At 65.9% G+C, this 53,102-nt stretch carries 60 protein-coding genes (2 of these 60 running past the window's edge); 25 read left to right on the forward strand and 35 right to left on the reverse strand.

Going from position 1 to position 53,102, the window contains the following annotated elements; translation table 11 throughout:
• A protein-coding gene (locus ABGN05_RS08755) for an oxepin-CoA hydrolase, alternative type (protein ID WP_367953625.1) crosses the window boundary here: on the forward strand, positions 1-399 show its 3' portion. 417 nt of this gene lie to the left of the window's left edge; 399 of the gene's 816 nt are visible here — the last part of the coding sequence; its start codon lies beyond the left edge, outside the window; it ends in the stop codon at positions 397-399.
• Between the two features lie 150 nt (positions 400-549).
• Here ABGN05_RS08755 and ABGN05_RS08760 read toward each other — a convergent pair whose 3' ends face one another.
• Both ABGN05_RS08760 and ABGN05_RS08765 read right to left on the reverse strand, forming a co-directional pair.
• Complete coding sequence (locus ABGN05_RS08760) at positions 550-858, reverse strand: DUF1244 domain-containing protein (protein ID WP_367953626.1); 309 nt, start codon at positions 856-858, stop codon at positions 550-552.
• Positions 851-1,666 (reverse strand): N-formylglutamate amidohydrolase, encoded by an 816-nt coding sequence (locus ABGN05_RS08765; protein ID WP_367953627.1) that lies wholly within the window; start codon positions 1,664-1,666, stop codon positions 851-853. The genes ABGN05_RS08760 and ABGN05_RS08765 overlap by 8 nt, the downstream gene beginning before the upstream one ends.
• Before the next feature lie 164 nt (positions 1,667-1,830).
• Between ABGN05_RS08765 and ABGN05_RS08770 the strand changes: the two genes are divergently transcribed.
• From ABGN05_RS08770 to ABGN05_RS08835, 14 genes are all read left to right on the forward strand, one after another.
• A complete protein-coding gene (locus tag ABGN05_RS08770) occupies positions 1,831-2,385 on the forward strand; it encodes a DUF1036 domain-containing protein (protein ID WP_373695923.1) in 555 nt (184 codons plus the stop codon).
• A complete protein-coding gene (gene pyk / locus ABGN05_RS08775) occupies positions 2,382-3,818 on the forward strand; it encodes a pyruvate kinase (RefSeq protein WP_367953628.1) in 1,437 nt (478 codons plus the stop codon). The genes ABGN05_RS08770 and pyk overlap by 4 nt, the downstream gene beginning before the upstream one ends.
• Before the next feature lie 474 nt (positions 3,819-4,292).
• Positions 4,293-5,273 carry an ABC transporter substrate-binding protein gene (locus ABGN05_RS08780; RefSeq protein ID WP_367953629.1) on the forward strand — a complete coding sequence of 327 codons (981 nt, stop codon included), beginning with the start codon at positions 4,293-4,295 and terminating at the stop codon, positions 5,271-5,273.
• Between the two features lie 59 nt (positions 5,274-5,332).
• A complete protein-coding gene (locus tag ABGN05_RS08785) occupies positions 5,333-6,205 on the forward strand; it encodes an ABC transporter ATP-binding protein (protein ID WP_367953630.1) in 873 nt (290 codons plus the stop codon).
• 1 nt (position 6,206) lies between these two features.
• On the forward strand, positions 6,207-6,968 hold the full coding sequence (locus ABGN05_RS08790) for an ABC transporter permease (protein ID WP_367953631.1): 762 nt from the start codon (positions 6,207-6,209) through the stop codon (positions 6,966-6,968).
• Between the two features lie 3 nt (positions 6,969-6,971).
• A complete protein-coding gene (locus tag ABGN05_RS08795) occupies positions 6,972-7,796 on the forward strand; it encodes an ABC transporter permease (protein ID WP_367953632.1) in 825 nt (274 codons plus the stop codon).
• 27 nt (positions 7,797-7,823) lie between these two features.
• Positions 7,824-9,881, forward strand: coding sequence for a hydantoinase/oxoprolinase family protein (locus ABGN05_RS08800; RefSeq protein WP_367953633.1), 2,058 nt, complete (start codon positions 7,824-7,826; stop codon positions 9,879-9,881).
• A gap of 8 nt (positions 9,882-9,889) precedes the next feature.
• The gene (locus ABGN05_RS08805) at positions 9,890-11,593 is read left to right on the forward strand and encodes a hydantoinase B/oxoprolinase family protein (RefSeq protein ID WP_367953634.1); all 1,704 of its coding nucleotides are present in this window, start codon (positions 9,890-9,892) and stop codon (positions 11,591-11,593) included.
• A complete protein-coding gene (locus ABGN05_RS08810; protein WP_367953635.1) occupies positions 11,593-12,705 on the forward strand; it encodes a M24 family metallopeptidase in 1,113 nt (370 codons plus the stop codon). Before ABGN05_RS08805 ends, ABGN05_RS08810 begins: the two co-directional genes overlap by 1 nt.
• Positions 12,706-12,715: 10 nt before the next feature.
• Positions 12,716-13,804: an aminopeptidase P family N-terminal domain-containing protein gene (locus tag ABGN05_RS08815; protein ID WP_367953636.1), complete on the forward strand. Its 1,089-nt coding sequence runs from the start codon at positions 12,716-12,718 to the stop codon at positions 13,802-13,804.
• Positions 13,804-15,117, forward strand: coding sequence for an MmgE/PrpD family protein (locus tag ABGN05_RS08820; RefSeq protein WP_367953637.1), 1,314 nt, complete (start codon positions 13,804-13,806; stop codon positions 15,115-15,117). Before ABGN05_RS08815 ends, ABGN05_RS08820 begins: the two co-directional genes overlap by 1 nt.
• Complete coding sequence (locus ABGN05_RS08825) at positions 15,104-16,111, forward strand: amidohydrolase family protein (protein WP_367953638.1); 1,008 nt, start codon at positions 15,104-15,106, stop codon at positions 16,109-16,111. Before ABGN05_RS08820 ends, ABGN05_RS08825 begins: the two co-directional genes overlap by 14 nt.
• Before the next feature lie 190 nt (positions 16,112-16,301).
• A complete protein-coding gene (locus ABGN05_RS08830; RefSeq protein WP_367953639.1) occupies positions 16,302-17,216 on the forward strand; it encodes a LysR family transcriptional regulator in 915 nt (304 codons plus the stop codon).
• Between the two features lie 270 nt (positions 17,217-17,486).
• Complete coding sequence (locus ABGN05_RS08835; RefSeq protein WP_367953640.1) at positions 17,487-18,128, forward strand: glutathione S-transferase family protein; 642 nt, start codon at positions 17,487-17,489, stop codon at positions 18,126-18,128.
• A gap of 185 nt (positions 18,129-18,313) precedes the next feature.
• Here ABGN05_RS08835 and ABGN05_RS08840 read toward each other — a convergent pair whose 3' ends face one another.
• The 6 genes from ABGN05_RS08840 to ABGN05_RS08865 all read right to left on the reverse strand — a co-directional run bounded on the left by ABGN05_RS08840 (position 18,314) and on the right by ABGN05_RS08865 (position 22,235).
• Positions 18,314-19,384, reverse strand: coding sequence for an alpha/beta fold hydrolase (locus ABGN05_RS08840; RefSeq protein WP_367953641.1), 1,071 nt, complete (start codon positions 19,382-19,384; stop codon positions 18,314-18,316).
• Between the two features lie 70 nt (positions 19,385-19,454).
• Entirely contained in the window at positions 19,455-20,033 is a 579-nt protein-coding gene (locus ABGN05_RS08845) for a tetratricopeptide repeat protein (RefSeq protein ID WP_367953642.1), read from the reverse strand.
• A gap of 86 nt (positions 20,034-20,119) precedes the next feature.
• The gene (ykgO, locus tag ABGN05_RS08850; protein ID WP_072601642.1) at positions 20,120-20,245 is read right to left on the reverse strand and encodes a type B 50S ribosomal protein L36; all 126 of its coding nucleotides are present in this window, start codon (positions 20,243-20,245) and stop codon (positions 20,120-20,122) included.
• Between the two features lie 148 nt (positions 20,246-20,393).
• Positions 20,394-21,470, reverse strand: coding sequence for a 5-(carboxyamino)imidazole ribonucleotide synthase (locus tag ABGN05_RS08855; protein ID WP_367953643.1), 1,077 nt, complete (start codon positions 21,468-21,470; stop codon positions 20,394-20,396).
• A complete protein-coding gene (gene purE, locus ABGN05_RS08860) occupies positions 21,467-21,964 on the reverse strand; it encodes a 5-(carboxyamino)imidazole ribonucleotide mutase (protein WP_367953644.1) in 498 nt (165 codons plus the stop codon). Before purE ends, ABGN05_RS08855 begins: the two co-directional genes overlap by 4 nt.
• 67 nt (positions 21,965-22,031) lie before the next feature.
• The gene (locus ABGN05_RS08865; protein ID WP_367953645.1) at positions 22,032-22,235 is read right to left on the reverse strand and encodes a YdcH family protein; all 204 of its coding nucleotides are present in this window, start codon (positions 22,233-22,235) and stop codon (positions 22,032-22,034) included.
• Positions 22,236-22,464: 229 nt separating this feature from the next.
• Here ABGN05_RS08865 and ABGN05_RS08870 point away from each other — a divergent pair, with 229 nt between their 5' ends.
• A complete protein-coding gene (locus ABGN05_RS08870; protein ID WP_367953646.1) occupies positions 22,465-22,644 on the forward strand; it encodes a YdcH family protein in 180 nt (59 codons plus the stop codon).
• A gap of 57 nt (positions 22,645-22,701) precedes the next feature.
• On the opposite strand, the gene ABGN05_RS08875 is transcribed toward ABGN05_RS08870, so the two are convergent.
• The 3 genes from ABGN05_RS08875 to ABGN05_RS08885 all read right to left on the reverse strand — a co-directional run bounded on the left by ABGN05_RS08875 (position 22,702) and on the right by ABGN05_RS08885 (position 24,631).
• Positions 22,702-22,965: an ArsR/SmtB family transcription factor gene (locus ABGN05_RS08875; RefSeq protein WP_367953647.1), complete on the reverse strand. Its 264-nt coding sequence runs from the start codon at positions 22,963-22,965 to the stop codon at positions 22,702-22,704.
• 64 nt (positions 22,966-23,029) lie between these two features.
• Positions 23,030-24,355 carry an MFS transporter gene (locus ABGN05_RS08880; protein WP_367953648.1) on the reverse strand — a complete coding sequence of 442 codons (1,326 nt, stop codon included), beginning with the start codon at positions 24,353-24,355 and terminating at the stop codon, positions 23,030-23,032.
• A gap of 81 nt (positions 24,356-24,436) precedes the next feature.
• Complete coding sequence (locus ABGN05_RS08885; protein ID WP_367953649.1) at positions 24,437-24,631, reverse strand: DUF1192 domain-containing protein; 195 nt, start codon at positions 24,629-24,631, stop codon at positions 24,437-24,439.
• Between the two features lie 123 nt (positions 24,632-24,754).
• Between ABGN05_RS08885 and ABGN05_RS08890 the strand changes: the two genes are divergently transcribed.
• A complete protein-coding gene (locus ABGN05_RS08890) occupies positions 24,755-25,735 on the forward strand; it encodes an NAD(P)H-quinone oxidoreductase (RefSeq protein WP_373695924.1) in 981 nt (326 codons plus the stop codon).
• Between the two features lie 5 nt (positions 25,736-25,740).
• Here ABGN05_RS08890 and ABGN05_RS08895 read toward each other — a convergent pair whose 3' ends face one another.
• From ABGN05_RS08895 to ABGN05_RS08915, 5 genes are all read right to left on the reverse strand, one after another.
• Entirely contained in the window at positions 25,741-26,463 is a 723-nt protein-coding gene (locus ABGN05_RS08895; protein ID WP_367953651.1) for a helix-turn-helix transcriptional regulator, read from the reverse strand.
• Between the two features lie 27 nt (positions 26,464-26,490).
• Positions 26,491-26,865 carry a VOC family protein gene (locus ABGN05_RS08900; protein ID WP_367953652.1) on the reverse strand — a complete coding sequence of 125 codons (375 nt, stop codon included), beginning with the start codon at positions 26,863-26,865 and terminating at the stop codon, positions 26,491-26,493.
• Between the two features lie 74 nt (positions 26,866-26,939).
• Positions 26,940-27,131 (reverse strand): hypothetical protein, encoded by a 192-nt coding sequence (locus tag ABGN05_RS08905; protein ID WP_367953653.1) that lies wholly within the window; start codon positions 27,129-27,131, stop codon positions 26,940-26,942.
• 80 nt (positions 27,132-27,211) lie between these two features.
• Complete coding sequence (locus tag ABGN05_RS08910; protein ID WP_367953654.1) at positions 27,212-28,000, reverse strand: SDR family NAD(P)-dependent oxidoreductase; 789 nt, start codon at positions 27,998-28,000, stop codon at positions 27,212-27,214.
• 187 nt (positions 28,001-28,187) lie between these two features.
• Positions 28,188-30,092 (reverse strand): propionyl-CoA synthetase, encoded by a 1,905-nt coding sequence (locus ABGN05_RS08915; protein WP_367953655.1) that lies wholly within the window; start codon positions 30,090-30,092, stop codon positions 28,188-28,190.
• A gap of 119 nt (positions 30,093-30,211) precedes the next feature.
• Between ABGN05_RS08915 and ABGN05_RS08920 the strand changes: the two genes are divergently transcribed.
• Positions 30,212-30,382, forward strand: a complete 171-nt coding sequence (locus ABGN05_RS08920; protein WP_367954379.1) for a hypothetical protein — start codon at positions 30,212-30,214, stop codon at positions 30,380-30,382.
• Here the strand turns inward: ABGN05_RS08920 and ABGN05_RS08925 are convergent.
• Complete coding sequence (locus ABGN05_RS08925) at positions 30,350-31,114, reverse strand: SGNH/GDSL hydrolase family protein (RefSeq protein WP_367953656.1); 765 nt, start codon at positions 31,112-31,114, stop codon at positions 30,350-30,352. The two genes, ABGN05_RS08920 and ABGN05_RS08925, sit on opposite strands and share 33 nt — an antisense overlap.
• A gap of 320 nt (positions 31,115-31,434) precedes the next feature.
• Positions 31,435-32,346 carry a fructose bisphosphate aldolase gene (locus tag ABGN05_RS08930; protein ID WP_367953657.1) on the reverse strand — a complete coding sequence of 304 codons (912 nt, stop codon included), beginning with the start codon at positions 32,344-32,346 and terminating at the stop codon, positions 31,435-31,437.
• 266 nt (positions 32,347-32,612) lie between these two features.
• Here ABGN05_RS08930 and ABGN05_RS08935 point away from each other — a divergent pair, with 266 nt between their 5' ends.
• The gene (locus ABGN05_RS08935; protein ID WP_367953658.1) at positions 32,613-32,954 is read left to right on the forward strand and encodes a hypothetical protein; all 342 of its coding nucleotides are present in this window, start codon (positions 32,613-32,615) and stop codon (positions 32,952-32,954) included.
• A 34-nt stretch (positions 32,955-32,988) separates the two neighbouring features.
• Here the strand turns inward: ABGN05_RS08935 and ABGN05_RS08940 are convergent, their stop codons facing one another.
• From ABGN05_RS08940 to tkt, 4 genes are all read right to left on the reverse strand, one after another.
• A complete protein-coding gene (locus tag ABGN05_RS08940; protein ID WP_367953659.1) occupies positions 32,989-34,185 on the reverse strand; it encodes a phosphoglycerate kinase in 1,197 nt (398 codons plus the stop codon).
• Between the two features lie 95 nt (positions 34,186-34,280).
• Positions 34,281-36,182, reverse strand: coding sequence for a potassium/proton antiporter (locus tag ABGN05_RS08945; RefSeq protein ID WP_367953660.1), 1,902 nt, complete (start codon positions 36,180-36,182; stop codon positions 34,281-34,283).
• Positions 36,183-36,351: 169 nt separating this feature from the next.
• A complete protein-coding gene (gene gap / locus ABGN05_RS08950; RefSeq protein ID WP_367953661.1) occupies positions 36,352-37,362 on the reverse strand; it encodes a type I glyceraldehyde-3-phosphate dehydrogenase in 1,011 nt (336 codons plus the stop codon).
• Between the two features lie 199 nt (positions 37,363-37,561).
• The gene (tkt, locus tag ABGN05_RS08955) at positions 37,562-39,556 is read right to left on the reverse strand and encodes a transketolase (protein ID WP_367953662.1); all 1,995 of its coding nucleotides are present in this window, start codon (positions 39,554-39,556) and stop codon (positions 37,562-37,564) included.
• Between the two features lie 269 nt (positions 39,557-39,825).
• Between tkt and ABGN05_RS08960 the strand changes: the two genes are divergently transcribed.
• From ABGN05_RS08960 to ABGN05_RS08970, 3 genes are all read left to right on the forward strand, one after another.
• Positions 39,826-40,098: a DUF4164 domain-containing protein gene (locus tag ABGN05_RS08960; RefSeq protein WP_072601568.1), complete on the forward strand. Its 273-nt coding sequence runs from the start codon at positions 39,826-39,828 to the stop codon at positions 40,096-40,098.
• Between the two features lie 10 nt (positions 40,099-40,108).
• Positions 40,109-40,483: a cell division protein ZapA gene (locus tag ABGN05_RS08965; protein ID WP_367953663.1), complete on the forward strand. Its 375-nt coding sequence runs from the start codon at positions 40,109-40,111 to the stop codon at positions 40,481-40,483.
• Between the two features lie 172 nt (positions 40,484-40,655).
• Positions 40,656-40,919: a DUF2312 domain-containing protein gene (locus ABGN05_RS08970; RefSeq protein ID WP_367953664.1), complete on the forward strand. Its 264-nt coding sequence runs from the start codon at positions 40,656-40,658 to the stop codon at positions 40,917-40,919.
• Positions 40,920-41,067: 148 nt separating this feature from the next.
• Here the strand turns inward: ABGN05_RS08970 and ABGN05_RS08975 are convergent, their stop codons facing one another.
• From ABGN05_RS08975 to ABGN05_RS09030, 12 genes are all read right to left on the reverse strand, one after another.
• Entirely contained in the window at positions 41,068-41,829 is a 762-nt protein-coding gene (locus ABGN05_RS08975; protein ID WP_367953665.1) for a MauE/DoxX family redox-associated membrane protein, read from the reverse strand.
• Between the two features lie 69 nt (positions 41,830-41,898).
• Positions 41,899-42,093 (reverse strand): heavy-metal-associated domain-containing protein, encoded by a 195-nt coding sequence (locus tag ABGN05_RS08980; RefSeq protein ID WP_367953666.1) that lies wholly within the window; start codon positions 42,091-42,093, stop codon positions 41,899-41,901.
• Positions 42,094-42,431: 338 nt separating this feature from the next.
• Positions 42,432-42,887, reverse strand: a complete 456-nt coding sequence (locus ABGN05_RS08985; protein ID WP_367953667.1) for a DUF411 domain-containing protein — start codon at positions 42,885-42,887, stop codon at positions 42,432-42,434.
• A 180-nt stretch (positions 42,888-43,067) separates the two neighbouring features.
• On the reverse strand, positions 43,068-43,352 hold the full coding sequence (locus tag ABGN05_RS08990; RefSeq protein ID WP_367953668.1) for a copper-binding protein: 285 nt from the start codon (positions 43,350-43,352) through the stop codon (positions 43,068-43,070).
• Positions 43,353-43,378: 26 nt separating this feature from the next.
• The gene (locus ABGN05_RS08995) at positions 43,379-43,864 is read right to left on the reverse strand and encodes a cupredoxin domain-containing protein (protein ID WP_367953669.1); all 486 of its coding nucleotides are present in this window, start codon (positions 43,862-43,864) and stop codon (positions 43,379-43,381) included.
• Positions 43,865-43,889: 25 nt separating this feature from the next.
• The gene (locus ABGN05_RS09000) at positions 43,890-45,248 is read right to left on the reverse strand and encodes a multicopper oxidase family protein (protein WP_367953670.1); all 1,359 of its coding nucleotides are present in this window, start codon (positions 45,246-45,248) and stop codon (positions 43,890-43,892) included.
• A gap of 16 nt (positions 45,249-45,264) precedes the next feature.
• Positions 45,265-46,716: a TolC family protein gene (locus ABGN05_RS09005; protein ID WP_367953671.1), complete on the reverse strand. Its 1,452-nt coding sequence runs from the start codon at positions 46,714-46,716 to the stop codon at positions 45,265-45,267.
• Entirely contained in the window at positions 46,713-46,949 is a 237-nt protein-coding gene (locus ABGN05_RS09010) for a hypothetical protein (RefSeq protein WP_367953672.1), read from the reverse strand. The genes ABGN05_RS09005 and ABGN05_RS09010 overlap by 4 nt, the downstream gene beginning before the upstream one ends.
• Positions 46,950-47,032: 83 nt before the next feature.
• The gene (locus ABGN05_RS09015) at positions 47,033-47,440 is read right to left on the reverse strand and encodes a hypothetical protein (protein WP_367953673.1); all 408 of its coding nucleotides are present in this window, start codon (positions 47,438-47,440) and stop codon (positions 47,033-47,035) included.
• 40 nt (positions 47,441-47,480) lie between these two features.
• Complete coding sequence (locus ABGN05_RS09020; protein WP_367953674.1) at positions 47,481-48,020, reverse strand: hypothetical protein; 540 nt, start codon at positions 48,018-48,020, stop codon at positions 47,481-47,483.
• A 27-nt stretch (positions 48,021-48,047) separates the two neighbouring features.
• A complete protein-coding gene (cueR, locus tag ABGN05_RS09025; protein WP_367953675.1) occupies positions 48,048-48,446 on the reverse strand; it encodes a Cu(I)-responsive transcriptional regulator in 399 nt (132 codons plus the stop codon).
• Between the two features lie 21 nt (positions 48,447-48,467).
• A complete protein-coding gene (locus ABGN05_RS09030; protein WP_367953676.1) occupies positions 48,468-50,951 on the reverse strand; it encodes a heavy metal translocating P-type ATPase in 2,484 nt (827 codons plus the stop codon).
• A 193-nt stretch (positions 50,952-51,144) separates the two neighbouring features.
• On the opposite strand from ABGN05_RS09030, the gene copM reads away from it, so the two are divergent.
• The 3 genes from copM (at position 51,145) to ABGN05_RS09045 (ending at position 52,733) form a co-directional block, all read left to right on the forward strand.
• Positions 51,145-51,558, forward strand: a complete 414-nt coding sequence (copM, locus tag ABGN05_RS09035) for a CopM family metallochaperone (RefSeq protein ID WP_367953677.1) — start codon at positions 51,145-51,147, stop codon at positions 51,556-51,558.
• A gap of 10 nt (positions 51,559-51,568) precedes the next feature.
• Complete coding sequence (locus ABGN05_RS09040; protein ID WP_367953678.1) at positions 51,569-52,195, forward strand: class I SAM-dependent methyltransferase; 627 nt, start codon at positions 51,569-51,571, stop codon at positions 52,193-52,195.
• Positions 52,196-52,322: 127 nt separating this feature from the next.
• Positions 52,323-52,733: a c-type cytochrome gene (locus ABGN05_RS09045; protein WP_367953679.1), complete on the forward strand. Its 411-nt coding sequence runs from the start codon at positions 52,323-52,325 to the stop codon at positions 52,731-52,733.
• Here ABGN05_RS09045 and ABGN05_RS09050 read toward each other — a convergent pair.
• On the reverse strand, positions 52,720-53,102 hold the 3' portion of the coding sequence (locus ABGN05_RS09050) for a cytochrome b (protein ID WP_367953680.1). The gene runs 139 nt beyond the window's last position; the window shows 383 of its 522 coding nt (coding positions 140-522); its start codon lies off the right edge, out of view; it ends in the stop codon at positions 52,720-52,722. The two genes, ABGN05_RS09045 and ABGN05_RS09050, sit on opposite strands and share 14 nt — an antisense overlap.

A 53,102-nucleotide genomic window follows, 5' to 3' on the forward strand; every position in this document is an offset into this window, starting at 1 on the left:
GCTCAGGTCCGCGTCGGCCTGTCTCCCGACGGCGGCGCGACATCCTTCCTCAGCTCCGCCCTGCCACGTCAGCTCGTGATGGAGATGTGTCTGCTCGGCGCGCCCGTTTCCGCCGAGCGGCTCGCCGGCCTCGGGCTGGTCAATGTCCTGTCACCCGAAGGTGGAGCGCTCGAGGCAGCGCTCGATCTCGCCACGCGTCTCGCCGAAGGCCCGCCGCAGGCGATCCGGACCATCAAGACACTCGTTCGGTCCGCTGCGACCGTCGACCTTGCGTCGCAACTGGACAACGAAGCGCGCGCCATCAATCTGGCGCGCTTTTCAGCCGAGGCGGCCGAGGGACTTTCGGCCTTCCTGGAAAAGCGTCCGGCCCGCTTCGGACCGGCCGATGGCGGAGCCTAGGAACTGCGAACCAGCACACCGGCGGATGTCCGCCGGTCGAGCCACACAGGCAGATCATGGGCAGGACGCGATCGACGCAACGCCCTTCGGACCTTGATGACGATCACGGTTGAAGCGCGGAGCGTTTTGATGACGGCGCGCTCTTGCGCCTCAATGGTCCTTCGGCCGGTTCTGCTCGAATGCTGCCTTTTTCTCCGGCGTTGCGTCGGTCTGGTGCTTCTCCTGCCACTCCGCATAGGGCATGCCGTAGACGATCTCGCGCGACTCTTCCTTCGACAACTCGATGCCTTCGGCATTCGCCGCGTCGCGGTACCAGTTCGAAAGGCAGTTGCGGCAGAAGCCCGCCAGGTTCATCAGGTCGATGTTCTGGACGTCAGCGCGGTTTCTCAGGTGCTCGACGAGCGTCCGAAAGGCCGCCGCTTCGAAGTCGCGCTGCTGTTCCGATGTGAGCTCAGCCATTTGATCCTCCTGGAACTGGCCCGGTCCGCGAGCCGAAGAACTTTACGTCGTGGATATCGGGCCGGGCGTTGATGCCGTCAAGGATTGGCGCCAGCCGGTCGGCCCATTCCTCCGCGCCCGCTTCGCTCGCGATGAGGTCCTGCCTGATCTCGATCAGCACGTGCGGATATCCGTTGACGATCGCATGCTTGTACATCGTGTCGCCGCGCAGCGCGCCGTCATAGGGCTCGTTGTCGCCAACCACGAGCATCGGGTCCGCCGAGAGCGCCTCCAGCAGCGGCGTCACGGCGCGATCGTCCTTGTCCCACAGGAGCCCGACATGCCACGGCCGCGCGACCCCCTGCATCGTCGGCGTGAAGGAATGGATCGAGACGACGAGCGGAGCCCTGCCGGATTGCGATGCAATGGACGAGATCATCGATCCGATCGCGTCGTGATAGGGCCGGTAGAAGAGGTCGAGCCGCTTCTGCCGCTCCTGCGGCGACATCGGGTAGTTCGCCGGGATGACCGTGCCGTCGTAGAGCTGGCGGATGAGGGTGGGATCGTCCTCGCCGCGATTCGGATCGATCAGCAGGCGGGAGAAGCCGCACAGCAGGGCGGGCGCATCCAGCTGGCGCGCCAGCGAGCGGCTGACTGCCTCCACGCCGATGTCGTAGGCGATGTGGCGCTCGAATTCGCGCGCCGGTAGCCCGAGATCGCCATACTCGTCGGGAAGCACGTTGCGCGCATGGTCGGCGAGGATCACGACGCCCCGCCCGCGATCCCCCTCGACGATCAGGAACGGAGAAAGGGCTGCGGTTCGTGTCATCCGGTGATTTTCGCGCGGTCTGGAGTTTCGTATGGTGGGTCTGCCGCCATCCATCCACGGCGGGGCGAAAGACGCAATGCCGTGCTTTGGACAATCTTCTGGCGAATGTCGAGTTGCAGTTGTGCGGCTAACCGATTGAATGGCCCGGTTCGGCGCGCGTTGACATCGGACCGCGCATTTCCGAAAAGGAGTTACGAAGCATGGTTCGTCCAGGGGCAAGGGGCACGCGCATGGCATTGCCGGCTGTTGGAGGTATTGCTCGCCTCGCATCGGCTTCGGCCACGGTGACCGCAGCTTTCGCGGCCCTGATGATGACGTCGGGATCGGCACGCGCCGACTTCCGTGTCTGCAACGCGACGCAGGGCCTGGTTGGCGTGTCGATCGGCTATCGAGCGGCAGGCGGATGGATCACCGAAGGGTGGTGGCATGTCGAAGGTTCCACCTGCAAGACCCTGATCGAGGGACCTCTCTCGTCGCGCTACTACTATCTCTATGCCGAAGATGCCGAACGCGGCGGTCGCTGGGATGGTCCGATCAACATGTGCGTCGCCGACAAGGAATTCAAGATTGTCGGGGTGCGCGACTGCATTCCGCGCGGGTTCCAGCGCGCCGGTTTCCAGGAATACGATACCGGCGAACAGGCGAGCTGGATGGTCCAGCTGACCGACGATCCCGCGCCTGACGGGACGGCCGCCGTAACCGGGGCGGGTACTCAATGAGGCGCAACCGCAAGGTTCGTATTCTGGCGACGCTGGGACCTGCATCGTCCGACGAGGCGATGATCCGCAAGCTCCACGAAGCGGGCGCCGATGTCTTCCGCATCAACATGAGCCATGCCGACCACGACCTGATGCGGACGCTCGTCGGGCGCATCCGCTCCATAGAGCGGGCGGTCGGACGGCCGATCGGCATCCTCGCCGACCTCCAGGGGCCGAAGCTGCGCGTCGGGACCTTTGCCGAGGGCTCCGTTCCGCTCGACGTCGGCCAGACCTTCACCTTCGACGACGATCGCGCGCCGGGCGATGCCACCCGCGTCCACCTCCCGCATCCGGAGATCCTCGTATCCGTGAAGCCGGGCGACCGGCTGCTCATCGACGACGGAAAGCTCCAGTTGAAGGCCGTGAAGACGAACGGCAAGTCGATCGAGGCCGTCGTGGTGGCGGGCACGAAGATTTCGGACAAGAAGGGCGTCAGCCTTCCGGACACCGACCTGCCGCTCGGGGCTCTGACCGAGAAGGACCGGCGCGACCTCGACGCCGTTCTGCAGGCCGAGGTGGACTGGGTCGCGCTGTCTTTCATCCAGCGTCCCGAGGATCTCGCCGAGGTGCGCAAGATTGCGCGCGGACGCGCGGCCATCCTGTCCAAGATCGAGAAGCCGCAGGCCGTCGCGCGGCTCGCCGAGATCATCGAACTGTCCGACGCGCTGATGGTGGCGCGCGGCGACCTGGGCGTCGAGATGCCGCTCGAGGCGGTGCCCGGCATCCAGAAGCAGATAACCCGCGCCTGCCGGCGCGCCGGCAAGCCGGTCGTGGTCGCCACGCAGATGCTGGAATCGATGATCACCGCCCCCGTACCGACGCGCGCCGAAGTCTCGGACGTGTCGATCGCCGTCTTCGAGGGCGCCGACGCGATCATGCTGTCGGCCGAATCGGCGGCCGGCCAGTATCCGGTCGAGGCGGTGTCCATGATGAACGCGATTGCGGTGCAGGTGGAAAAGGACCCCACCTACCCGGGCATCATCAACGCACAGCGCTCCGAGCCGGAAGCGACGGGCGCGGACGCAATATCGCTCGCCGCGCGCCAGATCGCGGAAACGCTCAGGCTCTCGGCCATCGTTACCTACACTGCCTCGGGCACCACTGGCCTGCGTGCCGCGCGCGAGCGACCGCGCGTGCCCATCATCGCGCTTTCGCCCGTCGTGGAGACCGCCCGCCGTCTTTCGCTCGTGTGGGGCCTGCACTGCGTCGTCACGCCAGATGCGAGCGATCTCGACGACATGGTTGACCGCGCCTGCCGCATCGCTTTCGCTGAAGGCTTCGGCCGGGCGGGCGACCGCATCATCGTCACCGCCGGCGTGCCGTTGCGCACGCCCGGCGCCACGAACCTGCTCCGGATCGCCTATATCGGCTCGGACGGAACGAACGGTATCTGAACCAGCGCCGGATTTCGCCTGGGAAGGGATCGAGATGAGGGCACCGCGTCGGAAAGCCGCTGCGGAGGCGCTGCTGCGCCCGAAACGGCAACCACTGCCCGGAAGAGGCCGATCGACGGTGATCGCAGCCGCGTCGGAGTTGCCGCTGGCGATCTGGGATTTCAATCGCTTGGCACCTCGGAATCGCTCGAACTGAAGCTGCGCTGCAGCCAGAACTGGGCGATGGACTTCGTTCATAGCCAGTTGGAACTCCCTTTTTCCGACCGACGACATGCCGAGCGTAAAACTCTCCACTCGGCGAGTGGTGGCAGCTTTGCCCTTATGTCCATCTCAAAGCCTAAAGGCTATGACTGCCGATAGGGTGAAGACCGGTTGCTCGGCCGAAGCCATGGTGAAACAGTCGGGTTGCGCTGGCGGGAGGTAGCTGTCGTCGGCTCAAGATCCGGTAGAGGTCCGGCTTTAGGGAGGAATACGATGAAATTGACCAGACGAGTGGCCGTGGCCGCATTTCTCGCGCTCGGAACGGGCCTGCCGTTCTCCGGCAGTTCGATGGCGCAGGAACTGGATAAATTGCGCGTCGGAAAATCGGTGACGAGTTCCCTCGCGTTTTCCGCGCTCCAGGTCGGCGAAGCGGCCGGCATCTGGGAAAAGGTCGGACTCGATATAGAATTCTTCGCCTTCGCGGGCGATGCCAAGATGCAGCAGGCCTTCGCCGCCGGTGAACTCGACGTGGGTCTCGGCTCGGGTCCGAGCATGGCCTACGCCGCCAAGGGCGTGCCGATCAAGACCGTGGCGACGCTCGCCGGTCCGCCGCGTAACATGGCGCTCGTGGTCGGAGCTAAGTCCGACCTCAACGCGATCGACGATCTCAAGGGCCAACGCGTCGGCGTGACCACGGCAGGCTCGCTGACGGCCTGGATCGTCGATGAGCTCAACCGCCAGAAGGGCTGGGAAGGTGACGACCGGCTCCAGCCGGTGGCGATGGGCGAGATGCGCACGCGCCTCGCCGCGATGGAATCGGGCGAGTTGCCCGCCAGCGTCACGTCAACAGTACAGGGCTACGACCTGGAAGACCGGGGAATGGCGCGCGTGCTGGTCGACTTCGGTGACCTCGTCCCGCATTTCCACACACACGTGATCTTCGCACGCGACGAGGTGATCGAAGACCGCCCCGAGGTCATCGAGAAGTTCCTGAAGGGCTGGTTCATGACCGTCCAGCACATGAAGGACAACAAGGAGAGCTCGATCAAGGTCTCCGCGGCGGAGATGAAGGTCAGCGAGCACATCGTCGCGAAAGTCTTCGATACCGAGATGGGCATGATGTCCGTGGACGGGACGTTCGATCCGGACGCGATCGACGTCCTCAAGAAGTCCTACGTCGAACTCGGCATTCTCGACTACGAGCCCGAGATTTCCGAACTCTACACCGACCAATTCATCCCGGTGAAGTTCTGACACGGCGCGCGCGGCCGGCCGGTCCGGCCGCGCTCCTTCCCTCGAAGACAGGAAACACGATGAACGCGCCCGCATTCCGCGCCGCGACGGACGGATCCTCGTCCCCGGTCGTCATATCGGTCAAGAACGTCAGCAAGCGCTTCGGCGAGGCCAAGTCGAACCAGTCGGTCCTTGCGCTCGACAACGTGTCTCTGGACATCCGCAAGGGCGAGTTCGTCTGCCTGCTCGGCCCCTCCGGCTGCGGCAAGAGCACGCTCCTCAACATCATCGGTGGGCTGATGGATGCCAGTTCGGGTAGCGCGCGGATCGACGGGCGCGAGATCAAGGGCCCGACGCCCGACGCCATTTCCTTCGTGTTCCAGGAGAGCACGCTGTTCCCCTGGTACACCATCGTCGAGAACTTCAACATCGCGCTGAAATTCCAGGGCGTGCCGCAGTCGGAGTGGTCCGACCGCACGATGAAGGCGCTGAAGTCGGTCGGCATGGCGACCTTCGCGAACCATTATCCCAACCAGCTGTCGGTCGGCATGCGCCAGCGCGTCAACATGGCCCGCGGCATCGCGCTCAAGACCGACGTGCTCTTGATGGACGAGCCCTTCGCCGCGCTTGACGAACAGACCCGCATGGTGCTGGGCGAGGACCTCTCGACCCTGCTGGCCGAAACCGGCAAGACCATCGTTTTCGTCACCCACAGCCTCGCCGAAGCAGTCTTCCTGTCGGACCGCATCATCGTCATGACCGCCCGACCGGGGCGCATCAAGACGGTCGTGGAGGTCGGCGAGCCGCATCCTCGATCCCCCGACTTCATGCTGGAGCCGCGCTTCAGCGAGTTGCGCAACGAGCTCTATGCCTTGCTGAGGGACGAGATTCGCGCGGCGACCGCCGCCATGCGCGATCCCGTGTCGGCGCCGGTCTCGCTGCACGGAGGCTGACATGAACGGGAAGGAAGGCAACACGCTCGCGACGCGCGCGATCCAAGTCGGGTTCCTCGTCGCCGTCGGCCTTGTCTGGTGGGCGCTGGCCGCCAACCGAATGGTGACGCCGCTGTTCCTGCCTCACCCGGAGGCGGTGTGGCGGGCCTTTGCGAGGCTGGTTTCCGGCGGGCAGTTCTGGTCGGCGGTCGGGGTGACGCTGACCTCCATCGTCCAGGCCTACGGCATCGCCGTCGTCTCGGGTCTCGCCGTCGGCTATCTCGTCAGCCGGTCGCGCTATTCCACCAGGCTGTTCGAGCCGCTGATCGCCGCATGCTTCGCCGTGCCGATCACCCTTTTCTTCCCGATCTTCATCCTGGTGTTCGGCATCGGGCCCGCATCGAAGGTCGCCTATGGGGCGGTCTACGGCTTCTTTCCCGTCGCGCTGAACACCATCGCGGGCTTTTCCGGCGTCGGCGCCCACTACGTCAAGGCGGCACGGTCGATGGGGGCCTCGCGCTCGCAGATGTTTCGCCACGTCCTGTTGCCGGCGGCCTTTCCGGTCGTGGTAACCGGGCTTCGCATCAGCTTCTTCATCTGCTTCGCGTCGGTCCTCGGCGGCGAGGCGATCTCCTCTGCGTCGGGTGTCGGCAACAACATCGCCCATGCGGCCGAACTGATGGAGCCAGCGCGGATGTTCGCCTGGATCGTCTTCGTGATCGTCACTGCGATCATCCTCAACATGGTTGTCTCGCACGTCGAGAGCCGGGGCCGGGAGCACTAGGCGATGTCGATTGCGGACAACACCACGATGAGTCGCCACGGCGGGTCGCCGCTGCAGCGCGCCAGCGCCTTCTTCGGCGGTCCCCGAGGGATCGTGTGGGCCCGGCTGTCGCTCATAGTCCTGGCGGCGGTCGTGCTGGAGCTCTATGCGCGGCTGCTTGCCAACCCGACCTTCTTCCCGCCGCTGACGGAAGTCGCGCAGAGCCTGTTCGACACCGTCCTGGCCGATGCGAAGATCCGCACCGCCGTCCTGAACGCGATCTGGCAGATCACGATCGCCTACGGGCTGTCGATCGCGGTGGGGCTGGCGCTGGGGCTCGCCGTTGGCTGGACCAGTTTCGGCCGCCGGTCGACCTTCCCGATCATTCTGCTCCTCTACGCCATCCCGCAGGTCGTCCTTCTGCCGCTGTTCGTGCTCGTCTTCGGCCTCGGAGCAGGGTCCAAGATCGCGTTCGGCTTTAGCCACGGCGTGTTTCCGATCCTGGTCAACGTCGTCGCCGGAATGCGCAACGTCAACCAGCTCTACATCCGCGGCGCCCAGTCGATGGGTGCCAGCCGGATCGACCTGTTCCGGCACGTGATCTTCCCGCACATGGTGCCGAGCTTCTTTGCCGGTCTGCGGCTCGGCATGACCATGACGCTGCTGGGGGTCATCCTGGCGGAACTCTACGTCTCGACCCAGGGGATCGGCTACTACACCAAGGTCTTCGCGGAGACGATGGATCCCGCCCCCCTCTATGCGATCATCTTCCTGCTGGCCGTGATCGCCATCACCTTCAACGAAATCGTCCGCATCGCAGAACGACGCTTCACGCGCTGGAAGGCGTAGGCGCGGCTCTTCGGGAGAATCATCGACATGAACATAGTAGGTACCGACATCGGTGGAACCTTCACCGACCTGGTTGGGTGCGTCGACGGGAAGATCGTCACGTCCAAGACGTCGACCGTTCCCGCCGACCCGACCGAAGGCGTCGCGACGAGCCTCAGGCTTGCCGGCTGCGACATGAAGAATCTTTCGGAGGTGCTGCACGGATCCACCATAGCTATCAACACGGTGCTCGAGCTCAAGGGCGCGCGTACCGCGCTGATCACGACGCGCGGGTTCCGCGATGTTTATGCCATCGGCCGCGGCAACCGCATCGAGGCGTTCAACCTGTTCTTCCACAGGCCGAAACCGCTGATACCGCGCGAGTTCCGCTACGAGATCGACGAGCGGATCAACGCCGCCGGCGAGGTGCTGACGCCGCTCGACGTGAGTTCGCTTACGGCAATCCTCGACGACTTCCGCGCCAACGGCATCCAGGCCGTCGCGGTGTGTCTGCTGCACGCCTATGCCAATCCCGATCACGAGCGCCGCGTCGGGGAGATCCTGCGAAAGGCGAGGCCTGACCTGTTCGTGACGCTCTCGCACGAGATCCTCCGCGAGTACCGCGAATACGAGCGGACCTCCACGACCGCGTTGAACGCCTTCATCGGTCCCCGGGTGAAAGCCTACCTCGGAAAGCTGGAAAGCCATCTGCGCGGGGTCGATTTCGAAGGCAAGGTCCACATCATGCGCTCCAATGGCGGCGTGATGTCCATCAACCTCGCCCAGGGGCAGCCCGTCTCGATGATGGAATCGGGACCTGTCGCCGGCATGATCGGTGCCGGGCGCCTGGCGACGCTGCTCGGTTACGACCGGTGCATCGGCTTCGACATGGGAGGAACCACCGCGAAGTCGAGCCTCATCACCAACGGTGCTCCCGCGATCGAGGATGGATACGTCATCGGCGACCACGCCAGCGGCCAGCCGATGCAACTGCCCGTCGTCGACATCGTCGAAGTCGGCGCCGGCGGCGGATCGATCGCATGGATCGACGAGGGCGGCGGCGCGCATGTCGGCCCCCAGAGCGCCGGAGCCGATCCCGGCCCGGCCTGCTACGGCAAGGGCAATGCCGATCCGGTGGTCACCGACGCCAATCTCGTTCTCGGGCGCATCAACGCGAAGCGCTTCCTCAACGGCGGCATGCCCCTGGACGTTGAGGCGTCCCGTCGCGCCATCCGGGAGAAAATTGCCGGCCCCCTCGGTCTGTCGGTGGAGGAAGCGGCGCTCGGTATCATCCGCATCGCTGACAGCGCCATGTCGCTGTCGGTCCGCGCCGTCTCGGTCAACAAGGGGGTCGATCCGCGCGACACGGCCATGATCGCCTTCGGCGGCGGCGGACCTCTTCACGCCAGCTCGATCGCGCGCGAGATCTTCATCCCGACCGTCGTCATCCCGAAGCTGCCTGGGACGTTCTCGGCCCTCGGCATGCTGATGGCCTCATGGCGGCAGGATTTCGTCAGGACGCTGATCGGGCGCCTCGGCACGCTCGATCTAGACACGGTGCGCACGGTCTACGAGGAACTCGAAGAGGCGGGCCGGGCGCATCTCGCGGCCGACGGCATCGCGCTCGGCTCCGCGCGCTTCGAATTCTTTGCCGACCTTCGCTATGTCGGCCAGGAACACGCCATCCCCATACCGATCGAGCATCCGGACGATCTGACCGACGGCCATGCCGCACTGAAGGCGGCGTTCGACGTCGAGCACGACCAGCGCTACGGCCAGTCAGCCCCCGACGAATCCATGGAAGTCGTTAACCTCCGGCTCATCGTGACATCCGACCGGGCGGACACGCTCGCGGAGCGCTGGCTCGGCGAGCCTTGGCAGACAGAAGCCGAACGCGACGACACGACCCGCCCGGTGATTTTCGACGACGCCTCGAAACCGCTCGACGCACGCATCGTCTGGCGGCCGGCGCTCAGGCCCGGCGACGTCGTCGAGGGACCTGCCGTGATCGAGGAGCAGAATTCGACGACGCTGGTCGCGCCCGGCGACCACGTCACGGTGGCCGACACCGGCCACCTGATCATCCGCATCGGACTTTCCCACTGAGGCCCCCCATGTCCCAGATCAATCCCATCACCGTGGAAGTCGTCCGCAATGCCATCGTCGCCTATGGCGACGAGATGGCCAATGTGCTGGCCAAGTCCGCCTACAACATGATGATCTACGAGGTGCGCGACTATTGCTGCGGCCTGATCGACACCAGCGGCCGGATGATCTCCCAGAACCGGGGCGGTCTGCCGATCTTCCTCGCCGATCTGGGCGTGGCGGTGGAGGACGGCATCGCGCGCTATGGCCTCGACGGCTTCGAGCCGGGCGACGTGCTGATCATGAACCACGGCTACGTCTGCGGCCAGCACCTGAACAACGTCGTCCTCTACGCGCCGTGCTTCCACGAAGGCCGTCTCGTCGGCTTTGCCGCCAACCGCGCCCACTGGGTCGACATCGGTGGCATGCGCCAGGGTTTCGGATCGTCGGCGACGACCGAAATCTTCGGCGAAGGGCTGCAGATGCGTTCGCTGAAGATCTATCAGGCCGGCAAGCCGAACGACACGCTCTTCCAGATCATCCGCGACAACGTCCGCTACCCGGATGCGAGCCTTGGCGACATGCGCGCCCAGATCGCCTCGTGTCAGGTCGGCGCGAAACGCTACGGCGAACTCCTCGCCCGCTACGGCCAGGCGACGGTGGAAGCCTGCATCGAGGAAGTCTGGAACCAGGCGGAGGCGACCACGCGGCGCGTGATCGAGGGCATCCCAGACGGTGTCTACGAGGCGGAGAGCTTCCTCGACAATGACGGTCGCAACCTCGACAAGCCGTTGCGCATCAAGATCACGGTGACGGTGAAGGGGTCCGACCTCACCATCGACTACACAGGCACCAATCCGCAGGTGCAGAGCCCGCTCAATTCGGGGCGCTCCGGCGGCATCGCCGGCGCCCGCGTCGCCTTCAAGGGCCTGACGTCGCCCAATGTCGACGTCAACGAAGGCTGTTTCCGCCCGCTCAAGGTCATCCTGCCGGAAGGAACGATGCTCAGCGCCAAACCGCCGGCCGCGCTCGGCCAGTGGAGCATCGCGCTTCCCACCGTCATCGACACCATCCTCAAGGCGCTGGCCCCGGCCATGCCCGACAAGGTGCCGGCCGCCCACAAGGGCGACATGGGCGGCTGCTCGTTCTTCGGCTTCCGCGAGGACGGGACGCGATTCCTGCTGATGAATATATTCGGCGGCGGCTGGGGCGGGCGTCCGCACGAAGACGGCGAGTCCGCCGCCGTCTCGGTCTGCCAGGGCGACGTCCGCAACTCCCCCGTGGAGCTGCAGGAGATCAAGTATCCTGTGCTGATCGAGCGCCACACGCTCCGTCAGGACAGTGGGGGCCCTGGCGAGCACCGCGGCGGCCTCGGCCTCGAGCTCACCTATCGGGTGCTGCAGACCTGCAAGGTCAACATCAATTTCGAGCGGACGCTGAACCCGCCATGGGGCCTCAACGGAGGCCACGAGGCGGCGATCAACGAAGGCAGGGTGCGCAAGAAGGGCGGCGCCGAGCGCGTGGTCTACAAGGAGACCGAGATCCTGCTCGAGGAAGGCGACGAGGTGACCTTCCTGACCGCCGGCGGCGGCGGTTTTGGCGATCCGTCGCGCCGTACGCGGCGCGAAGTGGAGGCGGACCTGCAGGCCGGCCTGATCTCGGAGCAGGCGGCCCGTTCGGCCTACGGCTACGCGCCGGCCGCCGCCGGCGCAGAACTGGCCGGAGCCAAGTAATGGCGGGCGCGTCGATGCTTGCAGGCGACCGGGTCGACCGCGTCGCCTCGGTCATGAACGAGGCGGGCGTCGACACGCTCGTCGTCTACGGCAATGCGTGGCAGAACGACTGCATGCGCTACGTCGCCGACTTCGGGATCCTCGAAGGCCAGGGGCTTGCGGTAATGCGGCAATCGGGCGAGGTGACGCTGTATCTCGACAGCCCGCTCGAGGCCGACCGCGCCAGTGTCGAGAGTCCCGGCCTGACCGTCGTCCACGTGCCCGATCTCGTCGCCGCGGTCGGCAAGGTGCTCGCAAACGCCGGCAACTCCCGCATCGCAGCCGCGCCCATGCACCTCCTGCCGCGCGGCATCGCCGCGCGCTCGGCGGAGCTGCGCCTGACGGACCTGACGCCGCAGCTCGAGCTTTTGCTGATGCGCAAGCTGGACGCGGAGGTCGATGCGATCCGCGCGGCGGCGCATCTCGCCGACGAGGGCTACGAGGTCTTCCTCCGTGCGGCACGACCCGGCCGCGCCGACTACGAACTCGTCGCCGAGGTCGAGGCCTTCTATCGCTCCAAGGGGGTCGACGACAACTTCATGATCCTCGGTTGCGGCGGGACCGAGGTGCGCGGCATGGCGCCCCCAAGCGGAAAGCGCCTCAAGAAGGGCGATCTAGTCACCACCGAGCTGACGCCGTGCATCGGCGGATATTACGTCCAGATCTGCCGGACGCTGGTCATGGGCGAGCCGAGCGCCGGGCAGCGGGCCGCCTTCGCGGTCTACGACGAGGCGCTGGTAGCCGGCATCGCCTCGGTGCGGCACGGCGCGCTGGCATCCGAGGTTGCCCGTGCGGAAAACGACGTCTTCCGCCGCCACGGCCTCGGCGAATACGTCACCGACGCCTATACGCGCGTGCGCGGCCATGGGCTGGGTCTCTATGTCGACACCAAGCCGCAGATCCTGGAGGACGTGCACATCCCGCTCGAAGCCGGGATGACGATCATCGTCCATCCCAACACCTATCATCCGGCCGTCGGCTACATGGTGCATGGCGACGCGCTCATCGTGCGGCAGGACGGGGCGGAGGTCTTGACGGGAACGCCGCGCCGCCTTTTCAGCGTACCGGCGTGAGGAGGACGAGATGCGTCGCGGACTGATCGTCTGGAACCCCGAGGAAATCACGCGGCAGGCGCTGGACACGCGCCTCGAACGGCTCCGCGCCGCCATGTCGAGAGACGGGCTGGACGCGATCATCCTCTATACCAACTTCGTGCGACCCGCGGCGGTCGCCTACATGAGCTCGTTTTCTCCCTACTGGGCGGACGGGCTGCTGTTCATCCCCGCCTCCGGCCAGCCGATCTTCTCGACGTCGATGTCGACGCGGATGAACGGCTGGATCAAGACGGTTAACCCAGTGGGCGATGTCGTCAACACGCGCCGGCCCGGTGTCCACGTCGGTGCGTGGCTGAAAGACCATCCGGACGTGCGCAGGATCGGCGTGGTCGAGATCGATGGGCTGCCCGCGGGCATCTACGACGACCTCGCCGCCACGGCGCCGCACGTCTCCCTGGTCGATGCGACCGCCCTCTTCGCGGACTACCGCGGCCACGTCGACGCGACGGAGCATGCCCTGCTGTCGCGTGCAGCGACGCTGGCTGAAGAAGGGCTCGCCGCCGTCGATCCCCAGGCGATGACGGAGGCCGGAACGGTCGTCGGTCGCGTGGAGCAGGTTGCCCGCCTCGGCGGCGCGGAAGAGGCCTACGTCGCGATTGCGCCGGACACCGGCTCGGACCTGCGACTCGCGCGGCTCTCGGGCGCGGTTGCGCTCGGCAGGAGCTTCGCCGTCCGGTCATCAGTCGCCTACAAGGGTGCCTGGGTCCGGCGCACGCGCACATTTTCAGCGGACCCGGCGGCCGCCGGGCAGATTGCGCGGCTCGACGCCTGGTTCGCGGATCTGGTGGCGAACCTCGACACCGCGCGGGGTCTGGCACCGCAGGTCGAGGCGGCCGCCATCGCCGCAGGCGGCAGCCAACCGATTGCGTTGATCGAAAGCTGCAGCGGAACCTATCCCCTCCAGGCACTCGCCTCGCCGGCGCAGCCGCCTCGCCCGGGTGCGCTCTATGTGATCAGCCTCGCCATGCGGTTGGACGGGATCGGCTGGATCGGGGCGACGCCCGTGATCCCGGGCATGTCGCTCGCCACCGCCGACCGCGCAACGGAAACCGCCTGATGCTCAAGGGTCTCGCCGAGGCGGTGCTGACGCAGGCGGAGGCTCCTGTCGAGATCGACCTGCGCGTGGCGGACGCGCTCAACGCCGCCTTCGCGGGCGCGGCGACGGAAGAAGGCGACTTGTTGCTGCGGCGGATCGATGCGCGCAACCCGAAGGGGCAGGCGACGCTCGCCGCCGCGCTCGCCCGCCTCTCCGAAACAGATGATATCCATCTAGGCTCCTGCATCACCCCCGGGGCGGTCGTCATTCCGGTAGCGCTGGCATTGTCGCATGGATCGGGCGCCGACGGTTCCGAGAGGTTCGGCCAGGCAATCGCAGCCGGATATGCCGCGGGGCTGCGGCTCGGCACGGCGATCGGCGGTGCACGCTCGATGGAAGCCGGGGTCTGGCCGACCTTCCTCGCGGCACCGCTGATGGCTGCGACCACGGCGGCCGTGCTGCGCGGCTGCGACGCCGAGGGGCTTGCCAATACCATGGCGCTGGCGCTGGCCGGACGCAGTGGACGGCTGGGCAAGCCGGTCGGCAACGCCACCGCGCGATGGCTCGCGTTCGGCCGCGCGGTCGAGCGCGGGATCGAGGCGGCGGCGGATGCGGCAGCGGGCTTCGCCGCCGATCCCGGCCTCGTTTCGGAAGCCTGGCTGGCGGCCCAGTCGGCGCCGCATCTCGTTGATGCTGGGGCGCCGGCGGGGCGCAACGGATTCGGGATCGCCGATACCGGTTACAAGCCCTTCGCCACCGCCCGGCAGGGCGCAGCGGCCGTGGCGGCGTTCCACCTTCTCCTCGACGAGGAGAGCATCGATCCGGCGCGGATCGGCCACGTTCTGGTCGAGGTGCCCACGGCCAGCCATTCGCTGGTGTCGCGACCGCTCGTTCCTTCCGACCGTTTGAGCACGCTGTCGAGCGCGGCCTACCAGCTTGCTGCGGCGGCGCTCGCCCCGGATCTTCTGTTCGATGTGGCGCGCAGGGCGGCGCCCGAGGCGCGGGTCCTCGCGTTCGCCGAGCGGGTCGAGGCGAAAGCCGCGGTCGACCTCGATGCGGACTGGCCGCGATCCTGGTCGGGCCGGGTCAGCGTCGACATCGGCGGCCGGACGTTGCGGCGTCAGGTGACGCGGCTGGCGACCGATTCCGGCTCGGACGGGGCCGAAGCGGCCGTGCGGATGAAATTCGACCGCATGGCGGGCTACCGGCCCGAGGGGCTGCGGCTGGAGGCCGGCGGCTGCTCCGATGCCGCGGGACGGGCCGCGCTCTGGCAGGCGTTCGTGTCGCTGTGCGAAACCAGACGGAAGGAGCTGGACGGCCATGCACATCATTGATTCGCATTTCCACTGGTGGCCGCGACCCTTCTTCGAGGACCTGTGCCGCCGCACCGAGTTCCCGCGCGCAGCGGTCAACGACCTCGACGGCTACACCTACATGCGGCGCGCCGAAGGCGGCGGGAACATCCGCAGCTGGGCCGCCTGGTATGATCTCGACGAGCAGCTCGCGCACATGGACGGCCTGGGCCACCGGGTCGACGTCGTCTCCTCGATCGGTCCATTCTCGGTCTATTTCTCCGAGCTCGAACCATCGCACGGGCGCGACGAGGCGATGAAATGGAACGAGCACATGGCGGGAGCCCAGCGCGCCCATCCCGGGCGGTTCTGGGCCAGCGCCGCGATCCCGCTCGCCGACACGGGCGTCGCGCTGGAGGTCCTGGAGCACGCCGTTGGCACGCTCGGCCTGATGGGGGTCAACCTTCCGGGCAGCATCGGCAGCGATCCGAACATCGACGCCCCGCGCCTCGAACCCTTCTACGCGCGGCTGGCCGAGCTCGGCGTCCCCGCCTTCCTGCATCCGACGGATGCCGTCTTCGCCGACATGCTCGCGGGCTACGGTGGGGCGCTGCATCTCAGCCTCGGCCGCGTCATCGAGGTAAGCGTGGCTGCGTCGCGCCTGGTCCTGTCGGGCATCATGGAACGCCATCCCGGGCTGAAGCTGGTACTTTCGCATACCGGCGGAGCCCTGCCCTACCAGTCCGGCCGCATGGACAAGAACACGAAGAACGCGAAGCTTCCGCGGCCAGCCAGCACCTATCTCCGGCGCATGTACACCGATACCGTGTCGCCGCATTCGGCCGGGATGCGTTTCGCGATCGAGTATTACGGGATCGACAACGTCATGTACGGCACCGACTATCCCTGCTGGGATCCGGCGACCTGTCTGGCGCTGCTGGACGAACTCGAGCTGCCGGAAGCGGACCGGACGAAGCTGTTCCGAACGAACGCCATCCGTATCCTCGGTCTGAAAGGTGCGGCCGACGCCTCCTGACGGCACTTTGAAGGCTGCCGCCGTCCTCGATCATGCGACTGCCGATTCCGCGAGAGCGTGGCTGGGGGGCAGTCGCGCCGCCGGCATTGCGGAAGGGTCTCCCTGCCGATAGAAGATTGCGCGTAGCTTCCCGCACGGGGCTCGAAGCGATCTTCCGCTCCGCGGTCGCGTGAGGGATGGAGTGGCCGGGATGCTTTCTCTCACTCTGCGCCAACTCGAGGTGCTGGAAGCGGTGGTGCGTTTCGGTGGATTCGGCGCCGCTTCGAGCCGGCTCGACATTTCGCAGGCGTCGGTCAGCGCACACATCACGAGCCTTGAAAGCCAGGTGGGAACGCCGGTGTTCGAGCGCCGCCCCGGCAGGCGGCCTACCCTGACGGAAGCCGGCGAACTTGTGCTTCGCCACGCCAGGCAGATCCTCGCGTCCGCCCGGGCGCTGGAACAGAGCCTCGACCAGTCGGCGAGGCGGGAAGAGACACGCATCGTCTTTTCGTGCCAGCGGTCGCTGGCGCGGCGCATGCAGGCGGACCTGGCGAAGTTCGCGTCGCAGAATCGCGGCATCGAACTCGTGCTGCGCATCGGCACCATCGAGGACGTCATCAACGACATCCGGTCAGGCACCGCCGACATCGGCCAGTTCGTCAGCTATGACCCGGTCACGGAGGTGAGTTCGCACATCCTCAGCCGGACCCGGCTTGTCGTGGTCGCCGCGCCGAGCCATCCGCTGGCGGGCGCCAAGCGCATCGCACCCTCGGTGCTCGCCACCTTTCCCTTCGTGGGACCGCCGCCCTCGATGTTTGGCCGCGCGGTGCGTCAGGTGCTGCACAATGCAGGTGTGCCCGACGTCAATGTCGTGGCTCAGACCAACGAGTACACGCCGCTGCGCGAACTCGTCCTGGCCGGCGTGGGCCTGACGTGCTCGTTCTGGACGAGCGTCGAGCAGGATGTGAAGTCCGGCCGCCTGGCCTTGCTGGACGTCGATTCCGAACCCATGATGGTCGACGTGCGCATCGCCCAGACCGAGCACCGCGCCCTGCCGCCCGAGGCCGAGCCGTTCCTGGCTTTCCTGCGTACGGACCCGGCAGGCTCGGCGCCGCCGTCGGGCTAGCGCATCCGTGTCGGTGAAGAAGGAGACGGGTTCGATAACGGCCCTGCGGCCTCTTCGATTGGCGTGGCCGCAATCCATCCCCGCTCCACTTGTCGGAATGGAGCAGGCGAATGATCCGGCACTCCGCCACGCGCAGAAGCGCCGAGGCCCGCGGCTCTTTCGGATGGCCTGATCACGACGCCCGGCCGGAAAGAGCCCCACAACGACGTCGTCCTGAAGCGATGAGACATGCTACGGGCGGGGTTGAAAACCATGGGTTGGAAGAATGAGATGATCACGATCTGGACATATGACTTCGTGCCCGGCGGTGAGAACGGGCCGCGCGGCCTGGTACGCGATCTGAGGCTCAGATGGGCCTGCGAGGAGGCCGCGCTCGACTACGAGGTGAAGACGACGCCGTTTGAAGATCGCGGACCCGATCACTATGCCAGGCAGCCGTTCGGCCAGGTGCCATTCCTGGAAGACGCCGGCATAAAGGTCTTCGAGAGCGGAGCCTGCCTTCTCTACCTTGCCAGAAAAAGCGAGTTGCTCATGCCGCGGGATCCGGTCGGCGAGGCTGATGCCCTGCAATGGACGATCGCGGCATTGAATTCCATCGAAATGGTCAGCGTGCCATGGATGGTTCTAAGCTGGTCAGAAGGGCCGGACAATGGGCTTACCGGCTGGCTGGACAGTCGGTTGGCGCATATGGAAGCCGTCCTGGAGGACCGTGAGTGGATTGCGGCTGGACGCTTCACGGTTGCCGACATCATGCTGGCGGACGTATTCCGCCAGACGCGCCGGGCCGACGCCCCGGCTTATCCGAACATCCGTGCCTACAAGCAACGCGCCTGCGCCCGTCCGGCCTTCAGGAAGGCATATGAGGATCAGGTCGCGCACTTTGTTGCCGGGGACATCGCACGAAGCGGTTGAATTCGTGCCCTCCGTATCAGGCGCTCATGGATACTCGGGTAGATCCCGGAAATGTCGCGCCGCCAGGGCCCGACGTCTGTCGAACGCGTGCGCTCGCGATGCGAACAAAGAGCTGGGATCGGCCGCTCCACCCCCGGTCGAAATTGCGGAAGCCCGCTCGAGCGTGGCAGTGGGCTTGCGCCCCTCTATCGCATGGCCTGGTCGATCGGCCCGAGCACCGGCTTCTCGTCGCGGCAGTTCGGGCCGGAACGATCCCCGGCGATCCGTTCCTCGACGTCCCGCGCGAGCGCCTCCAGGTCCCTTTGCTCTCCTGCCAGCTTCTCGATCGCGGCGATCGCGAGATCGGTCGCGATCCAGTCCGGCTTGTGGCCGAGGTTCTTCACCCAGACGAGTTCGGCGGCGGGAATGTCGCGCGCCAACCCCACCGAGTGGATCTCCTCGTAGACGACCGTATCGCTGTCGCCGGAGATGACGATCGTCGGCGCGGTGATCTCGCCGTAGCGCGGCGCGAGCTCGTCGACGAAATCGTAGAGACCAGCGACGTCGCGGGCGTTTGCCCGGAACGCGCGAGGTCTCAGCACCAGCGGGATGGCCGCTTCCGTCACGTACTCCTCCGGCACGGGGTTGGGGGCGAAGACGCACTCGATCGCGGACGTCATCTGCATTTTCCCGCCCGGATAGGCCAGGGTTTCCGCGAAGAAGCGGCCGATCACCGGCGTCGTCGTCACCTCGTAGTGCCATGCCGTGCCGCCCCCGGGCCAGGGATGCGAGGCCGGCGCGAGGAAGAGCAGGCCCTGCGTCCGATCCGCCTCATCGAGCGCGAATGCGGTGAGGACGGCCCCGGCGAAGGAGTGCCCGACGATGATGGCGCGGGCAATGCCCAGTTCGTCCATCAGTGCGGCGATGGTTCCGGCCTGTCCGGTCGGGTCCAGGTTCCCGGCGGGGCCACGATCCGACCACCCATGGCCCGGCCGGTCTATGAAGAGCATTTCGGCACGCCCTTCGAGCAGCGGCCGGAAGGGCACCATCTGGTCGCGAAGGTTGCCGCTCGCGCCATGGATGAAGACCAGCGGCGGCAGGTCCGCATCCTTTCCTGCCGGCACATGGACGAAGTGCATCCGCGTGCCGTTGACCGTGACGAATTCTCCGGAAGGCGGATAGCGCCGCTCGATCAGCCACGCCCCGATCCGCGTGACGCCGACGAGGATGAGAAGGAGCGCGAGGAGGAATGCGATCGCGGCATATATGAGGTTCATCTGGCGGACCGGCTGTGAGATCCGCTCCGGATAGCGGGTCCGGGGCGGCCCGGCAATTCCGGCCTCGCCGTCAGATGCCTTCGCCCGCCAGTTCGTCGGCCAGTTCGACGACTTCCGATTGCGCATCGCGGAGCATGGGATAGAGGTCGAGGACCCGCTGGTAGGCATCGAGCGCGAGTTCGTTGGAGCCGCGTGCCTTCAGGATCCCGGCCAGCCCGGCCAGCGCTCCGAAATGGCGCGGTTCCAGGCGTAGCGTATGCTCGATGTCGGCCATTGCCTTGGCGTGGTTTTCCATCATGAAGTGGACAGTCGCGCGGCGGTTCCAGCCTTCGGCGAAGCCCGGCTGGAGCATGATGACCTGGTCCAGGAAGTCGAGCGCGACGTCGTACTTCTTCTCCGTCATCGCGTCGTTCGCCCACTGCATCATCAGGTCGACCGAGGCGCTTCCCGAATCGGCCCACTGCGCGCCGATCTGCCGCGCGATACGCTCGGCTGCCTTCTCGTTGCGCTCGCGCTTCAGGTCGGAAAACAGCGTATCCAATCGGGAAGGACCATCCTCCGAAACTGCCGGGGCGGCTGGCGCTGCCTGGACCGAAAGGTTGCCCGCGAGGAGAAGGGGAATCAGGAAGAAGACAAAAATGTTCCGCATGCCGCGAAACCTAGCTTCGCGGCGCGGAACGTCAAAGTGAAAATCTCGTGAGATGCGGGCGTTATCCTGAACGCCCGTTCCGCGGATCAGCCCTGGCGAGCCTTGTAGCGGGGCGCGCTCTTGTTGATGATGTAGATGCGGCCCTTGCGGCGGACCATCCGGTTGTCCCGGTGGCGGCTCTTGAGCGCCTTGAGCGAATTCTTGATCTTCATTGTCTCAGCCCGTGCTGTGCGGCCCGCGCGGGCCATAAGTGAAAGACGCGCCTTGCGGCGCGCTCTGAAAAAGTCGCGTGCTCTTAGCCGCAAAGCGCGGATCGTGTCAACCGGAACGGTCGAATTCGGCGACTGCGCGATGGCGCCGTCAGGAGGAAAGCCGCGTGAAATGCCCCATCTTGCGGCCGGGCCGCGTCTCCGTCTTGCCGTAGAGGTTCAGAACCACTCCGCTTTCCCAGAGAAGGTCCGGGATCCGCTCGATCTCCTCGCCGATCAGGTTTTCCATCACGCAGTCCGAATGGCGTCTCGTGTCGCCCAAGGGCAGGCCGGCGACGGCGCGGATATGCTGTTCGAATTGCGAGATGGCGCAGGCGGCTTCCGTCCAGTGGCCGGAATTGTGCACGCGCGGGGCAAACTCGTTGGCGAGCGCGGTCCCGTCGTCCAGCGCGAAATATTCCACCCCGATCACGCCGACATAGCCGAGCGCGTCCATGAGCGTGAAGGTCGCCTCGCGCGCGGCTTCCTCCATGTGGGTGAGCATGGCCGCCGGCACGGTCGAGCGGCGGAGGATGCCCTCCCGGTGCTCGTTGCGCACGGCGTCATAGGCCTTCTTGGAACCGTCCTGCCCGCGGGCCGCGATGATGGAGAACTCGAAGCCGAAGGGGACGAGCGATTCCAGGATGAGCGGCACGCCGCCCATCGCCGCGAAGGCCGCCTTGCCCTCCTTCCTGCCGTCCTTGCGCAAGACGCGCTGGCCCTTGCCGTCGTAGCCGAAACGGCGTGTCTTCAGCACGCCTTCGCCGCCGAACGCCTCCAACCCCGCCGCCAGGTCTTCCTCGCTATCCACAGGCACGAAACGGGCTGTGGATATCTCCTGTCGGTTGAGAAAGATCTTTTCGGCTAGCCTGTCCTGCGCGGTCTCCAGCGCCAGCGGCGGCGGGAATACCGGGACGTGATCTGTGAGGATCCTGGCGCCGCCGACGGGCACGTTCTCGAATTCGTAGGTGACGACGTCGCACTGTGCGGCGAGGCTGGTGAGAGCCGCGCGGTCGTCGTAATCGGCCACGATCTGGCTGCTAGAAACCTGTGCGGCCGGGCAGTCCGGCTGCGGCTCCAGGATGACGGTGCGATATCCGAGCCGGGCCGCCGCCATCGAGAGCATGCGGCCGAGTTGGCCGCCGCCGATGATGCCGATGGTCGAGCCGGGCGCCAGCGGACGGATCATGACTCGTCCGCCGGGCGCTGGGCGACCTTCGCGGTCTGTTCGGCGCGGTAGCCGTCGAGCCTGCCGGCGAGATCGTCGTCGGAAAGGGCAAGCACGGAGGCGGCCAGCAGCGCGGCGTTCACGGCGCCCGATCGCCCGATCGCCAGGGTCCCGACTGGCACGCCCGCCGGCATCTGGACGATGGACAGTAGCGAGTCCTGTCCGGAAAGCGCCTTGGATTCAATGGGTACGCCGAAGACCGGCAAGGGAGTCAGCGCCGCCGTCATGCCCGGCAGGTGCGCGGCACCGCCGGCACCGGCGATGATGACCTTGTATCCGGCCGCGCGCGCGCCGCGGGCGAAGTCGTAGAGGCGCTCGGGCGTGCGGTGGGCTGAGACGATCATGCTCTCGTGCGGCACGTCCAGCGCGGCGAGCGTCTCGGCGGCGTGTCGCATCGTCGCCCAGTCCGACTGGCTGCCCATGATGATGGCGACTTCGGCGCGGCGATCCGTCAATGGTCCGGCCCCTTTCGAGAAAGCCGGCCCTTACCGGAAACGGTTCGAGCCCGCAAGCAGGCGCGCCTCAGGCGATGATGTCGGGTATGACGCGGTCTTCGAGCACGGTGAGCCTGTCCTTCAGCGCCAGCTTCTTCTTCTTCATGCGCTGGATCTGGATGGGGTCGCAGCCGGTGGCGATCATGGCGTTGATCGCGGCGTCGAAATCCGCATGTTCCTGCTTCAAGCGCGCAAATTCGAGACGAACTTCGGCTTGGTCCTGGTCCGACATATATGCTTCTCCGGCGCAGGTCTGCGCGCCAAAAAAATGGCGAGGGTCGCGGGTATTCCGCCGACGCGCGGCCTATATCACATTTCGCCCCGACAGAAAATGCTACCACGCGGCATTCGACACCGGACGCGGGTGGTGGCAAACTGTCATGGCGTTGTCACGAATCGCGGCCTGCGGTGGGACGCGGTTCCTGATCGATGCGTCGAAACGATGAAAGGGAACAGCACTCATGTCTCTAGCATCCCATCTTGAGGAACTTCAACGCAAGCATGGCGATCTGGATCGCGCGATCAACGAGGCCATCGCGCATCCGTCCACGGACGATCTTGAGATAGTCGAGTTGAAACGCCGCAAGCTGGCGCTCAAGGATGCAATCGAAAAGCTCAAGTCGCACCCGACGAGGCACTGAAGGCCGATCCTTCAGCCAGAAAATGCCGGCGGTGCCCAAGCCGCCGGTTCACTTCGCTCATTCCGACCAGAATTGATCGACCCAGATGTTGAGGCGCGTGAAGCCGACCGGGTTGATCGAATAGATGCGTCTCGTCCCTTCCGGACTGGACCGGACGAGCCCGGCGTCGAGCAGAACCTTCAGATGCTGCGATACGGCGGGACGGGAGACCGGCAGGCCGGAGGCGAGTTCGTTCACGGTCTTGGGGCCGCGGCGCAGTTCCTCGAGCAGATACCTGCGGTTGGCGTCGGATATCGCGGCGAATGCGTCGGCCGTGATCATCTTGCTGCCCGATGCCCCGCTTTAGGATGGTGACCCGAACAGCTTAACCGACGGCACCGCAAACTCAAGCGTGCGCCTTTGTCACCTCTTCCGCTTCCGCCTCGGACCCCGCCTCCGGTCCCATGCCGCTCTCCGGCTCGGCTGCCGGTTCCGGCTGCGGCTCGCTGCGCGGATCGAGCCGCAGCGCTTCGGGTGTCAGCGCGCGTTCGGACGGATGGGTCGTGAAGATCTCCCTCTCGTCGACCGGGATCGGAGCCCGGCGGCTGATGCGCAGCAGCGTATAGCCCGCCAGTAGCAGGTGCGCGAGCGCGGTGGTGAGAAACAAGCTCTCGGGCCGCATCCTTTCCATCAGGAAGGCGCCGATCACGGGGCCGATCATGGTGCCGAAGCCATAGAGCAACAGCAAGCCTCCCGAGACCTTGACGAAATCCTCGGGGCTCGCGTGGTCGTTCGCATGGGCGACCGCGATCGAGTAGAGTACATAGGCCAGTGAACCGTAGACGCCGGTCAGGACGATGACCGCCACCCCGCCGCGCGCCGAGGCGACGAAGATGAACAGTCCCACCGCGGCCGCGCCGAAAGCCGCCGCCGCAAGCACGTAGCGCCGGTCCGTCCGGTCCGAGATTCGACCTGCCGGCAGTTGCGAGAACGCGCCGGCGATGACCGCCAGGCTCATCATCAGGGCGATCTCGAAGGTCGAGATACCGATGCGCGCGCCGTAAACCGCGCCCAGCGTTCCCCAGGCGCCGTTGGCCACGCCCACGAGCAGGCAGCCGGCGAACGAGACGGGCGAGTTGCGGTAGAGCGCCTTGAGGTCCAGCGAGACGTTCATCAGGGGCCGCGGGCTCGCTTCCGTGGACACCGCCGTCGGAATGAGCGCGAGGCAGAAGAAGATGCCGGTAACCATGAACAGCGAGGCGGTCGTGACGTCTCCGGCCGCGACGATCATCTGGCCGGCCATGATCGCGGCGTAGGTCACCATCATGTAGATGCCGAAGACGGTGCCCCGGTTCTCGTTGGTGGCGCTCTCGTTCAGCCAGCTTTCGATGACCATGAAGGCGCCGGCCATGCAGAAGCCGGTAAAGATGCGCAGGAATATCCAGGTGTACTGCTCGACGATCAGCCCCGTCATCAGCGCGATGATCGCGGCAGATGCCGCGAAGGCCCCGAACGCCCTTATGTGGCCGACGCGCCGGACGAGCCGCGGCGCGAGCAGGCAACCGGCGACGAAGCCGCCCGCCCAGGCCGTTCCGAGAAAGCCGAGCGAGGAGGTCGGGAAACCCTCCGCCTGTCCGCGCAGCGGCAGGAGCAGGCTGTGCAGGCCCGAGGCCGCCAGAAGGAAGGCGGTGCCGCGCAGGAGCGAGAAGATGGGCGTGTAGCTTGCTAACATTCCGGCCATTCGTGGTCGTGGCTGCGATTCGAGCCGTTCCATGATGGTGTCTTTCTGCCGCGGGAGCGCCGCGTCAACCCGTCATCTTCGGCTGAACAGAGCTTCCGCGGCCGATTTCGTTCTGTCCTTGGTGGCAAGCTCGGCCTCCAGCCGCTCAATCTCCGCCCGCAGCAGCCCGATCCGCTCCTCCAGTTCGGCGACCGACAGCAGCGAAAGTTCCTGTCCGATCTCGTGCGGTCTCGGCTTCTTGGCCGGTGCATCGTCGAAAATACTCATGGCGTCGCCTCCTGTTGGCCGAACACGGCCGGGAGGATACAGTTCGAGGCGGGGTGGAATCAAATTAGCCCCCGAAGATGGATGCGGACAGGAGACGACATGGCGCAGGCGATCCCGGAGACGATGACCGCGATAGCGATTTCCGAACCCGGCGGCCCCATGGTCCTTAAGCAGGAGCGGCGGCCGGTGCCCGGGCCCTCCGGCGGCGACATCCTGATCCGCGTGCGCGCCGCCGGCGTCAACCGCCCCGACGTAGCACAACGCCAGGGCGCCTATCCGCCGCCGCCAGGCGCCTCCGACCTTCCCGGCCTGGAGGTTGCCGGGGAAGTAGCCGCGACGGGCCCGGAGGCGACGCGCTGGAAGGTGGGCGACAAGGTCTGCGCCCTGACGCCGGGCGGCGGATACGCCGAGTACTGCCTGACGCATGAGAGCAACGCGCTCCCCGTCCCGCACGGCTTCACGCTAACTGAGGCGGCGGCCCTGCCGGAAACCTTCTTCACCGTATGGCACAACGTGTTCCAGCGCGGCGGCCTTCGGGCAGGGGAGAGCTTCCTGGTGCATGGAGGATCGTCGGGGATCGGCACGACGGCCATCCAGTTGGCCAAGGCCTTCGGAGCGCGGGTCTTTGCGACCGCCGGCTCGTCCGAGAAATGCGAGGCCTGCCGAACGCTGGGCGCCGACCGGGCGATCAACTACCGCGAGGAGGATTTCGTTTCCGTCGTGAAGGAAGCGACGGAGGGCAAGGGCGTGGACCTGATCCTCGACATGGTGGGCGGCGACTACATCGACCGGAACTACGAGGCGGCGGCGGTGGAAGGACGCATCGTGCAGATCGCCTTCCTCGGTGGTCCCAAGGCGACCGCGAATTTCGCCAAGCTCATGATGAAGCGCCTCGTCCATACCGGTTCGACGCTGCGGCCCCGCACGACCGAGTTCAAGGGCCAGATCGCGGCCGAGCTCGAACGCCAGGTCTGGCCGCTGCTGGGCGAGCGGCGCGTGGCTCCCGTCATGGACATGATCTTTCCGCTGCGCGACGCCTGGCGGGCGCACGAGCGGATGGAGGAGGGCCAGCACATCGGAAAGATCGTGTTGGACGTCGGATAGAGTTGCTACAGCGCCTCGCGCGACGACCGGCGGTCGAAGGTGGCCGCGTCACGACCTTCCATGGACCTGTAGAAGTCGGCGAGCTGCTTGCCGCGCTCGGGCTTGAAGGTGCGGCCGGCCGGCTTCAACTCCGCGATCCGGTCGATCCGGAAGGCGCGGAAGCCCTCGCGCATCTCGCACCAGCCGACCAGCGTCCAGACCTTGCCCCAGAACCAGAGGCCGAGCGGGCGTACGTCGCGCATGGTGCCGCGCCCTCCCTCGTCGCGATAATCGAGCGTCAGCACGGCGCGGGCCTCGATCGCGCGTTCGATCGCATCGATCGATTCCCGGTCCGACTGGCTCACCACGTAGAGCGGCGCGTGGATCTCCGTGCGCGCTATGCGGTCGCGTTCAGAATCCGGCAGCACTGCGCCGATCTTCACCAGCGCCTCCTCGGCCGAGCGTGCCATCGCCGCGCCGCCGAAGGCCCGGACCATGCGGGCGCCCGCCACCAGCGCCACGATCTCGTCGCGCGTGAACATCAGCGGCGGCAGGTCGTAGCCCGACCGCATGATGTAGCCGACGCCGGCCTCGCCATCGATGGGAACGCCGGTCGACTGAAGGTCGGCGATGTCACGGTAGATCGTCCTTTCGGAAACCTCGAGCCATTCGCCGAGGATGCGCGCCGTCACGAGACGGCCGCCGCGAAGATGCTGCACGATCTGGAACAGGCGGTCGGCGCGTCTCATGCTTTTGGCGTCTCCGTTGACGGTCTCTCAGCTCGTGAAGAGGCCGATGCTGTTGCCGTCGGGATCGAGGCAATAGGCGAAGCGGCCGGCGGGAATGCTGATGACGGGGGACAGAACCTTCCCGCCATTGGCCGTCACCCGCTCCATCGCTTCCTCGAGAGGGGCCGGGACCGCCAGGTGGATGGTGTTGCCCGATCCGTCCGCCGCCGGCCTGCCGGGGTAGATGTGGCCCGCGACCGAGTTCTGCCCCGCGGTCTTGAAGACCGACATCGGGTTGGGACCTCCCTCCTGGTCGGTCAACTCGTTCTGCAGGACGGCGCCATAGAACGCCTTGGCGCGCGCCATGTCCGTCACCGGAATCTCGAACCAAACGACTGCATTTTCCGGCGCGAAACTGGTCATGGGTAACTCCTTTGCTGATTAGATAGTGGCAGGAGGCTCCTGACAACATCCTGTCAGGAGCCGGCAGGACCGCTTCACAGGCGGAAGAGAATTCCCGCGCGTCGCGACAGGCGCGCGGAATGCGTGTCGGGCCAGCCGATATCCTTGCGGATATGCAGCGGGAGGCCGTTGATCAGGTGTTCGGTCCTGACTTCGTCGCGCCAGGCGCGCCAGCCGGCGGCCATCCGGCCGACGACGCCAAGATAGGATCGTGAGTTCGCGTGCATGATAGTCCTCCATCGAACGAATTCTCGATGGAGTGACCTTCGCACGGTGCTCCTGACAGCCTTGCGTCAGGACGCGGACCTCACTCCGCGGAGACCGGAACGGTATAGTTCAGGGGCAGCCTTCCGCCGTCGGCATAGATGGTCTGCCCGGTGATGTAGCTGGCCTCGTCGGAGGCCAGGAACACGGCGATCGCAGCGATTTCGGCGGGTTCGCCGATGCGGCCGAGAGGCGTGCGCGAGAGGATCCGGTTTCTCCCGGCCGGATCGGAATTCACGCTGGACAGCATGTCGGTCATGATCGAGCCAGGTCCGATCGCGTTGACGCGGATGCGGTAGGGTGCGAGCGACAGTGCCATCGCCTTGGTCAGCTGGTTCACGCCGCCCTTGGACACCGAGTAGGGCACCTGGTTGGCGATCGCGAAGACGGCGTTGATCGACGACATGTTGACGATCGAGCCGGGAGTGCCGCCATTGTTGACCTTCTCGACCATGTGGCGCGCCACCGCCTGGCCCGTGAGGAACGTGCCCTTGAGATTCACGCTCAGCACGCGGTCGAAATCCTCCTCCGTGAGATCGAGGAAGTCCGCGCCGTGCACGATGCCGGCATTGTTGACGAGAATGTCGATGTCACCATAGGAGTCGATCGCCGCGGCCACCAGGTTGTGCACGTCCAGCCGCCGCCCGACGTCGACCTTCATGTACTGCACTTCGCCGAGACGGCCGAGGTCCTTCTCCGCCGCGGCCCCCTTCTCGGCGTCGACGTCGGCGATGACCACCTTCGCCTTCTCGCGCAGGAAGCGCTCAGCGATGGCATAGCCGATGCCGCCGGCGGCTCCGGTGACGATGGCGACTTTTCCGTCGAGTGGCATGGTGTGCTCCCTGAGCTTCGCGTCGGGCATCTTATAGCGCGCGGTGCCCGGAGGACCAGTGGGCCCGGCGCGGGGAAAAGAAGGCGACGGCCAAGGACCTACATCGAGATACCCCTCCCCTTTATGGGGAGGGGCGAGGGTTGGGGCCCGCCCGAAGGGCGAAAAAGGCCGAAGCAGGCCCGCGTGCTCAGCCGAAACCCCTGGCCTTCAACGCCTCGGTGATCTCGTCGAGGATCGCCGGATCGTCGATCGTGGCGGGCATCTTCCAGTCCTCGTGGTCGGCGATCTTCTGCATCGTCCCGCGCAGTATCTTACCCGAGCGCGTCTTGGGCAGCCGTTTCACCGGCACCACCGTCTTGAAAGCCGCCACCGGCCCGATGCGGTCGCGCACCAAGGCCACGACCTCCTTCTCCAGTTCCGCCGGATCGCGCGTCACGCCGGCGTTCAGCACCACGAAACCGCAGGGCACCTGCCCTTTCATCGCATCGGCAACGCCGATCACCGCGCATTCGGCCACGTCCGGATGCTCGGCCAGCACTTCCTCCATGCCGCCGGTCGACAGGCGATGGCCGGCGACGTTGATGATGTCGTCGGTGCGCGCCATGATGAAGAGGTATCCGTCGTCGTCGATGTAGCCCGCGTCCGCCGTCTTGTAGTAGCCCGGGAACTCGTCGAGATAGGCGCTCCGGAACCGGTCGTCGGCATTCCACAGCGTCGGCAGCGCGCCGGGCGGCAACGGCAGCTTGACAACGACGTTGCCAAGCGTGCCGCGCCCTACTTCGTGGCCGGCGTCATCCAGCACGTGCATCTCGTAGCCGGGCATCGGCACGGCCGGCGAGCCGTATTTGACCGGAAGCTGCCCGAGACCGATCGGGTTCTGGCTGATCGGCGCACCGGTCTCGGTCTGCCACCAGTGGTCGATCACCGGAACCTTCAGCTGGTTTTCCGCCCATTTGATCGTCTCGGGATCGGCCCGTTCACCGGCCAGGAACAGCGTGCGGAACTTCGACAGGTCGTATCTGCCGACGAATTCGCCCTTCGAATCCTGCCCCTTGATGGCGCGGAAGGCCGTCGGCGCGGTGAACAGCGCCACCACCCCGTGCTCGGAGATCACGCGCCAGAAGGTGCCGGCGTCGGGGGTGCCGACCGGCTTGCCCTCGAACAGGATGGTCGTAGAGCCGTGCAGCAGCGGCGCGTAGACGATGTAGGAATGGCCCACGACCCAGCCGACATCCGAGGCCGCCCAGAAGACCTCGCCCGGCCTGACGCCGAACTCGTTCCACATCGACCATGCCAGCATGACCATGTGCCCGCCATTGTCGCGCACCACGCCCTTGGGCTGGCCGGTCGTACCCGACGTGTAGAGGACGTAGAGCGGATCGGTCGCCGCGACCGGTACACAGGGCACCTTACGGCCCGCCCGCTTCGCCTCCGCCACCGCGGATGTGTAGTCGGTATCGCGGCTGTCGACCAGGTCGCATCCCAGTTGTTCGCGCTGCAGCACGATGCAGGCGTCCACCTTGTGCCGCGCCATCTGGATGGCCCCGTCGAGCAGCGGCTTGTAGGCGACCACGCGCCCGGGCTCGATGCCGCAGGATGCCGAGACGATCAGCTTCGGGGTCGAATCGTCGATGCGGGTGGCGAGTTCGCGTGCCGCGAAGCCGCCGAACACCACCGAATGGATCGCGCCGATGCGCGCGCAGGCGAGCATGGCGAAGACCGCCTCGGGAACCATCGGCATGTAGATGATGACCCGGTCGCCCTTCTCGACGCCGCGGTCCCGGAGCACGGCGGCGAGCGCCTCGACCTCCGCCTTCAACTCGGTATAGGTGAACCTCTTCTTCGCGCCGGTGACCGGGCTGTCGTAGATCAGCGCAGCCTGCTCGGCGCGGCCATTCTCGACATGCCGGTCGACGGCGTTGTAGCAGGTGTTGCAGGTCGCGCCGGCGAACCATCGGCCGTAGACGCCCTCGCTCGGGTCGAACACCCGTTCTGCCGGGGAGTACCAGTCGATCGCCTTCGCCGCCACGGCCCAGAAGGCCTCGGGATCGCGCTTCCAGTTTTCGTAGACCTCGTGATAACGCGATACCATGCTTCCTCCCTCGATGCCGGCTGCATGTGCGGAAACGCGCGCAGCGGCGTCCATCCCACTATGTTCCCATAGGTCGCGCCCCGCGCAAGGGCTTTGACTTCCATCAACGGGACTGGTCAATGGGGGCCATGACCAAGGCCCTCTCCATCGTCATCATCCTGATGATGGTCATCCAGATCATCAAGCCGCTGGGGCTGCCCGGCCTGCGCAAGCGAAGCGACTTCTGGAAACTCGCCTTGCTTGCGCTGGGCGCAATCTCACTGACGGTCATCCTGAGCCACGGAAGCTGACGCGAGCATCTCCGGCGGGGTGAGTTCGATCAGCGGCAGGAGGTGTTCCGCCCAGGCGCGGTAGCCCGCCTCGGAGGCATGGAAGCCGTCGGCGGCAAACCCGAGCAGCGGGTCCTCGATGGGAAGCCGCGAGGCGGGAACAGCGCCGCGCTCGAAGCAGAGCCGCGCCGCCATCGCATTGATCGCCTGCGCGCGTATCTCCAGGATTTTCGCCAGCAGCGGCGGCAGGGCGGGCACCCGCGTCATGTCGACCACAGGGGACCAGATGATGCGGGCGCCGGGAAATTTTGCGCGCAGGGCATAGAGCAGCCCGCCGAAATCCTTCTTGAAGCGCGGCACGGTGTGGAAGTTCTTCGCGTCGTTGGTGCCGACCGGCAGCACGATGTGCGTCCACGGCTCCCACTGTAGGTTGGGAACCGCATGGTCGCGGATCTGTCCGGAGGTGGCCGAGTTGAAGCCCGCGGCCCGCCACGTCACCGGCCGCCCGGTGTCGCGGGCGATCATGTCGGCGAGCACGGCCGCGATGCCTCCGTCCGTCCGCGCGATGCCGACGGAGGCGGCCGAGGAGTCGCCGAGCACCAGCAGCCGCACCGGATCGCCGGTGCCGGGGATCGTGTGCAGCACGGGACCTTCCGCTGGCAGCAGCCGCGCCGTGCGCCGCCGCACGCCGAGCCCCTGCCAGGCATAGACGGGAAAGGCGAGCCAGGAGAGGAGAGGGAGCAGGCGGGACATGGATGGCGACCGGACTCTTGGCGGATGCCGCGTTCCTACAACCAAACCCGCCAAAGAGAAAAGACCGCGACGGCCGAGGCAAAAACGCGCGTGGAAGAGGCGCCTCGGGTCAAGACACGGGAGGGGCGCACCCCCGCGACATCCTCGGGCTTCATATGTTCCGGACCCGTCAACGCACGAACGCGAAGAAGCGCGATCTGCTAAGCAGATTCTCGGGCCGAGCCCGAGTATGACGATGCTATGTGCCCGAGACGGTCATTCTACCTGATCTGAAGGATGAAAACCTTGCGTTGGATGTCGGCAGTGTGTCCAGCCCCGGTTCAGGCGGCGGCCTTGTCCGCCCGCGATGCCTGGAAGATGCTGTCGATCGTGGCCGCCAGCGTCGCGTTGAACTCCGCGTCGCTCTGGTTGGCCGACAGGCCCTCCGTCAGCGCGCGAGAGAAGCTGGCGATCATGCCGGCGTTCTGCGCCAGCTTGGCATTGGCCTCGTCGCGCATGTAGCCGCCCGACAGCGCCACCACGCGCATGACGCGCGGATCGTCGATCAGCGGCTTGTAGAGGTTCGGCTTCGTGGGAAGCGACAGCTTCAGCATGATCTTCTTACCAGCCGGCACCTCGTCGAGATGCTTCTTGATCTCGGCGAGCAGCATCTCCTCCGCCTCGGCCTTGTCGGAGATCGAGATCGTCACCTCCGGTTCGAGGATCGGCACGAGGCCGTGCGACAGGATCTGCTTGCCGACCTCGAACTGCTGGTCGACGATGGCCTTGATGCCGGTCGCATTGGCGGCGTCCACTACGGAACGCATCTTGGTGCCGAAGACGCCCTTGGCGACGGCGCGCTCGAGCAGATCGTCGAGGCCGGCGATCGGCTTCATCAGCTTGACGCCGTCTGCGGCGTCGGCGAGGCCCTGGTCGACCTTGAGGAAAGGTACGACGCCGCGCTTCTCCCACAGATACTGCGCCGTGGGCACGCCTTCGACCGAGCGGTCCATCGTCTGCTCGAAGAGGATCGCGCCCATCACCTTGTCGCCGGTGAAGGCGGGCGAGGTGATGATGCGGGCGCGCATGGCATGGATCAGGTCGAACATCTCGTCCTCGTTCGACCAGGCATCCTCCGAAACGCCATAGAGCTTGAGCGCCTTGGGCGTCGAGCCGCCCGATTGGTCGAGGGCCGCGATGAAGCCGTCCTTGTTCGCGACCTGCGCCGCCATGTCTTCCACCCGTCCGCTCATTCTTCCGTGCCTCCTGAATTGGTCGTTTGGCCTCTAACAGAAGCGCGGCTGAAACGGAACGGCGGCGCAAGCTCTTGAATCGATTGAAAGAAATTCAATCGTTTTAGCAAAGCACTGAATTTTCGGCAGTGTTAAAGGCTTAACAGAGGAGTGCGGCGAAGGGAACTAGGTTACGGCATCCGCAATAGGCATGGGGGCACGCCTGAACGCAAGGGAACAAGACCGTGACTGACCTACAGGGGCTGGATCATCGCCTGGAGCCTCCGATGTCCCCGCTAATGACAATGCTCTTCGCGGCCGCGGCCGCATTCTTCTACATGACCACTTCCTGGATCGTGCAGTCCTGGGGCCTGTCACCCTATCTCGTGCTGGTTCCGGCGCTGCTCCTGACGCTCGCCGTCGGTGCGCGCTTCGAGACGCATATTCTGCGCGACCGCCGCCTCGCCCGGACGATCTTCGGGATCCTCGCCGTCGAGGCCATCGCCACGGCTGCGATCGCTGTCGCCGTGATGGGAGACGCCTACACGATCCGCGAGGCCGCCGGTGCGCTCGCCGTCTTCAGCGGCATCGCGCTGGTAGGCATGGCACCCGCCGTCCGTCGAGGATGAGGTCGCGCTTGCGACGGTCTTGCCGGCCCGTGGCCTACGACTTCAGCACCTCGACGCCCGGCAGGGGTTTGCCTTCCATCCATTCCAGGAAGGCCCCGCCAGCCGTCGAGACATAGGTGAAGTCGTCGGCCACGCCGGCATGGTGGAGCGCCGCGACCGTGTCTCCGCCACCGGCGACCGAGACCAGCACGCCCTCCCTGGTCTGCGCGGCGGCATACTTCGCCGCAGCGACCGTGCCGGCATCGAAGGGTTCGATCTCGAAAGCGCCGAGCGGGCCGTTCCAGACCAGCGTCGCCGCACGGTCGATCCACTCGTTGATCGCCTCCACCGTCCTCGCGCCGACGTCCAGGATCATCGCGTCGGCAGGCACGGCATCGACGCCGACCGTCTCGGAAGCCGCGCCGGCCCTGAACTCCCTTGCCACGACGGCATCGACGGGCAGCACGATCGCGCATCCTGCGGTCGCCGCCTCGATCATGATCTGCTTGGCGGTCGCTGCGAGGTCGTGCTCGCACAGCGACTTGCCGACATTCTCCCCGCGCGCAGCGAGGAAGGTGTTCGCCATGCCGCCGCCGATCACCAGCGCGTCGACCTTCTTCACTAGGTTCGTCAGGAGGTCGATCTTGCTCGAGACCTTGGCCCCGCCGACGATTGCCACGACCGGGCGCCGCGGGTTGCCCAGACCCTTTTCCAGCGCCTCGAGTTCGGCCTGCATGGTGCGCCCGGCATAGGCCGGCATGTGGTGGGCGAGCCCTTCGGTCGAGGCGTGCGCCCGGTGCGCGGCGGAGAAGGCGTCGTTGACGTATATGTCGCCGTTTGCTGCAAGCGCCTCGACGAAGGCCGGATCGTTCTTCTCCTCGCCCTTGTGGAACCGGGTATTTTCGAGGAGCAGGATGTCGCCGTCCGCCATGGCATTGACGGCGCCCTGCGCCACATCGCCGACGCAGTCGGGCGCGAAGTGAACAGGGCGGTCGAGCACGGCCTCGGTCGCCGCGGCAATCGGTTCGAGCGACATCGACGGATCGGGACCATCCTTCGGCCGGCCGAAATGCGCCAGCAGGATCACCTTCGCGCCCTTGTCGGACAGTTCCGTGATCGTCGGCGCGACGCGCTCGATCCGGGTGGCGTCCGAAACCCGCCCGTCCTTCACGGGAACGTTGAGGTCGACCCGCACCAGAACGCGCTTTCCGGCAATGTCGCCAATGTCGTCGAGGGTCCTGAATGCGGGCATGGATCGGTCTCCGGAATTTCGGTCGGCGGGACCATACAGCCTGCCATGCCGGGTGCAAGCGGCCAAGACGACGCGGAAGCGACCGCGCCGGGTTGTTAACCGCCGTCGCGCGGCAGGACGACGTTCGGGCCTTCGCCCGCCTCCCGCTGCCGGGCCTCGGTCGCTTCCTTCGCCCGGAGCCGGCGCTGCCGCCCGGCTTCGCGCCAGCCGCGCCAGGCGCTCACCGTCTGGTCCCACATCTCGCCGGGGCTCAAGAAAACCGGCACCTTCGGCGCCACGTAATGTGGCTCCACCGAAAGTCCGATGTCCTTGATCGCGCCGTGCTCGTCGACGTCGCGCACGATGAGTTCGATCGGACCGATCGTCAGGCGGTCGGCATACTCCGCCCTGCCGCCGAGGCGGGCGACCACGAGGTCGGCGATCGACATGGCGGCTTCCTCCTCCTTCAAGATCAGCCCGTAGGCCGAATCGAGATCGGCGGCGGGGCGGGAGCCGTCGATCGCGAACTCGCCGAAGAAATCCGCGTCGTCCTCGTCGAGCTCGGCCCGGCTGGCGAACAGCCTGTCGAGTAGCGGCGGGTAGCGGTCGGGAACGAAGATATAGACGTGGTCCTCGGCCATCAGCCGGCCGGCATACTGGTAGGTGAGCGAACGGCCCTCGCGCACCACCAGCGACGGCCGTGCCCAGCGCGGGATGCGCACGCCGTTGGCCACCGGACTGCCCGCGACGACGCGGTAGGCGAGAAGCTCGTGATGGGCGGCGCCCGGCAGTTCCAGTTCCACCTTGTCGAGCGGACCCACCCGCGGCGGCACCACCAACCCGAGGCGACGCGCCAGCGGCCCGATGGTCCAGCCCTGAACCACAAGCGAGACGAGCACGATGATGAAGGCGGTGTTGAAGATGACCTGTCCGTTCTCCAGCCGCCCGAGGATCGGCGTCAGCGCGAGCAGGATTGACACCGCGCCGCGCAAGCCGACCCATGCCACAAACGCCGTCTCGGCGCGGGTGAAGCGGAAGGGTGCGAGGCAGAGCCACACCCCCACCGGCCGCGCCACGAAGACCAGGAACAGCCCCAATGCCACGGCGGGGATGGCAACGGAGGGAAACTGTGACGGCGTGGCGAAGAGCCCCAGCACCAGAAACATGATGATCTGCGCGAGCCAGGAGATGCCGTCTTGGAAGCGCTTCAGCCGCGCCGCCGATCGGACGCCGGAATTGCCGGCGATAAGGCCAGCGACATAGACCGCGAGGAAACCCGAGCCGCCGATCGCGCCGGCGATGCCGAACAGGAGCAGCGCCAGCGTGATGACGAAGATCGGCAGGAGACCGACGTCGAGCTGGAGCCGTTCCACCAGCCGCGCGATCAGGAAGCCCCCGGTCACGCCCGCCGCGAGGCCGAGCCCCATCTGGACGGCGAAGCCGATCAGGATGTCGGTCAAGAGCACCTCTGCCTGCGGCTCGCTTCCCGTCGCGATCACCGAGACCAGGGTGATGGTGAGGAAGATGGCGATTGGGTCGTTCGATCCCGATTCCACCTCCAGCGTCGAGCGCACCCGGTCGCGCAGGTTGAGGTTGCCGGCGCGAAGCAGGAAGAAGACGGCGGCCGCGTCCGTGGAGGCGATCGTGGCGCCGAGCAGGAAGGATTCCAGCCAGGAGAGCGGCGTGACGTAGTAGGCTCCCACGCCGAAGATCGAAGCGGTGATGGCCACGCCGAAAGTCGCCAGCACGATCGAAGGGAGTGCCGACTGCCGGAAGGATGCCAGCGACGTGCCGAAGCCCGAATCGAACAGGATCACCGCCAGCGCCAGCGAGCCGACGAAATAAGCGACGCTCGCATTGTCGAAATCGAGCCCCATCCCGTCGACGCCGGCGACCAGACCGATCCCGAGGAAGAGCAGCAGCAGCGGGGCACCGAAGCGGAAGGCGATCAGGCTGGAGAAAGCAGCGGCGATGATCAGCGCCGTGCCGACCATGATCGCCAGATAGATGCTCTCCATTCCCGCCTCCGCTCAGCCCTCCCGATGTTTCTAGCCAGAGTGCGGCGAAGCGATGGCCCAAGGCAAGGAAGGAAATGCCCTTTTTTGCCCGCCGGTCCATTCGCGGCCCAAAACGGAAAACGCCCGGGACCGTGCCCGGGCGCTCCGATCCGAAGAACGCGACGAGATATCAGCCGATCGTCTTGGCGAAGGCAGCGGCGGTGTCGGCCATGCGGTTGGAGAAGCCCCATTCGTTGTCGTACCAGGACATGACGCGGACGAGATCGCCTTCGATCACCTTGGTCTGGTCGAGCGCGAAGGTGGACGAAGCCGGGTTGTGGTTCATGTCGATGGAGACCAGCGGCTCCTTCGTGTAGGCGAGGATGCCTTTCAGCGCGCCGTCGGCGGCGGCCATCAGCGCCTGGTTCACCTCGTCGACCGTCACCGTCCTCTTGGCGACGAACTTGAAGTCGATGACCGAGACGTTCGGGGTCGGCACGCGGATCGACACGCCGTCCAGCTTGCCTTTCAGTTCCGGCAGCACGAGACCGACGGCCTTGGCCGCACCCGTCGAGGTCGGGATCATCGACATCGCCGCCGCGCGGGCGCGGTAGAGATCCTTGTGCATGGTGTCCAGCGTCGGCTGGTCGCCGGTGTAGGAATGGATCGTCGTCATGAAGCCCTTCTCGATGCCGAAGGCCTCGTTAACGACCATGGCGACGGGGGCGAGGCAGTTCGTGGTGCACGAGGCGTTGGAGACGACGACGTGCTCCTTCGACAGCTTGTCGTGGTTGACGCCATAGACCACCGTCAGGTCGGCGCCGTCGGCCGGAGCCGAGACCAGGACGCGCTTGGCGCCTGCCGTAAGATGCGCCGAGGCCTTCTCCTTGGAGGTGAAGATGCCGGTGCACTCCATGACGATGTCGATGCCGAGGTCGCCCCAGGGCAGCTTGGAGGGGTCGCGCTCGGCGAAGACCTTGAAGCTGTCGTCGCCCACGCGGATCTCGTCGCCCACGACGGTCACCTCGGAGGGGAAGCGGCCATGGACGCTGTCGTAACGCAACAGGTGCGCATTGGTCTCGACCGGGCCGAGATCGTTGATCGCAACGATGTCGATGTCCTTGCGGCCGGACTCATAGATTGCGCGTACGATGTTGCGGCCGATGCGGCCGAAACCGTTGATGGCGACTTTGACGGTCATTCAGAATACCTCCTGGCGCGGATGACGGGTGCGCGGCACCCTCTCGAAAAGGATGCCGCTACTTAGCGACAGCGCGGCGTGGAATCCAGACGCGCGAGGGCTCTGGCAGAACCGAAACCGGGTTCTGCCAGCAAATTCAATCGATAAATATTCCTGGGTCCTCTGCTGGCCGGCGCAGCGGCGGTCATGGATGTCGCGTTCAGCCTCGTCCGTGCAGCCGCTTCTCGGCCGCCGCCGCGGTCGCTTCGGCGGTGATGCCGAAGTGCTTGTAGAGCTCTTCGTACTTTCCGCTCGCGCCGAACCCGTGCATGCCGACGAAAATGCCGTCCTGGCCGATGAGGGCGTCCCAGGCCTGTCGCACGCCGGCCTCGATCGCCACCTTCACCGGGGCATTGCCGATCATGGCGGCCCGGTACTCGGGCGACTGCCGCGCGAAACGCTCCATCGATGGCACCGAGACCACGCGGGTCGGGTGACCGTTGGACTGAAGTTGCTGGCGCGCCGCGAGCGCGATCTCCACTTCCGAGCCGGTGGCGAAGATGGTCACCGCCGCGTCGTCGCTCGCCGTCTCCAGTTCATAGGCACCGAAGGCACAAAGGTTTTCCTCGACGTGCTCGGTGCGCACCGCCGGAAGGTTCTGCCGCGTCAGCGCCAGCACCGAGGGTCCGCTCGTGTCTTCCAGCGCCAGCTGCCAGCACTCCGCGGCTTCCACCGCGTCCGCCGGGCGGTAGACCCGGAGGTTCGGGATCGCCCGCAGCGCGGCGAGCTGCTCGACCGGCTGGTGCGTGGGGCCGTCCTCGCCGAGGCCGATCGAATCGTGCGTCATCACGTAGATCACGCGCTGGCCCATCAGGGCGGCGAGCCGGATCGACGGGCGGCAGTAGTCGGTGAAGACGAGGAACGTGCCGCCATAGGGCACGAGGCCGCCATGCAGCGCCATGCCGTTCATGGCGGCCGCCATGCCGTGCTCGCGAATGCCGTAATAGACGTAACGGCCCGAATAGTCCGTCGGCGTGATCGGCTTGGTCTGGCTGGTCTTGGTGTTGTTCGATCCGGTCAGGTCGGCCGACCCGCCGATCGTCTCCGGAACGGCGGCGTTGATGACCTCGAGCGCGTTCTCGGAGGATTTTCGCGTCGCGAGCTTCGGCCTCTCCTTGGCGAGCCGCTTCTTGTAGTCGGCCATGGCGGCCTCGAAGCCGCCGGGAAGCTCGCCGCGCATGCGGCGCTCGAACTCGCTGCGCAGTTCCGCCTCGGCGGAGGCGAGCCGGCGTTCCCATTCCTTCCGGTCCTTGGCGGAGCGCAGGCCGGCCAGCCGCCACATGTCGAGGATTTCGGAGGGCACGACGAAGGGTTTCGCCTCCCAGCCGAGCGCCTTTCGCGCCCCCGCGATCTCTTCGGGCCCGAGCGGCGATCCGTGCGCCTTGTTGGAACCGGCGCGCGTCGGCGCGCCGAAACCGATGGTGGTCTTGCAGGCGATCATGCTCGGCTTGCCCGAAGCCTTGGCCGTCTCGATGGCACCGGCGATGGCGTCCGGGTCGTGACCGTCGCAGCGCTGGACGTGCCAGCCGGAGGCCTCGAAGCGAGCGCACTGGTCGGTCGAGTCCGAAAGCGACACCGGCCCGTCGATGGAGATGCCGTTGTCGTCGAAGAAGACGATCAGCTTGGAGAGCCTCAGGTGGCCGGCAAACGCGATCGCCTCCTGGCTGATGCCTTCCATGAGGCAGCCGTCACCCGCCAGCACGTAGGTGTGGTGGTCGACCAGCGCGTCGCCGAAGCGGGCGTTCATGATGCGCTCCGCCAGCGCCATGCCGACGGCGTTGCCCAGCCCCTGGCCGAGCGGGCCGGTCGTCGTCTCGATCCCGGCCGCGTGCCCGTATTCGGGATGGCCGGCGGTCTTGGATCCGAGCTGGCGGAAATTCTTGATCTCGTCGATCGTGATGTCCTCGTATCCCGTCAGATAGAGGAGCGAATAGAGCAGCATGGAGCCGTGGCCGGCCGACAGCACGAAGCGGTCGCGGTCGGGCCAGTGCGGATGGTGCGGATCATGCTTCATGAAGCGGGTATAGAGCACCGTCGCGATGTCGGCCGCGCCCATCGGCAGGCCCGGATGCCCCGAATTGGCCTTCTCCACCGCGTCGGCGGAAAGGAAACGGATCGCATTGGCCATGCGGTCATGATTTTCACGTGATGGCATGATTGCTCTCTTGTCGCGAAGCCGACGGCGGCCGGTATGCGTGCGGCCCCCGAGAATGCCCTCCAGAAAGGCAGGCGACACATAGCAGGTGCCGTTGGCGAGTCAACAAACCCGGCACCCCCGCGGCCCTCTTCCCGTCTTCTTTGCGCAGGCCATAGCCACTTTGCTGTTGAGCGGGCCCGGACTTTGTTGACGCGCCTTTCACGCGCCGTCTAATGTTTCCAAAGTAACGCGTTAGGAACGCGGGCGATTCGGGATTGCCAGGCGAAATGGCCGCGGAAGCCACACTGAAAGAGGTCATCGGCCGGCTCGGGAGAGCCATGGAGGCGCTCGAAAACGCCGTCTCCGCCAGGGCCGAGAAGGATCAGGACTACGCGGAGGCGGAAGCCGAGGTGCAGCGCATGAACGCAGACCGTTCGCGCCTCGCACAGGAACTCGACGCCTCCGAATCCCGCGCCGACAGGCTCGAGCAGGCCAACAAGGAAGTCTCGCGCCGCCTCGTCACCGCCATGGAAACGATCCGAGCCGTTCTCGATCGATAGGAGTATCAGCATGGCGCAGGTCACTGTCACCATCGACGGCAAGTCGTACCGCATGGCCTGCGACGAGGGGCAGCAGGAGCATCTTCTCGATCTGGCGCAACGCTTCGACCGCTACGTGTCGCATCTGAAGGAATCGTTCGGCGAGATCGGCGACCACCGGCTCGCCGTCATGGCCGGCATCATGGTCATGGACGAACTGTCGGAACTGCAGCGCAGGGTCACGGGTCTCGAGACCGAGGTCGGGATCCTGCGCAAAACGCGCGACGAGGCGCTCGTGAAGGCCGACAAGAACGACGCGGCCCTGATTGGCGCGCTCTCCGGGCTGGCCGAGCGCATGGAGGGCCTTACCTCGCGGCTGGCCGAGCGGGGCGGCACGGCCGCCTGAACACGCCGCGCGCCATCCTTCGTCCCCGCTGTTGTCCACATCCGGGTTCGCCATTGTCATTTGACAATTCGGACGCTTGACCCGGCGCCGTCGGCTGATGCATCGAGGCGCCTCTGAATTCGCGCCGGAGACCCCTTGAGTCGCGGCGCGCAGGCACGATGCGGAGCAGGACATGGCCGAAGAAAACACCGAACCCACAACCGAGACCGTCGCGGCGGGCCAGCTGCGCGCGTTCATCGAACGGGTGGAGCGCCTCGAAGAGGAGAAGTCGCAGCTCCAGGAGGACATCAAGGAAATCTATGCCGAGATGAAGGGCACAGGCTTCGACACCAAGGCGGTCCGCACCATCATTCGATTGCGCAAGAAGGACCAGGCAGAACGACAGGAGGAAGAAGCGATCCTCGACCTCTACAAGGCCGCGCTGGGAATGGAATAGCAGGAGGGGCGCCGCCGCTCTCCTCTATCTGCCCGGGTTGGCAAGGGAAGCAAACCCGGTTCTTCTTCCGACGCAAGTGCGTTCGCGATCAGACTCTCCGCGGCCTCATAGATTGGCATCTCGGGATCGATGCCGTGATCGTGCTGTATCAGTGCGCCAGGCCCGCAGGCTTGAGGATCATCCATATGGCCATGCCGACCATCATCAGGTTTTCGGTGAGCGACACGAACCCCAGGGGAACGTTGCTGTCGCCGCCGACACAGGCGCACTTCAGTTCGCGGCGGTCGACATAGACGGCCTTGAAGACCGACACCGCGCCGATGCCGCCGATGAAGAGCGCGACCGGGACGGAAACCCACATCAGAGCGCCGGAGACCATGAGCACGCCCGCAAGTCCCTCGGCGAAAGGGTAGACCCGGCCATATGGGACCCAGCGCTGCGCGAGCAGGTCGTAGGTCAGGAACATGGTCGCGAAGCCGTCGACGTCCTTCAGCTTCTGGAGCGCGAGCAGACACATGGCGAAGGCCACGAACCACTCGGCAGCTGCCACGGTCACGAAGCTTCCGTATGCCGACCAACTGGCTGCCAGGGCCATCGCGAGTGCCATGCCGAAAAGCGCGAGCACCGGCGTGTAGGTGACGGCGTCCTTGTCCGTCACCTCCTTGCCGAGCCACGCGCGAAGATCGTCGTAGCCCCCGACGCGGCGGCCGTCGATGAAGGTCTGGGGCGTGGTCTCCACCTTGTGCTCGGCCTTGAAGGCGTCGGTTTCGGCGCGGGACTTCAGATGATGGTCATCGACCGCGAAGCCTTCGCGCTTCAGGAGGTCGAGCGCCTTCAGGCCCCAGGGGCAGGTGTGCTCGGGTGTGACCATCCGATAGAGTTCGGCCTTGCGTGCAGTCGCGGTTGACATTCGCGTATCCTTTCGTTCGGAAAACCGTCCGGCCGCGGCGATGGTTCCGGTCGCCACGGACTTGGCTTTTCATGCGGCGGACGCGGGGTAGCCGGCGTCGGCGAGCGCCTTCGAGATCGAGGCGGTCGAGGCGCCGGATACGATCGTCACCGTCTTCGTCACGGGGTCGGCGTTCACCCTTGCCTGCGGATCGACGCTCTCGACGGCCTTCGTAACGCTGCGGGCGCACCCGCCGCATGTCATGTTCTCGATATGAAATTGCATCCGGGTCTCTCCGTGGGTTGGACCGATGCGCACTTGATCCACCTTCCAGTCTCTGGAAGGTCAAGCACGAATTTTCATCGACTTGCCCCGACCCTCCATAGTCTCGAAGGGTCATCTGTCACGGCGACGACGGAATGCTCCGGAAGCAACGCCGATAAACGTTCGGCTTCGCCTGACCGGGAAGGCCAGGCCTTGCGCCATTCCCATGGAAGGCATGACCTGCGCGTCCCGCCCGCGTTTGCCGCGGGCGCGATGGCGCTATCGAGCGCGTTCGTCCTCGGCAACGCGCAGAGGCTGAGGACGCATGGTCCACAGGCGGGTGCGGTGTGGCTCCCGCCTCAGCGGTAGCTGGCGTAGATTTCCGTCGAGCCGTCCCGCTTCACCAGAATCACGTCATACGGATCGGCGTTCGCCATGTCGCCCATGCCCGGCGAACCGTAGGGCATGTCCGGAACCGTGAGCCCGATCGCATCTGGCCGCTCTTCGAGCAGGCGCTTGACCTCGCGCGCCGGCACATGGCCCTCTATGACGTAGCCCTCGATCTTACCTGTGTGGCAAGACGTCTGGCCTGGCTTCAGGCCGGCTTCGACCTTGGCGGCATTGAGTTCCGCCAGCGGCACATCGCGCTCGGCGACCGTGTAGCCCGCTTCCCGCATGTGCTTGCCCCATGCCACGCAGCATCCGCACGAGGCCGACTTCAGGACCTCGATCGAACCTGCGGCCCAGGCCGCCTGGCTGATCAGCGCCAGAGCCGTGAAAGCCGCGGCGCGAGCAAACCTGTTGAATGTCTTCATCGTCCGTCTCCTATCTGAAGAACACGTATTTCACGAGGGCGGCGATCACGAGCGCGACGACCACGAGGCCGACGAGGCCCCACAGTCCCATGCCCCACATCATGCCGTCGCCCATTCCGTTTTCCATCATGGTTCAACCTCCGCGACCGGCGCGGGCGTGACAGCCCGCGCCCTGCCGTCCTATTTGATGTCGGTGACCGTGATGCGGCCGTTGACCCGGTCCGCGGTGAACTCGATCTTCTGGCCCACCTTGACCTCCTCGATCATCGAATCCTCCGCAACCACGAACACCATCGTCATCGCGGGCATGTCGAGGTTGGCAAGTTCTCCGTGCTTGATGGTCAGCTTCTTCTGCGCGGCGTCGATCTTGGTCACTTCGCCTGCCGTGTATTCCTGTGCGGCGGCTATGGTTGCTCCGAGCGCGATGGCTGCGGCGGTGGCGAGCAGGATGTTTGTCTTGTTCATGTCATCTTCCTTTGCGTGTTGCTGATTCAGTGGTGGACGCTGATGTCGCCCTTCATGCCGGAATCGTAGTGGCCCGGGATCAGGCAGGCGAAACCGAAGTCGCCCGCCGACGCGAAGGTCCAGACGATCTCACCTGTCGCGCCCGGCGCGAGCCGGATCGAGTTCGGATCGTCATGTTCCATCTCGGGAAAGCGCTCCATGAGTGCCTTGTGCTCCATGATGCCGTCGTGAACGTCCATGACGAACTCATGGTCGAGTTCGCCCTTGTTCACGAACTTCAATCTGAGGGTCTCTCCCTTGGAGATGGCGAGGGAGGCGGGTTCGAACACCATGCCGCCGTCGTCGCGTTCCATCATGGTGATCGTGACGGTTCTGGAAGCATCCTTCGCCTTGCCGGGTTTGCCTATCGCCATCATGCCTGCCTCGCCATGTCCTCCGGCGTGGCTTCCGGCTGCGATTGCCCCGCCCGTCAGGGCGAGGAAGGCGACAAGCGCTGCGGTAGTCGTCTTCATTTCGTGGTCCTTGTTGCTGGTTGCGTCAGTGATCGGAGTGGCCGCCGTGCGTCGCCGCCGGAGCCACCGTTCGTGCGTCTGCGGCCTTGGCCGCAGCCGGTGTGTCGCCCGTCCATTCGTAGGCGACAGTGCCTTCCGGGTGCTCGTACCAGCCCGGATCGGCGTAATCGTTGGCAGAGAGGCCCTCGCGGACCTTCACGACCGAGAACATGCCGCCCATCTCGATCGCGCCGAACTGTCCCCAGCCCGTCATCATCGGGATGGTGTTGTCGGGGAGCGGCATCTCCATCTCGCCCATGTCAGCCATGCCGCGGTTGCCCATGGCCATGTATTCGGGCTGCACGGTGCGGATCTTCCGGGAGACCTCGGTCTTGTCGGCACCGATGAAGGTCGGGACGTCATGGCCCATCGCGTTCATCGTGTGGTGCGACTTGTGGCAGTGGATCGCCCAGTCGCCGAGGTACTTCGCGTCGAACTCGTAGGCGCGCATAGCTCCCACCGGAATGTCGATGGAGACTTCCGGCCAGCGTGCCTCCGGTCTCACCCAGCCGCCGTCGGTGCACGTGACCTCGAAGTCATAGCCGTGCATGTGGATCGGGTGGTTGGTCATGGTGAGGTTGCCGACCCGCACCCGCACCCTGTCGTCCTTGTTCACGACCAGGTGACTAATGCCCGGGAACACCCGGCTGTTCCATGTCCACAGGTTGAAGTCGGTCATCTCCATGACGCGGGGCACGTAGGAGCCCGGTTCGATGTCGAAGGCGTTGAGGAGGAAGACGAAGTCCCGGTCGACGCGGTGGAGCGCGGGGTCCCTTGGGTGGATGACGAAGAAGCCCATCATGCCCATCGCCATCTGGACCATCTCGTCGGCATGCGGGTGGTACATGAAGGTCCCGCTCTTCACGAGATCGAACTCGTAGACGAAGGTCTTGCCGGGCGGAATGCCGGGCTGCGTCAGACCTGTCACGCCGTCCATGCCGCACGGCAGGATCATGCCGTGCCAGTGGATGGTGGTGTGCTCCGGAAGCCTGTTGGTGACGAAGATGCGGACCCGGTCTCCTTCCACGGCCTCGATCGTCGGCCCCGGAGACTGGCCGTTGTAGCCCCACAGATAGGCCGTCATCCCCGGACCGAGTTCCCGCTCGACCGGTTCGGCCACGAGGTGGAACTCCTTGACCCCGGCGGTCATCCGGTGCGGCAGCGTCCAGCCGTTGAGGGTGACGACGGGCTGGTAGTCCGGTCCGCTGGACGGGAAGATCGGCGGCTGCATGTCCGGCGATTCCATGATCGGCGCGTCTGGAAGGCCCATCGCCGAGGTCTTCGTCCAGGCGGCGGCGCTCGCCAGGAACGCGCCGCCTCCAAGGATCTGTCTTCTGGTGATCATTGTCTTGTTCTCCTGGTCAGTGACCGCCGCCGCTGTCTTCCGCAGCCGCGGTCTCGGCGCCTCCGCCGGAGGGAGCGCTCCCGCCCCCGCCATGGACGGCAGTGCCGAGATTCACGTCTGCCAGCCAGAACTGGCGCTTGGCGTTGAGGGAAAGCATGATCGAGTTCACCTTCGCCCGCGTATCGGCGAGCAGTTCGAAGGTGTTGGTGATCATGCCGTTGTAGGTGAGGAGCGATTCCTCCTCGATCGTCGTGCGGAGCGGCACCACGCTGGCCCGGTAGTGCCGCGCGATGTCGTGGGTCGAGCGGTAGCTGTCATACGCGCTGCGGGCCTCGGAACGGATGTTGACCGCGCGTTCGGCCAGCAGGTTGGCGGCCTGCATGTAGGCGAGTTCCGCCTTGCGCATGCGGGCCTGCCCGCTGTCGAAGATCGGGATGACGAATTCGAGCTCGGCGTTCAGCAAGACCTTGGTCTCGGTGCCGCCGTCCTCGCTTTCCTCCCGCTCGATCTCGACCCCGCTCATGAGTTCGAGATCCGACACGTAGCGGGTCGCCTCGGTGAGCCCATAGGATAGCGCGAGCGCCTCCAGTTCGAGCTTCGCGATCTCCAGGTCGACACGGTTACGCAGCGCCTGCGCTTCGATGTCCTTGCGGGCCAGCGGATTCGCGGGAAGCGAGGGAAGCGCATTCGGAACTTGATAGTCGACGTCGAACCCCCACAGGCCCATCAGCCGCGTCAGCGCCTCCTTGGACATCCGTGCCTGCAGCCGGGCTTCGGCTGTCTGACCCGCCAGCTCGGCATAGAAGACATGCTCGCGGGCCTGACCGGTCTTCGTGAACGCTCCTGTCTGTCCTAGCTTCTCGGCAAGCGCCGAAGCGGCGTCGGCGGCCGCCTGAGCCCGGTTGAGGTAGGCGACCCGTTCCCAGGCAGCGACGGCTTCGATCCAGGCGCGGCGCGTGTCGGCGGCGAGCCGCAGCGTCGTTTCGGCGGCCCTCAGTTGCGCCTGCCTGAACCGGGCGTCCGCGACGGCCATGCGGCGCGGTCGCGTCGCCAGCGCGAGGATGTTCGAGACGACGGCGGTCTCGACCGTACGTCCGCCGTTGATCCCCATGATGCCGACCGACACGCGCGGATTGACGAGAAGGGACTCCTGCCACAGCTCGGCCGACGACATGCCGACATCCGCATAGGCGGCCTGCAGGCCCTTGTTGTTGAGGAGTGCGACCTGAACCGCCAGGTCCGGTCCGATCGTCTTGCCCCTGACCAGCGCGGTCACCCGGTCCGCCAGCGCGCGCGCCTCGGCGCTGGACTGGACCCAGACGGTTTCCTTGCCCGTCGCCGCGGCGGTCTTCGCCGAGACGGTCCGGAACCCGGCGAGCGGATCGTCGAGGCCGTCGGCGGCCGTGACGCAGGCCGAAACGAAGAGCGGCGCCACGAGCGCGGCGAGGCTGCGTGCCGCGCGCCTCATGAGCCTGTCCCCCGGTTCGCGGGCGACAGCCTGTCGTTCAGCCGCCGCCAGTTCTCGGGACCGGTCGGCCGCCGCGGATGGAAGTCGCCGAGAACCGGAGAATAGCGTGCGTCCCGCAATCCCATGGCCGGATCGGCAGCATTGAAGGCGGGCAGCGGATCCGGCGGCGAAGACGCCGCGCAGCCTGCCGCAAAGAGCGACGCCGCAAGCGCCGCGATAGCTGGAGTTCGCATGTGAAACCTTGAACCTGACAGGGAAAGGTAGTCCGCGCGCGGACGCACGGGTGCCTCGGCGCCGCACGGCGCGGCGGGTCAGGTCAGGTTCGGGGAGGTCGAATGAGCCCGTGCGTTTCGCCCGGTGTCAAGGCACCGTATGCGACACGGCCGAAGGCTCCGGCGGGCGGATGAGCGAGATCGGACCAGGAGGGCAGCACCCCGGTGGCTGGCATGCAGTGCATGTCGCAGCAGAGATCGGCGGTCGACGCGCCTCCGTGATGACCCGTATTATCTGCTGACGACGGCCGCTCAACGGCATGATCGCCGTGAGCGGCGTCGTGATCGTGGTGTTCAATCTGCTGGAGCGTTTCGGTCTTCGCATGATGCATGGCCGACTTGGCCATTGCGACCATTCCCGGCTGGAACGAGGCGACGACGAGCATGGCGACGGCCAAAAAGGCGCGCACGAACGCACCCTTCACTCCGCCATGTTTGCCCGAATCCATCATTCGTTCACTTCCGCCATATGTCGCATCCGCAAGTCAAGCATCAACGGCCCGATGTGCGCGAAGATGACGAAACGTGATCACGCGCAGTTCTGGTATCGCTCCCGGCCAGGTGTCGTCGACTCAGCCAGAGAACGATCGGTGGAATCACGATCCACTGGAGGAGCGGACTCAGGCCCGTCCCCAATGGCGGCACGAGCGGCATCAGGTCCGAGTATGTCCAGCGCTGGGTGACCTGCGTGTAGTAGAACTCGAAGCCGATGGTCAGCGCGATCCCCGCCCCGAGGAAGACGAGAACCGGCAGCGCGCCCTGTCTACCGATCCAGTGACGTGTCCTCGCGACGAGACTGGCAGTCCAGAATGCGGTCAGGGCGAACCCCACGTCGCCGATGGTGGTGGACGTGCAGAGCTTGATGCCCTGCCAGTGCGCCATCTCCGCCATGCCCGCATAGGTCGGCACCTGCAGGAACTCCCAGACGAAGTGCAACAGGAAGGAGAACACCGCCACCGGGAATTCGGGCGCGTTCGTCAGCGAAGGAGGATCCGCCACCGCAGCCCGTTTTCCTTCGTGATGGTTCATCATGGCGCCATATCCACGGCCTTGCTGCTCCTAATGGACGGGAGCCTTGCCCGACAGTCCGTCGATGATCGGGCAGTCCGGGCGGCGGTCGCCGTGGCAGTTGGCGACGAGGTGCTCGAGCATGTCGTGCAAGCCCTGAAGTTCGGCGATCTTGCGTTCGATCTCGGCGAGCTTGGTCGTGGCGATGGCCTTCACCTCGGCGCTCTCGCGGTCCCGGTCGCCGTAGAGCGATAGAAGCTGACGACATTCCTGGACAGAGAAGCCTAGGCTGCGCGAGCGCTGGAGAAAGCGCAGCCTATGCACGTCCTCCATCGAGTACTCCCGATAGCCGTTGTCGCGGCGGTCGGGCGTAATCAGCCCGATATCCTCGTAGTAGCGGATCGTCTTGGCCGGGAGGCCGGACTTCTCCGAGACCGAACCGATGTTCATGACAGTTTCTCCTGCAATTTTTCAGCCGAGCCGCACGGTTCGCAGCCTGAGCGCGTTACCGATGACGGAGACGGATGACAGGCTCATCGCGGCCGCCGCGATCATGGGCGAGAGCAGCGTACCGAAGACGGGGTAGAGGACGCCGGCTGCGACAGGCACGCCGAGCGCGTTGTAGACGAAGGCGAAGAAGAGGTTCTGTCTGATGTTGCGGATCGTCGCCTGGGCAAGCGTGCGCGCCCGCACGATGCCATTCAGGTCGCCCTTCACCAGGGTGATCCCCGCGCTCTCGACCGCAACGTCCGCGCCGGTGCCCATGGCGATGCCGACGTCGGCGGCCGCCAGCGCGGGCGCGTCGTTGACGCCGTCTCCCGCCATCGCGACCTTCGCTCCCTTGGCCCGGAGCTCCTCGATCAGGTTCTGCTTGCCGTCCGGCAGCATGTCGGCGCGCACCTCGTCGATGCCGAGCTTCGCCGCCACGGCCCTTGCGGTGCGTTCATTGTCGCCGGTCGCCATGATGATGCGAAGGCCCGTGTCATGCAGAGCGCGGATCGCCTCCACGGTCGTCGCCTTGACCGGATCGGCGACCGCGACGAAGCCAGCGACCGCTCCGTCGACGGCGACAAACATCGCCGTCTTACCTTCGGCGCGCATGGCGTCGGCCTGTCCGGCGAGGCGGTCGATGCCGACGCCAAGGTCCGCCATCATGGCAGCATTTCCGAGCGCCACCTTCCTGCCCTCCACGGTGCCGCTGACGCCCTTGCCCGTGACCGCCTCGAAGTCGGATGTTGACAGGAGTGACGCGCCGCGTTCGGCCGCGCCTTCGACGATCGCCTCGGCCAGCGGATGCTCTGACCCGCGTTCGAGCGAAGCCGCAAGCGTCAGAAGCTGCCCGTCGTCAAATCCTTCAGCCGGAACGACGTCTGTCAGTTTCGGGCGGCCTTCCGTCAGGGTGCCCGTCTTGTCGACGATGAGCGTGTCGACGCTGGCGAATCGCTCCAGCGCCTCCGCGTCCTTGATCAGTACGCCCGCCTGAGCGCCACGCCCGGTCGCGGTCATGATCGACATCGGCGTGGCCAGGCCCAGTGCGCAGGGACAGGCGATGATGAGGACGGATACCGCCGACACGATGGCGAAGACCATGCTGGGTTCGGGTCCGAACAATCCCCAGACCACGAAGGCGAGGACGGCGACCAGCACCACGGTGGGGACGAAGTAGTAGGAGACGCGATCGGCCAGGCCCTGGATGGGTGCGCGTGATCGCTGCGCCTTCGCGACCATCTCGACGATCCGCGACAGCATGGTTTCCGCCCCGACGCGCTCCGCGGTGATGACGAGCGTGCCGTTGCGATTGAGCGTTCCTCCGGTGACCGCGTCGCCCGGCGTCTTCTCCACCGGCACGGGCTCGCCCGTGATCATGGATTCGTCGATGGACGTCCGGCCCTCGACGACCTTGCCGTCGACCGGAACGCTGTCTCCAGGGCGAACACGCAGCTGGTCGCCCTGCTTGACCTCGTCCAGCGGCACGTCGGCTTCTGAGCCGTCGGCCGCGATCCTGCGCGCCGTCTTGGGCGCGAGGTCGAGCAGGGCGCGGATCGCCGATCCGGTTCGCTCGCGGGCCCGCAGTTCCAGCACCTGGCCGAGGAAGACGAGCGCGACGATGACGGCCGCCGCCTCGAAATAGACCGGCACCGAACCGCCATGTCCGCGGAACTGGTGCGGGAAGAGGTCCGGGAAAAAGGTGGCGACGACGCTGTAGAGATAGGCCGTGCCGACGCCGATCGAGATCAGCGTCCACATGTTCGGGCTGCGGTTGACGAAGGACTCGTAGCCACGGTGGAAGAAGGGGATCGCAGCCCACAGCACGACAGGTGTCGCAAGCGCGAGTTCCAGCCATGAGGCCAACGGCTCACCGATCCAGTCGCGCACCTGCAGGCCCAGCATCGGCCCCATGGCGATGACGAGCAGCGGCAGTGACAGGACGGCGGAAATCCAGAACCTGCGCGTGAAGTCGACGAGTTCCGGGTTCGGACCCTCGTCGCCCGTCGGCACGCCCATCGGTTCGAGCGCCATGCCGCAGATCGGACAGGAGCCGGGCTTGTCGCGCACGATCTCCGGGTGCATCGGGCAGGTGTATTGAGTGCCCTTGGGCATCGGCGCCGGAGCAGGCCGATCACCCAGATAGCGTGCCGGCTCGGCCTCGAACTTGCTCTTGCAGCCCGCCGAGCAGAAATAGACCTTCTCTCCTTCGTGGCGATGGAAGTGTCTCGCGGATGCCCGATCCACGTTCATGCCGCAGACCGGATCGACAGCGGTCAGGAACGACCCTGGGTCGGCGACGAACTTCGCGTGACATCCGGCACTGCAGAAGTGAAACACGCGTCCGCCATGCTCCGCGCTCGGCTTGCCGGCCGCCGGGTCGACGGTCATTCCACAGACCGGGTCGCGCACGATCTCTCCTTCGGGGTGCGGCGGTGCGTGATGGGCATGGTGATCATGAGAGGTCATCGGTGTCACCTTCGGTTTCGGATGGCGTAACTTTCGCACTTCCAGTGACTGGAAGGTCAAGCACTATCTCGGACTTGACCTTCCACCTGCCGGAAGGCGGACATTGGTCGCTTGCCGTCCCTCAGGACGGACTTCCCGGCCCGCCCAAGCATATCCGCCGACGGTCCCCGGCAGGATGTCGAAGGAGACTATCATGAAGACGTTGAGAACGATCGCCGCGGCAGCCGCGCTGACCTTTGTGGCCGCAGTCGCCTGGGCGCAGATGAACCATGGGTCCCATGGTGGCGACATGATGATGACCATGGACCAGATGCAGTCCATGATGCAATCAATGATGCCAGCCGATGGCGACTCCGAATCCACCAAAGCCTTCAAGCAGGCCGACATGGACATGATGCAGGGCATGGCCGCCGAATATACCGGCAACGCCGACGTCGACTTCCGCCTCAGGATGATCCCGCATCACCAGGCTGCGATCGACATGGCGAAGGTCGCGCTGCAACAAGGCACCGACCCGGAGACGAAGGCTTTGGCCGAAGCGATCATCGCCGCCCAGGAAACTGAAATCGCGGAGATGCAGGCCTGGCTGGAGAAGAACCGCACATAGGAGAACTCGTGTGAACGCCAGCGATCCAGGCGCCAGAGGACATTGGGATCAGGCCTATATCCAGAAGGGCCCGGCCGGCGTCAGCTGGTTCGAGGAAGTACCGACCGTCTCTCTGGATCTGATCAAAGCATTGCCCGGTCTGAAGGATTCATTGATTGACGTGGGGGGCGGGGCTTCGCGCCTCGCCGCCCATGCGCTCCGGCTCGGATTCGATCACGTCGCTGTCCTCGACCTTTCTGCCGAGGCGATCGCCCGGTCACGGGCGGCAGTGGGCAGCGACGCCGATCGCGTCGAGTGGATCGTCTCCGACGTGACGATCTGGAAACCCGGACGGCGATACGACGTCTGGCACGATCGCGCCGCCTTTCACTTCCTCACCGAGGAGGTGGATCGCGCTGCCTATGTTGCGAGGCTCGACGCCGCGCTTTCCGACGCTGGACACGCCATCATAGCGACCTTCGCCCTTGACGGCCCGGAGCGCTGCAGCGGCCTTCCAGTGCGGCGCTATAGCCCTGAAGCCCTCGTCGAGACGCTCGGGCCGCGATTCAGGCTTGTTCACGGTGTGCGTCACGAGCATCGGACCCCTTGGGGATCGACACAGGCCTTCCAGTTCAGCGTGCTGGCGAGGGCGGCTTGACCTGCTCGGGCGCGAGGGTCTCCGCCATCCGGAACCCGAACGATTCCGGGTGCGCCGAATGATGCTCCGCGCCGTCGGACTGATCGCTGGGGGTTCCGCGATTGCTGTCGCTCTTGGAATGTGGTGGATGACCCGTTCCTCGCCCCCCGGGCTCCTGAGGCCGGACGATGTCTCCGTCGTCACCGTGGGATCGAAGTTGTACGGCATCCACTGCGCTTCCTGTCACGGTACGTCGCTGGAAGGCCAGGCAGAGGACTGGCAGCGTCGCGATGCGGAAGGATTCGCGCTCGCACCACCACACGACGCCACCGGGCACACCTGGCATCACCCCGATCGCCTTCTCTTCGATATCACGAAGGTTGGGGTGGGGGTTGCGGCCAACCTGCCGGACTACAAGACACGGATGCCCGCGTTCGAAGGCGTGTTGGGCGACGACGAGATCGTGGCAGTGCTTTCGTTCATCAAGGCGCAATGGCCGGATGACATACGTCGGAGCCACGATCTTCTCAACGAGCGAGACGCTGTCACTTCCCGCTGACCGCTCGCGCCCGCAGGGGCAGCATCCGGCCGACCACGCCGTCGCGCCGAAAACCATGCCAAGCGGCGGCGGTGAGATGCAAGGCGATCAAAACCAGGGTGACGTTCCAGATCGCCTTGTGAACGTTCGCCGCCGGACCCCAGAGATAGGATGCGATGAACCCGCTGGCGGCCTGCGCCAACAATGTGAGGTATATGGCCCAGTGAACCGCCAGCGCCGCCAGTTCCGCTGGCGTGCGGCGAGCCTGCTGGGGGTCGGTGCCTCGCCACGACCGCAACGCCACTCGGACGAACACGAGGAAACCGATCGCCATTCCATTGTAGTTGTGGACCATGTGCAGAAGCAGGTCCACGGGCGCAGCCGGAAGCA

The organism is Aquibium pacificum (genome assembly GCF_040839445.1).
Taxonomy (GTDB): domain Bacteria; phylum Pseudomonadota; class Alphaproteobacteria; order Rhizobiales; family Rhizobiaceae; genus Aquibium; species Aquibium pacificus.

What these genes read in the sequence shown, in the direction of transcription:
- copM (WP_367953677.1), top strand. Translation starts at nt 51,145, where the DNA reads ATGAAGACGTTGAGAACGATCGCCGCGGCAGCCGCGCTGACCTTTGTG.
- ABGN05_RS08855 (WP_367953643.1), bottom strand. Translation starts at nt 21,470, where the DNA reads ATGATCCGTCCGCTGGCGCCCGGCTCGACCATCGGCATCATCGGCGGC.
- ABGN05_RS08895 (WP_367953651.1), bottom strand. Translation starts at nt 26,463, where the DNA reads ATGAGACGCGCCGACCGCCTGTTCCAGATCGTGCAGCATCTTCGCGGC.
- ABGN05_RS08760 (WP_367953626.1), bottom strand. Translation starts at nt 858, where the DNA reads ATGGCTGAGCTCACATCGGAACAGCAGCGCGACTTCGAAGCGGCGGCC.
- gap (WP_367953661.1), bottom strand. Translation starts at nt 37,362, where the DNA reads ATGACCGTCAAAGTCGCCATCAACGGTTTCGGCCGCATCGGCCGCAAC.
- ABGN05_RS08970 (WP_367953664.1), top strand. Translation starts at nt 40,656, where the DNA reads ATGGCCGAAGAAAACACCGAACCCACAACCGAGACCGTCGCGGCGGGC.
- tkt (WP_367953662.1), bottom strand. Translation starts at nt 39,556, where the DNA reads ATGCCATCACGTGAAAATCATGACCGCATGGCCAATGCGATCCGTTTC.
- ABGN05_RS08930 (WP_367953657.1), bottom strand. Translation starts at nt 32,346, where the DNA reads ATGAGCGGACGGGTGGAAGACATGGCGGCGCAGGTCGCGAACAAGGAC.
- ABGN05_RS08935 (WP_367953658.1), top strand. Translation starts at nt 32,613, where the DNA reads ATGTCCCCGCTAATGACAATGCTCTTCGCGGCCGCGGCCGCATTCTTC.
- ABGN05_RS08960 (WP_072601568.1), top strand. Translation starts at nt 39,826, where the DNA reads ATGGCCGCGGAAGCCACACTGAAAGAGGTCATCGGCCGGCTCGGGAGA.
- ABGN05_RS09030 (WP_367953676.1), bottom strand. Translation starts at nt 50,951, where the DNA reads ATGACCTCTCATGATCACCATGCCCATCACGCACCGCCGCACCCCGAA.
- ABGN05_RS08890 (WP_373695924.1), top strand. Translation starts at nt 24,755, where the DNA reads ATGACCGCGATAGCGATTTCCGAACCCGGCGGCCCCATGGTCCTTAAG.
- ABGN05_RS09045 (WP_367953679.1), top strand. Translation starts at nt 52,323, where the DNA reads ATGACCCGTTCCTCGCCCCCCGGGCTCCTGAGGCCGGACGATGTCTCC.
- ABGN05_RS08805 (WP_367953634.1), top strand. Translation starts at nt 9,890, where the DNA reads ATGTCCCAGATCAATCCCATCACCGTGGAAGTCGTCCGCAATGCCATC.
- ABGN05_RS08795 (WP_367953632.1), top strand. Translation starts at nt 6,972, where the DNA reads ATGTCGATTGCGGACAACACCACGATGAGTCGCCACGGCGGGTCGCCG.
- ABGN05_RS08995 (WP_367953669.1), bottom strand. Translation starts at nt 43,864, where the DNA reads ATGAAGACGACTACCGCAGCGCTTGTCGCCTTCCTCGCCCTGACGGGC.
- ABGN05_RS08945 (WP_367953660.1), bottom strand. Translation starts at nt 36,182, where the DNA reads ATGGAGAGCATCTATCTGGCGATCATGGTCGGCACGGCGCTGATCATC.
- ABGN05_RS08790 (WP_367953631.1), top strand. Translation starts at nt 6,207, where the DNA reads ATGAACGGGAAGGAAGGCAACACGCTCGCGACGCGCGCGATCCAAGTC.
- ABGN05_RS08920 (WP_367954379.1), top strand. Translation starts at nt 30,212, where the DNA reads ATGGGGGCCATGACCAAGGCCCTCTCCATCGTCATCATCCTGATGATG.
- ABGN05_RS08870 (WP_367953646.1), top strand. Translation starts at nt 22,465, where the DNA reads ATGTCTCTAGCATCCCATCTTGAGGAACTTCAACGCAAGCATGGCGAT.
- ykgO (WP_072601642.1), bottom strand. Translation starts at nt 20,245, where the DNA reads ATGAAGATCAAGAATTCGCTCAAGGCGCTCAAGAGCCGCCACCGGGAC.
- ABGN05_RS08980 (WP_367953666.1), bottom strand. Translation starts at nt 42,093, where the DNA reads ATGCAATTTCATATCGAGAACATGACATGCGGCGGGTGCGCCCGCAGC.
- pyk (WP_367953628.1), top strand. Translation starts at nt 2,382, where the DNA reads ATGAGGCGCAACCGCAAGGTTCGTATTCTGGCGACGCTGGGACCTGCA.
- ABGN05_RS09010 (WP_367953672.1), bottom strand. Translation starts at nt 46,949, where the DNA reads ATGCGAACTCCAGCTATCGCGGCGCTTGCGGCGTCGCTCTTTGCGGCA.
- ABGN05_RS08820 (WP_367953637.1), top strand. Translation starts at nt 13,804, where the DNA reads ATGCTCAAGGGTCTCGCCGAGGCGGTGCTGACGCAGGCGGAGGCTCCT.
- ABGN05_RS08940 (WP_367953659.1), bottom strand. Translation starts at nt 34,185, where the DNA reads ATGCCCGCATTCAGGACCCTCGACGACATTGGCGACATTGCCGGAAAG.
- ABGN05_RS08800 (WP_367953633.1), top strand. Translation starts at nt 7,824, where the DNA reads ATGAACATAGTAGGTACCGACATCGGTGGAACCTTCACCGACCTGGTT.
- ABGN05_RS08810 (WP_367953635.1), top strand. Translation starts at nt 11,593, where the DNA reads ATGGCGGGCGCGTCGATGCTTGCAGGCGACCGGGTCGACCGCGTCGCC.
- ABGN05_RS08885 (WP_367953649.1), bottom strand. Translation starts at nt 24,631, where the DNA reads ATGAGTATTTTCGACGATGCACCGGCCAAGAAGCCGAGACCGCACGAG.
- ABGN05_RS08875 (WP_367953647.1), bottom strand. Translation starts at nt 22,965, where the DNA reads ATGATCACGGCCGACGCATTCGCCGCGATATCCGACGCCAACCGCAGG.
- ABGN05_RS08780 (WP_367953629.1), top strand. Translation starts at nt 4,293, where the DNA reads ATGAAATTGACCAGACGAGTGGCCGTGGCCGCATTTCTCGCGCTCGGA.
- ABGN05_RS08925 (WP_367953656.1), bottom strand. Translation starts at nt 31,114, where the DNA reads ATGTCCCGCCTGCTCCCTCTCCTCTCCTGGCTCGCCTTTCCCGTCTAT.
- ABGN05_RS08880 (WP_367953648.1), bottom strand. Translation starts at nt 24,355, where the DNA reads ATGTTAGCAAGCTACACGCCCATCTTCTCGCTCCTGCGCGGCACCGCC.
- ABGN05_RS08840 (WP_367953641.1), bottom strand. Translation starts at nt 19,384, where the DNA reads ATGAACCTCATATATGCCGCGATCGCATTCCTCCTCGCGCTCCTTCTC.
- ABGN05_RS08965 (WP_367953663.1), top strand. Translation starts at nt 40,109, where the DNA reads ATGGCGCAGGTCACTGTCACCATCGACGGCAAGTCGTACCGCATGGCC.
- ABGN05_RS08765 (WP_367953627.1), bottom strand. Translation starts at nt 1,666, where the DNA reads ATGACACGAACCGCAGCCCTTTCTCCGTTCCTGATCGTCGAGGGGGAT.
- ABGN05_RS08900 (WP_367953652.1), bottom strand. Translation starts at nt 26,865, where the DNA reads ATGACCAGTTTCGCGCCGGAAAATGCAGTCGTTTGGTTCGAGATTCCG.
- ABGN05_RS08985 (WP_367953667.1), bottom strand. Translation starts at nt 42,887, where the DNA reads ATGAAGACATTCAACAGGTTTGCTCGCGCCGCGGCTTTCACGGCTCTG.
- ABGN05_RS08845 (WP_367953642.1), bottom strand. Translation starts at nt 20,033, where the DNA reads ATGCGGAACATTTTTGTCTTCTTCCTGATTCCCCTTCTCCTCGCGGGC.
- ABGN05_RS08915 (WP_367953655.1), bottom strand. Translation starts at nt 30,092, where the DNA reads ATGGTATCGCGTTATCACGAGGTCTACGAAAACTGGAAGCGCGATCCC.
- ABGN05_RS08975 (WP_367953665.1), bottom strand. Translation starts at nt 41,829, where the DNA reads ATGTCAACCGCGACTGCACGCAAGGCCGAACTCTATCGGATGGTCACA.
- ABGN05_RS08905 (WP_367953653.1), bottom strand. Translation starts at nt 27,131, where the DNA reads ATGCACGCGAACTCACGATCCTATCTTGGCGTCGTCGGCCGGATGGCC.
- ABGN05_RS09020 (WP_367953674.1), bottom strand. Translation starts at nt 48,020, where the DNA reads ATGATGAACCATCACGAAGGAAAACGGGCTGCGGTGGCGGATCCTCCT.
- ABGN05_RS08865 (WP_367953645.1), bottom strand. Translation starts at nt 22,235, where the DNA reads ATGTCGGACCAGGACCAAGCCGAAGTTCGTCTCGAATTTGCGCGCTTG.
- cueR (WP_367953675.1), bottom strand. Translation starts at nt 48,446, where the DNA reads ATGAACATCGGTTCGGTCTCGGAGAAGTCCGGCCTCCCGGCCAAGACG.
- ABGN05_RS08910 (WP_367953654.1), bottom strand. Translation starts at nt 28,000, where the DNA reads ATGCCACTCGACGGAAAAGTCGCCATCGTCACCGGAGCCGCCGGCGGC.
- ABGN05_RS08830 (WP_367953639.1), top strand. Translation starts at nt 16,302, where the DNA reads ATGCTTTCTCTCACTCTGCGCCAACTCGAGGTGCTGGAAGCGGTGGTG.
- ABGN05_RS09005 (WP_367953671.1), bottom strand. Translation starts at nt 46,716, where the DNA reads ATGAGGCGCGCGGCACGCAGCCTCGCCGCGCTCGTGGCGCCGCTCTTC.
- ABGN05_RS08825 (WP_367953638.1), top strand. Translation starts at nt 15,104, where the DNA reads ATGCACATCATTGATTCGCATTTCCACTGGTGGCCGCGACCCTTCTTC.
- ABGN05_RS08990 (WP_367953668.1), bottom strand. Translation starts at nt 43,352, where the DNA reads ATGAACAAGACAAACATCCTGCTCGCCACCGCCGCAGCCATCGCGCTC.
- ABGN05_RS08835 (WP_367953640.1), top strand. Translation starts at nt 17,487, where the DNA reads ATGATCACGATCTGGACATATGACTTCGTGCCCGGCGGTGAGAACGGG.
- ABGN05_RS08815 (WP_367953636.1), top strand. Translation starts at nt 12,716, where the DNA reads ATGCGTCGCGGACTGATCGTCTGGAACCCCGAGGAAATCACGCGGCAG.
- ABGN05_RS09015 (WP_367953673.1), bottom strand. Translation starts at nt 47,440, where the DNA reads ATGATGGATTCGGGCAAACATGGCGGAGTGAAGGGTGCGTTCGTGCGC.
- ABGN05_RS09000 (WP_367953670.1), bottom strand. Translation starts at nt 45,248, where the DNA reads ATGATCACCAGAAGACAGATCCTTGGAGGCGGCGCGTTCCTGGCGAGC.
- ABGN05_RS08785 (WP_367953630.1), top strand. Translation starts at nt 5,333, where the DNA reads ATGAACGCGCCCGCATTCCGCGCCGCGACGGACGGATCCTCGTCCCCG.